Origin of the sequence: Sphingomonas sp. GC_Shp_6 (assembly GCF_026540835.1) — a bacterium.
Classification (GTDB): domain Bacteria; phylum Pseudomonadota; class Alphaproteobacteria; order Sphingomonadales; family Sphingomonadaceae; genus Sphingomonas.
Map to the genome: position 1 here is coordinate 1 of NZ_JALNUO010000008.1, position 56,443 is coordinate 56,443.

Annotated in this window: 53 protein-coding genes, 1 tRNA gene and 1 other RNA gene (1 of these 55 cut by a window edge); 22 read left to right on the forward strand and 33 right to left on the reverse strand. The window is 67.9% G+C overall.

From position 1 onward, the window contains the following. Together OXQ95_RS10760 and OXQ95_RS10765 are read right to left on the reverse strand one after the other, a co-directional pair. The gene (locus tag OXQ95_RS10760; RefSeq protein ID WP_267381558.1) at positions 1 to 300 is read right to left on the reverse strand and encodes a BrnA antitoxin family protein; all 300 of its coding nucleotides are present in this window, start codon (positions 298 to 300) and stop codon (positions 1 to 3) included. After that, positions 260 to 532, reverse strand: a complete 273-nt coding sequence (locus tag OXQ95_RS10765; protein ID WP_267381559.1) for a BrnT family toxin — start codon at positions 530 to 532, stop codon at positions 260 to 262. Before OXQ95_RS10765 ends, OXQ95_RS10760 begins: the two co-directional genes overlap by 41 nt. 273 nt (positions 533 to 805) lie before the next feature. Here OXQ95_RS10765 and OXQ95_RS10770 point away from each other — a divergent pair, with 273 nt between their 5' ends. From OXQ95_RS10770 to OXQ95_RS10790, 5 genes are all read left to right on the forward strand, one after another. Next, positions 806 to 2,074 carry a hypothetical protein gene (locus OXQ95_RS10770; protein WP_267381560.1) on the forward strand — a complete coding sequence of 423 codons (1,269 nt, stop codon included), beginning with the start codon at positions 806 to 808 and terminating at the stop codon, positions 2,072 to 2,074. Positions 2,075 to 2,201: 127 nt separating this feature from the next. Further along, entirely contained in the window at positions 2,202 to 2,414 is a 213-nt protein-coding gene (locus OXQ95_RS10775) for a cold-shock protein (RefSeq protein WP_242097819.1), read from the forward strand. Positions 2,415 to 2,481: 67 nt separating this feature from the next. Then, complete coding sequence (locus OXQ95_RS10780; RefSeq protein WP_267381561.1) at positions 2,482 to 2,775, forward strand: hypothetical protein; 294 nt, start codon at positions 2,482 to 2,484, stop codon at positions 2,773 to 2,775. Between the two features lie 62 nt (positions 2,776 to 2,837). Then, on the forward strand, positions 2,838 to 3,314 hold the full coding sequence (locus OXQ95_RS10785; RefSeq protein WP_267381562.1) for a hypothetical protein: 477 nt from the start codon (positions 2,838 to 2,840) through the stop codon (positions 3,312 to 3,314). 71 nt (positions 3,315 to 3,385) lie between these two features. Then, entirely contained in the window at positions 3,386 to 5,290 is a 1,905-nt protein-coding gene (locus tag OXQ95_RS10790; protein ID WP_267381563.1) for a S9 family peptidase, read from the forward strand. Here the strand turns inward: OXQ95_RS10790 and OXQ95_RS10795 are convergent. The 6 genes from OXQ95_RS10795 to OXQ95_RS10820 all read right to left on the reverse strand — a co-directional run bounded on the left by OXQ95_RS10795 (position 5,266) and on the right by OXQ95_RS10820 (position 14,526). Then, positions 5,266 to 6,324 carry a cell wall hydrolase gene (locus tag OXQ95_RS10795; protein ID WP_267381564.1) on the reverse strand — a complete coding sequence of 353 codons (1,059 nt, stop codon included), beginning with the start codon at positions 6,322 to 6,324 and terminating at the stop codon, positions 5,266 to 5,268. The genes OXQ95_RS10790 and OXQ95_RS10795 overlap by 25 nt on opposite strands. A gap of 96 nt (positions 6,325 to 6,420) precedes the next feature. Then, the gene (locus tag OXQ95_RS10800) at positions 6,421 to 9,240 is read right to left on the reverse strand and encodes a pitrilysin family protein (RefSeq protein ID WP_267381565.1); all 2,820 of its coding nucleotides are present in this window, start codon (positions 9,238 to 9,240) and stop codon (positions 6,421 to 6,423) included. Beyond that, a complete protein-coding gene (locus OXQ95_RS10805; RefSeq protein WP_242097813.1) occupies positions 9,237 to 9,437 on the reverse strand; it encodes a hypothetical protein in 201 nt (66 codons plus the stop codon). The genes OXQ95_RS10800 and OXQ95_RS10805 overlap by 4 nt, the downstream gene beginning before the upstream one ends. Further along, on the reverse strand, positions 9,434 to 10,582 hold the full coding sequence (tgt, locus tag OXQ95_RS10810; protein WP_267381566.1) for a tRNA guanosine(34) transglycosylase Tgt: 1,149 nt from the start codon (positions 10,580 to 10,582) through the stop codon (positions 9,434 to 9,436). Before tgt ends, OXQ95_RS10805 begins: the two co-directional genes overlap by 4 nt. Then, on the reverse strand, positions 10,579 to 11,040 hold the full coding sequence (locus OXQ95_RS10815) for an EF-hand domain-containing protein (protein WP_267381567.1): 462 nt from the start codon (positions 11,038 to 11,040) through the stop codon (positions 10,579 to 10,581). The genes tgt and OXQ95_RS10815 overlap by 4 nt, the downstream gene beginning before the upstream one ends. Positions 11,041 to 11,319: 279 nt before the next feature. After that, entirely contained in the window at positions 11,320 to 14,526 is a 3,207-nt protein-coding gene (locus OXQ95_RS10820; protein WP_267381568.1) for a TonB-dependent receptor, read from the reverse strand. A gap of 299 nt (positions 14,527 to 14,825) precedes the next feature. On the opposite strand from OXQ95_RS10820, the gene OXQ95_RS10825 reads away from it, so the two are divergent. After that, positions 14,826 to 15,797, forward strand: coding sequence for a recombinase family protein (locus OXQ95_RS10825; RefSeq protein WP_267381569.1), 972 nt, complete (start codon positions 14,826 to 14,828; stop codon positions 15,795 to 15,797). Here the strand turns inward: OXQ95_RS10825 and OXQ95_RS10830 are convergent. Continuing rightward, positions 15,763 to 15,836 (reverse strand) — tRNA-Gly (locus OXQ95_RS10830). The two genes, OXQ95_RS10825 and OXQ95_RS10830, sit on opposite strands and share 35 nt — an antisense overlap. A 103-nt stretch (positions 15,837 to 15,939) precedes the next feature. On the opposite strand from OXQ95_RS10830, the gene OXQ95_RS10835 reads away from it, so the two are divergent. Continuing rightward, positions 15,940 to 17,223, forward strand: coding sequence for an isoprenylcysteine carboxylmethyltransferase family protein (locus OXQ95_RS10835; RefSeq protein ID WP_267381570.1), 1,284 nt, complete (start codon positions 15,940 to 15,942; stop codon positions 17,221 to 17,223). On the opposite strand, the gene OXQ95_RS10840 is transcribed toward OXQ95_RS10835, so the two are convergent. The 3 genes from OXQ95_RS10840 to OXQ95_RS10850 form a co-directional block, all read right to left on the reverse strand. Beyond that, entirely contained in the window at positions 17,220 to 18,581 is a 1,362-nt protein-coding gene (locus tag OXQ95_RS10840) for a glutamate--cysteine ligase (protein ID WP_267381571.1), read from the reverse strand. The two genes, OXQ95_RS10835 and OXQ95_RS10840, sit on opposite strands and share 4 nt — an antisense overlap. A 67-nt stretch (positions 18,582 to 18,648) precedes the next feature. After that, a complete protein-coding gene (locus OXQ95_RS10845; RefSeq protein WP_242097808.1) occupies positions 18,649 to 19,389 on the reverse strand; it encodes a 16S rRNA (uracil(1498)-N(3))-methyltransferase in 741 nt (246 codons plus the stop codon). A 49-nt stretch (positions 19,390 to 19,438) separates the two neighbouring features. After that, the gene (locus OXQ95_RS10850) at positions 19,439 to 19,615 is read right to left on the reverse strand and encodes a hypothetical protein (RefSeq protein WP_267381572.1); all 177 of its coding nucleotides are present in this window, start codon (positions 19,613 to 19,615) and stop codon (positions 19,439 to 19,441) included. Between the two features lie 84 nt (positions 19,616 to 19,699). On the opposite strand from OXQ95_RS10850, the gene ubiA reads away from it, so the two are divergent. Genes ubiA through OXQ95_RS10865 form a run of 3 tightly spaced genes read left to right on the forward strand, consistent with a single transcriptional unit; the run spans position 19,700 to position 22,756 of the window. Then, positions 19,700 to 20,608, forward strand: coding sequence for a 4-hydroxybenzoate octaprenyltransferase (ubiA, locus tag OXQ95_RS10855; RefSeq protein WP_242097806.1), 909 nt, complete (start codon positions 19,700 to 19,702; stop codon positions 20,606 to 20,608). A gap of 32 nt (positions 20,609 to 20,640) precedes the next feature. Further along, positions 20,641 to 21,987: a TldD/PmbA family protein gene (locus tag OXQ95_RS10860; protein ID WP_267381573.1), complete on the forward strand. Its 1,347-nt coding sequence runs from the start codon at positions 20,641 to 20,643 to the stop codon at positions 21,985 to 21,987. Next, positions 21,980 to 22,756 (forward strand): 3'(2'),5'-bisphosphate nucleotidase CysQ, encoded by a 777-nt coding sequence (locus tag OXQ95_RS10865; protein WP_242097804.1) that lies wholly within the window; start codon positions 21,980 to 21,982, stop codon positions 22,754 to 22,756. The genes OXQ95_RS10860 and OXQ95_RS10865 overlap by 8 nt, the downstream gene beginning before the upstream one ends. A gap of 9 nt (positions 22,757 to 22,765) precedes the next feature. Here the strand turns inward: OXQ95_RS10865 and OXQ95_RS10870 are convergent, their stop codons facing one another. The 3 genes from OXQ95_RS10870 to OXQ95_RS10880 all read right to left on the reverse strand — a co-directional run bounded on the left by OXQ95_RS10870 (position 22,766) and on the right by OXQ95_RS10880 (position 24,975). Continuing rightward, entirely contained in the window at positions 22,766 to 22,930 is a 165-nt protein-coding gene (locus tag OXQ95_RS10870) for a hypothetical protein (protein ID WP_267381574.1), read from the reverse strand. A gap of 116 nt (positions 22,931 to 23,046) precedes the next feature. Next, a complete protein-coding gene (locus OXQ95_RS10875; protein ID WP_267381658.1) occupies positions 23,047 to 23,751 on the reverse strand; it encodes a hypothetical protein in 705 nt (234 codons plus the stop codon). 12 nt (positions 23,752 to 23,763) lie between these two features. Further along, a complete protein-coding gene (locus OXQ95_RS10880; RefSeq protein ID WP_267381575.1) occupies positions 23,764 to 24,975 on the reverse strand; it encodes a toxic anion resistance protein in 1,212 nt (403 codons plus the stop codon). Between the two features lie 131 nt (positions 24,976 to 25,106). On the opposite strand from OXQ95_RS10880, the gene OXQ95_RS10885 reads away from it, so the two are divergent. From OXQ95_RS10885 to OXQ95_RS10915, 7 genes are all read left to right on the forward strand, one after another. Beyond that, complete coding sequence (locus OXQ95_RS10885) at positions 25,107 to 25,385, forward strand: hypothetical protein (RefSeq protein ID WP_267381576.1); 279 nt, start codon at positions 25,107 to 25,109, stop codon at positions 25,383 to 25,385. A gap of 3 nt (positions 25,386 to 25,388) precedes the next feature. Next, on the forward strand, positions 25,389 to 25,679 hold the full coding sequence (locus OXQ95_RS10890; RefSeq protein WP_242097800.1) for a type II toxin-antitoxin system RelE/ParE family toxin: 291 nt from the start codon (positions 25,389 to 25,391) through the stop codon (positions 25,677 to 25,679). 73 nt (positions 25,680 to 25,752) lie between these two features. Further along, a complete protein-coding gene (gene typA, locus OXQ95_RS10895) occupies positions 25,753 to 27,597 on the forward strand; it encodes a translational GTPase TypA (RefSeq protein ID WP_242097799.1) in 1,845 nt (614 codons plus the stop codon). 37 nt (positions 27,598 to 27,634) lie between these two features. Then, positions 27,635 to 27,910: a type II toxin-antitoxin system Phd/YefM family antitoxin gene (locus OXQ95_RS10900; RefSeq protein WP_267381577.1), complete on the forward strand. Its 276-nt coding sequence runs from the start codon at positions 27,635 to 27,637 to the stop codon at positions 27,908 to 27,910. Further along, the gene (locus OXQ95_RS10905; protein ID WP_267381578.1) at positions 27,907 to 28,164 is read left to right on the forward strand and encodes a Txe/YoeB family addiction module toxin; all 258 of its coding nucleotides are present in this window, start codon (positions 27,907 to 27,909) and stop codon (positions 28,162 to 28,164) included. The genes OXQ95_RS10900 and OXQ95_RS10905 overlap by 4 nt, the downstream gene beginning before the upstream one ends. 149 nt (positions 28,165 to 28,313) lie before the next feature. Then, a complete protein-coding gene (locus OXQ95_RS10910; RefSeq protein ID WP_242097796.1) occupies positions 28,314 to 28,706 on the forward strand; it encodes a hypothetical protein in 393 nt (130 codons plus the stop codon). An 88-nt stretch (positions 28,707 to 28,794) separates the two neighbouring features. Further along, entirely contained in the window at positions 28,795 to 29,091 is a 297-nt protein-coding gene (locus tag OXQ95_RS10915; protein WP_267381579.1) for a DUF3297 family protein, read from the forward strand. A gap of 174 nt (positions 29,092 to 29,265) precedes the next feature. On the opposite strand, the gene OXQ95_RS10920 is transcribed toward OXQ95_RS10915, so the two are convergent. The 6 genes from OXQ95_RS10920 to ligA all read right to left on the reverse strand — a co-directional run bounded on the left by OXQ95_RS10920 (position 29,266) and on the right by ligA (position 39,567). Beyond that, positions 29,266 to 31,134, reverse strand: coding sequence for an ABC-F family ATP-binding cassette domain-containing protein (locus OXQ95_RS10920; protein ID WP_242097794.1), 1,869 nt, complete (start codon positions 31,132 to 31,134; stop codon positions 29,266 to 29,268). Between the two features lie 67 nt (positions 31,135 to 31,201). Further along, entirely contained in the window at positions 31,202 to 31,765 is a 564-nt protein-coding gene (locus OXQ95_RS10925) for a dihydrofolate reductase family protein (RefSeq protein WP_267381580.1), read from the reverse strand. Between the two features lie 22 nt (positions 31,766 to 31,787). Then, positions 31,788 to 32,597, reverse strand: coding sequence for a LytTR family DNA-binding domain-containing protein (locus tag OXQ95_RS10930; protein WP_242097792.1), 810 nt, complete (start codon positions 32,595 to 32,597; stop codon positions 31,788 to 31,790). Next, positions 32,594 to 33,745 carry a sensor histidine kinase gene (locus tag OXQ95_RS10935; RefSeq protein WP_242097791.1) on the reverse strand — a complete coding sequence of 384 codons (1,152 nt, stop codon included), beginning with the start codon at positions 33,743 to 33,745 and terminating at the stop codon, positions 32,594 to 32,596. Before OXQ95_RS10935 ends, OXQ95_RS10930 begins: the two co-directional genes overlap by 4 nt. A 149-nt stretch (positions 33,746 to 33,894) precedes the next feature. Next, entirely contained in the window at positions 33,895 to 37,269 is a 3,375-nt protein-coding gene (locus OXQ95_RS10940) for a carboxypeptidase regulatory-like domain-containing protein (RefSeq protein ID WP_267381581.1), read from the reverse strand. 171 nt (positions 37,270 to 37,440) lie between these two features. Beyond that, complete coding sequence (gene ligA, locus OXQ95_RS10945) at positions 37,441 to 39,567, reverse strand: NAD-dependent DNA ligase LigA (protein WP_267381582.1); 2,127 nt, start codon at positions 39,565 to 39,567, stop codon at positions 37,441 to 37,443. Between the two features lie 98 nt (positions 39,568 to 39,665). Between ligA and OXQ95_RS10950 the strand changes: the two genes are divergently transcribed. From OXQ95_RS10950 to OXQ95_RS10960, 3 genes are all read left to right on the forward strand, one after another. Further along, positions 39,666 to 40,664, forward strand: a complete 999-nt coding sequence (locus tag OXQ95_RS10950; protein WP_276589043.1) for an SDR family oxidoreductase — start codon at positions 39,666 to 39,668, stop codon at positions 40,662 to 40,664. 631 nt (positions 40,665 to 41,295) lie between these two features. Continuing rightward, a complete protein-coding gene (hrpB, locus tag OXQ95_RS10955; protein WP_267381583.1) occupies positions 41,296 to 43,752 on the forward strand; it encodes an ATP-dependent helicase HrpB in 2,457 nt (818 codons plus the stop codon). Positions 43,753 to 43,762: 10 nt separating this feature from the next. Next, entirely contained in the window at positions 43,763 to 44,044 is a 282-nt protein-coding gene (locus OXQ95_RS10960; RefSeq protein WP_242097787.1) for an ETC complex I subunit, read from the forward strand. On the opposite strand, the gene OXQ95_RS10965 is transcribed toward OXQ95_RS10960, so the two are convergent. From OXQ95_RS10965 to OXQ95_RS10980, 4 genes are read right to left on the reverse strand one after another with little or no spacing between them, the layout of a single operon-like run. Then, a complete protein-coding gene (locus tag OXQ95_RS10965) occupies positions 44,037 to 44,549 on the reverse strand; it encodes an NUDIX hydrolase (RefSeq protein ID WP_267381659.1) in 513 nt (170 codons plus the stop codon). The genes OXQ95_RS10960 and OXQ95_RS10965 overlap by 8 nt on opposite strands. Further along, positions 44,543 to 45,217 carry a hypothetical protein gene (locus OXQ95_RS10970; RefSeq protein ID WP_267381584.1) on the reverse strand — a complete coding sequence of 225 codons (675 nt, stop codon included), beginning with the start codon at positions 45,215 to 45,217 and terminating at the stop codon, positions 44,543 to 44,545. The genes OXQ95_RS10965 and OXQ95_RS10970 overlap by 7 nt, the downstream gene beginning before the upstream one ends. Beyond that, on the reverse strand, positions 45,211 to 46,044 hold the full coding sequence (locus OXQ95_RS10975) for a TPM domain-containing protein (RefSeq protein WP_267381585.1): 834 nt from the start codon (positions 46,042 to 46,044) through the stop codon (positions 45,211 to 45,213). The genes OXQ95_RS10970 and OXQ95_RS10975 overlap by 7 nt, the downstream gene beginning before the upstream one ends. Positions 46,045 to 46,049: 5 nt before the next feature. Further along, positions 46,050 to 46,634: a LemA family protein gene (locus OXQ95_RS10980; protein WP_267381586.1), complete on the reverse strand. Its 585-nt coding sequence runs from the start codon at positions 46,632 to 46,634 to the stop codon at positions 46,050 to 46,052. A gap of 82 nt (positions 46,635 to 46,716) precedes the next feature. Here OXQ95_RS10980 and mscL point away from each other — a divergent pair, with 82 nt between their 5' ends. Beyond that, positions 46,717 to 47,148 (forward strand): large conductance mechanosensitive channel protein MscL, encoded by a 432-nt coding sequence (mscL, locus tag OXQ95_RS10985; protein ID WP_267381587.1) that lies wholly within the window; start codon positions 46,717 to 46,719, stop codon positions 47,146 to 47,148. Between the two features lie 84 nt (positions 47,149 to 47,232). On the opposite strand, the gene OXQ95_RS10990 is transcribed toward mscL, so the two are convergent. Next, complete coding sequence (locus OXQ95_RS10990) at positions 47,233 to 47,664, reverse strand: Rrf2 family transcriptional regulator (protein WP_242097783.1); 432 nt, start codon at positions 47,662 to 47,664, stop codon at positions 47,233 to 47,235. A gap of 42 nt (positions 47,665 to 47,706) precedes the next feature. On the opposite strand from OXQ95_RS10990, the gene ssrA reads away from it, so the two are divergent. Beyond that, positions 47,707 to 48,063, forward strand: a transfer-messenger RNA (tmRNA) gene (gene ssrA / locus OXQ95_RS10995). A 61-nt stretch (positions 48,064 to 48,124) separates the two neighbouring features. Here the strand turns inward: ssrA and OXQ95_RS11000 are convergent. The 7 genes from OXQ95_RS11000 to infB all read right to left on the reverse strand — a co-directional run. After that, positions 48,125 to 49,681: an HAD family hydrolase gene (locus tag OXQ95_RS11000; protein WP_267381588.1), complete on the reverse strand. Its 1,557-nt coding sequence runs from the start codon at positions 49,679 to 49,681 to the stop codon at positions 48,125 to 48,127. A gap of 152 nt (positions 49,682 to 49,833) precedes the next feature. Further along, a complete protein-coding gene (pnp, locus tag OXQ95_RS11005; protein ID WP_267381589.1) occupies positions 49,834 to 52,227 on the reverse strand; it encodes a polyribonucleotide nucleotidyltransferase in 2,394 nt (797 codons plus the stop codon). 156 nt (positions 52,228 to 52,383) lie between these two features. Then, complete coding sequence (rpsO, locus tag OXQ95_RS11010; RefSeq protein WP_242097780.1) at positions 52,384 to 52,653, reverse strand: 30S ribosomal protein S15; 270 nt, start codon at positions 52,651 to 52,653, stop codon at positions 52,384 to 52,386. Next, entirely contained in the window at positions 52,650 to 53,564 is a 915-nt protein-coding gene (gene truB, locus OXQ95_RS11015) for a tRNA pseudouridine(55) synthase TruB (protein WP_267381590.1), read from the reverse strand. The genes rpsO and truB overlap by 4 nt, the downstream gene beginning before the upstream one ends. Before the next feature lie 13 nt (positions 53,565 to 53,577). Continuing rightward, positions 53,578 to 54,153: a thymidine kinase gene (locus OXQ95_RS11020; protein WP_267381591.1), complete on the reverse strand. Its 576-nt coding sequence runs from the start codon at positions 54,151 to 54,153 to the stop codon at positions 53,578 to 53,580. A 103-nt stretch (positions 54,154 to 54,256) separates the two neighbouring features. Then, positions 54,257 to 54,646 carry a 30S ribosome-binding factor RbfA gene (rbfA, locus tag OXQ95_RS11025; RefSeq protein ID WP_242097777.1) on the reverse strand — a complete coding sequence of 130 codons (390 nt, stop codon included), beginning with the start codon at positions 54,644 to 54,646 and terminating at the stop codon, positions 54,257 to 54,259. A gap of 39 nt (positions 54,647 to 54,685) precedes the next feature. After that, positions 54,686 to 56,443, reverse strand: partial view of a translation initiation factor IF-2 gene (gene infB / locus OXQ95_RS11030; RefSeq protein ID WP_267381592.1) — the 3' portion only. It continues 1,071 nt past the right edge of the window; the window shows 1,758 of its 2,829 coding nt (coding positions 1,072-2,829); the start codon falls outside the window, past its right edge — the gene reads right to left on this strand; the stop codon is at positions 54,686 to 54,688.

The window sequence follows — 56,443 nt, forward strand, 5'->3', positions numbered from 1 at the left end:
CTACGATAATCTTGCGATTTTGCGCAACGCTTCGTTTAATCGCCCCTGCCAGCCCGGCCCGCTCTCGCGAAACCACGCGAGCACGTCCGCATCCAGTCGCAGCGTTACCTGCTGCTTGGCCTTGTCGCGCTGCGGCGGTCGGCCGCGGACAATGCCGTTCGGACCGAGATGGCCCGTCGCCGGGCGAACGACCTTGCCGCCCACGGCGATTTCGGCCGCATCGAACATCTCGTCCGTCCATTCCGGCGCGTCGTCGGGGTCAACCCATTCGGTGACGATAGCGGGCTTGCTCGCGGTCATTGGCTTTCCTCATCGATATGATCCGTCGACCTTCTGCGGTTTCGCTCCAGATCAGCACCACCATGCGACCGTTCAGCAGGCCGAAGGTCGAAAAGCGGCGCTCGGCATAGACGAACCGCGTGTCTTCGAAGGTGAAGGTCGGTCCTTCGAACACCGTCCCGGCATCGGTGAAATCGAGTCCGCGCTCTTGCAGCGTGACGTCCCGTTTGAGCGGATCGAAGCTGATCTCCACGCATACCTCTTTATGTAGCTACATAATGTCGGTCGTCAAGCGGGAGTGTGTGGATGGGCCGCGCATCTCGCAACCGGAGAAGCATCGGATGTGAGAAGGGGTGGCGGGTCACGCCGCGGCAAAGCCGCGTCGTCGGTCGGGGCTGCTGGCCCCGCCGGCCGGGCCCGCGCCCGGAGGCTCGCCTTTGGCTGCGCCAAATTCTCGCGGCGCGGGCTGTCCTACACACCCCGTTCCGGCATATCTGCTCGGCCCTCTCGTGACACGGAGGACCCCATGCCCCACCCGCACTGGCTGGCGCGGCGTGTGGTGGGCGGTTGGGTGGCGGTCGCCTGCGCGCGCGTCGGCATGGCGGTGTCGAGCGCCTATGCGCTGCGCCGGCGGGCGACGGGCGCGACCTTCGCGCTGGCGTGGGACGGGGCGCGGCTGCTCGGGCGCGAGCGGCTGGGCGACGAACTGCACGAACGCGCGATCGCCGGCGTCACCGAGACGATCGAGCGTCCCGACGGCAGCGTCGTCACCCGCCACCGCTACGACAACCGGCTCGCCACGATGATGCTCCACCGCGCGGATCGCCAGGCGGCCGCGCAGGACGGCGCTGCCGGGCAGGCCGCGCGGCTGGTCGCCGCCGAGTTCGACGCGTTCCTCGATCTGCTCGACCGCGAGGCGGGGCCGGCGCGCGCGGGCCTGTTCCTGGCCACGAGGCTGGGCGACGATGCCGCCGATCTCGCTCCCGTGATCGCGCTGGCGCGGGCGGACACGTGGCTGCGCACCGGCACGGGGCGGCTGATGGAGGTGGAGATGGCCGATCTCGATCCCGCCCGCCGCGCGGAATGGACCGCCGGGCAATGGCTGCGCGCGGAGGCGGCCGGGCTGGTGGCGCTGGGCGGTGCGGCGGCGGCGCCGGGCGAAGCGGAGGATGCGTCCACGCCTCCACTTCCTCCACTTCGGTACGAGTCCGAGGGGCCCGACCCGGTGTGGTGGTGCAGCGACGGCGGCCGCTGGATGACGCGCTTTCCGCCGCCGGCCGGGTTCGATGGCTATGAGGACGGCGATTATGGCGACGTCGACTATGAGCGCGGGCTCGACGACGCGGAAGAGGCGGCGATGGAGGCCGCCGCCGATGCCGAACTGGCGCCGCGCCGGATCCGCGATGCGCGCGAACGCGACGCCTGGTTCGCCGCGCTGACGCAGCGCGGGGAGGGGGAGGGCACGGCGGATGCCGTTTCCGTGTGGGAGCCTCCCGCGCGAGCGGCGCCTGACGCGCTGGAGCCTCCTGCCACCCTGGAGCCTCTTCTCACCCCAGGCGCTACCTTGTACCCCGGCGGAGGCCGGGGCCCAGTTGGAACGTCTTCCGCGATGGAGGGCGGCGCGTCGTCACAGGCGTCTCCCGACTGGGCCCCGGCCTTCGCCGGGGTACAAGTCGAGTGCAAGGTGGAGTGCCGAGCGGGGAACACAGCGGCGCGCGAACCGGCATCGCCCCGCACCGCGCCGCCCCCCGGCCCTGCACCCGATTTGCCAAACTGCGCGATTGCGCCCATATGAGGCGGGCTACAGTCGCACATCGACGGTCTACGGCGCTCTTGCGGCTCCTTTCTCCTTCTTTCCCTGCTGCCTCGCGACCGAGCGGGCCCGGCAGTCGGGCACGCCCACGAAGAAGAAAGTATCTCCCATGGCCATCACCGGCACCGTCAAGTTCTTCAACGCCGACAAGGGCTATGGCTTCATCGCCCCCGAGGATGGCGGCGCGGACGCGTTCGTGCACATCACCGCCGTCGAGCGTGCGGGCATGCAGACCCTCAACCAGAACCAGCGCGTCACGTACGAGCTGGAGCAGGACCGTCGCGGCAAGACCAGCGCGGTGAACCTCTCCGCCGCGGATTGACGCGAACGGCGCGGCCCGGGCGATCGTCCGGGCCGCTTCCCGACCCCGTACCCGTCTAGGAGATCCCATGGCCGACGAAGCGAACTTCTACCGCCTGCGCGCAGAGGCCGAACAGGCCAATGCCGACGCCGCCCTCCTCGACAATGTCCGCGAGCGTTGCACGCGGGCCGCCAACGCCTGGGGCGCGATGGCCGCCCGTGCCGAGCGCACGCAGGTGTTGCGCGATACGCGCAAGGCCACCACCGAAGCCGCGAACGACCTGGCGGCGGCCGCCGTCCCTGAGAACGGCGCGGCGAACGATCTCGCGCATGACGACGAAGACGACGACGTCGCGCACGACAAGCCTTTGATGATCGGCTGATCCGGAACACGGATCGGCTCCGGTCCGTTCCAGTCCTTCTACGCAGCGAGGGATGAACGGTCATGAATTACGGGAAGATGGGCCTGGGGCTCGCCGCCTTTGCGATCGGCGCGGCGGCCTGGGTGGTGGGCGTCGGCAAGTTCGGGCCGAAGCCTGGCAGCGGCGCCCGGCCCGGCGGAAACGCCGCCCGCTCACCGGCGGACACGATGCCCGGCGTGGGCGCGGTCCCCGGCGACAGCGTCACCGCGCCGATCGACCCGCGCCCCGCCGATATGGCGGCGGCCCCGGTCGGCATGGCGGAACAGCCCAAGCCCGCGCCGAGCGGCCATTCCGATCCCGGTGCCGAGCACGTCCCCACCGATCTGATGGGCGATCATCGCCCCGCTCCCGGCGACCGGGCACCCGAAGCCTTCCGGCCCGATCCCACCGCGGTGCCGACCGCGGACGAGCGCGAGGCGCTTCGCCCGGCGACCGGGCCCGCTCCCACGCTCGTCGCCGATCGCGGCAGCGGCTTCACCGAGGCGACCGGTGCGGCCTGACGCCGCTTCGACCCCTCGTAATGTTGGAAGCGCTGGGTTAACCGGAGCGGGTCCTTGCGAAAGCCCCGTCCATGCTCCGTCCCGCGCTTCCCCTCGTTGCCCTGATCCTCGCGGCTAGTCCCGCATCCGCACAGGTCCACCGGTTCGCCGCGCTCGCGCTTTCGCCGGCGGGCGACCGGATCGCGGACGTCGAGAGCGGCGACGCGGATCACGGCGCGATCATGGTGCGCGGCCTCGACGGCGCGATCCTGCGCAAGATCGATCCGTGCGCGGCGTGCAGCTATTCGGGGCTGACCTTCGGCCCCGACGGCACGCTGGCCTTCCTGGCGCGGGATCGCGCGGCGGGCGTGGTGCGGCTTTCGGTCGCCGATGCGCGCGGCGCCCGGACCATCGCCACCATCGGCGGCATCGCGCAGACGCCGCGCTTCTCGCCCGACGGCCGCCGCATCGCCTTGCTGGTGACGCTGGCCGCCAACAAGGAGGCGGGGGCTTCGCAGGCGGGCGTCCGGCAGGTCGGCGAGATCGGCGAGGCGAACGACGAACAACGGCTCGCGGTCTTCGACATCGGTGGCACGGTGGCCGCGAAGGACGTGGCGCCGGTCTCGCCCGCCGGCCGCTATGTCTATGAATATGACTGGACGCCCGACGGCGCGGGCTTCGTGGCGACCACTGCGCTCGGCAATGGCGATGCGAACTGGTGGGTGGCGACGCTGGACGCGATCGATGCGCGCACCGGCACCGTCCGTTCGATCGCCAGGCCGTCGACCCAGGCCAATTACCCGCGCGTCTCGCCGGACGGGAAGACCGTCGCTTATATCGGCGGTCTGATGAGCGACTTCGGCTCGGTGGGCGGCGATATCTGGACGGTGCCGATCGGCGGCGGCACGCCAACCGACCGGACGCCCGACTATAAGGCGAGCGTCACCTCGCTCGACTGGACCCGCGGCGGTATCCGCGCGACGACGCTCGCCGGCGCCGAGCAGCAGGTGATCGCGTTCGATCCGGCCAAGGGGCCGGCGGTGCTGTGGAGCCGCCCCGCCAGCCTGGCCGCGGGCGACGGCCGCGCCGCCTATAGCGCGGACGGCCGGATCGCGGCGAGCGTGGTGCAGGATTTCGAACATGCCCCGGCGATCCAGGCGGGGCCCGTCGGCGCGATGCGCGCCGTCACCCACGACAATGATGCGGTGGCGCCGATCGTCGCGTCGCGCAGCATAACCTGGCGCAACGAAGGCCATGACGTGCAGGGCTGGCTGCTGACGCCGCGCACGCCCGTGTCGGGCATGCGGGCGATGGTGGTCGACGTGCATGGCGGGCCGGCGGCGGCGCATGTGCCGGGCTTCGTGACGCCGGGTGGCCTCGGCGACCTGATCGGCGCGGGCTATGCCGTGTTCCTGCCCAATCCGCGCGGCAGCTACGGCCAGGGCGAGGCGTTCACCGCCGCCAACCGCCGCGATTTCGGCGGCGGCGATCTGCGCGATATCCTGTCGGGGATCGACGCGGTGGAGAAGGTCGCGCCGATCGACGATGCGCGGCTGGGGCTGATGGGCGGCAGCTATGGCGGCTTCATGGCGATGTGGGCCAACACGCAGACCAACCGGTTCAAGGCGATCCTGGCGGCCGCGGGCCTGTCGGACTGGACGAGCTATTACGGCACCAACGGGATCGACCAGTGGATGATCCCCTATTTCGGCCAGTCGCTCTATGCCGATCCCGACATCTACCGGAAGCTGTCGCCGATCACCTATGTGACGCGCGCGAAGACGCCGACCTTCATCTCGGTGGGGGAGCGCGACATCGAGGTGCCGCCCACCCAGTCGGTCGAATGGTGGAGCGGGTTGAAGGCGATGGGCGTGCCGACGTCGCTCGTCATCTATCCGGACGAGGGGCACGGCATCCGCGGTGCGGCGAATGCGGCCGATGTGCGGCGCCGCTCGCTCGCCTGGCTCGCCCGTTATTTGGGGCCGGCGAGGCCGTAGAGCGGCTTGCCCGAATCCTTCCACCGGTCGAGTACTTGCGACGCGGGGGGCAGGTTGTCGGTGGGCGCGGGTGTCGGGCGGATCGTGCCGCTGTCGCGATAGGCGGGCTGCACCGTGGCGGCGGGCGTGACGGGCGCAGGGGCGGCGGCGGGGGCGGGCACGATCGTCGCGAGCGCCACCGGCGGCGCGGCGACCGGGACGTGCGGCCCCGGCACCGGCTCGCCGCCGCGGTAGTGCTGGCTGAAGGCGGCGGCAGTGCCCCAATAGCCCTTCCACCGGTGAAAGAAATGCGCGCCCACCGCATCGGTCATCACCAGCGCGCGGTTCCAGGCGGGGGTCACCGCATAGGTGTGGTAATGCGTGGCAAGCCCCACCGGCGCGAAGACATACCCCGCCAGCGCCGCGCCCGCGACATGCGCCGCGCGCGCCCAGCCGGCGCGCGACGGCACGCGTGCGGTGGCGCCGTCGCAGGCGAAGCTGAACTGGCAGCCGGCATGTTCGGAGCCCTGATAGACGACGCCGCACACCGTCGCGGGAAAGGCGGGGTGGCGAACGCGGTTGAGCACCACCTGCGCCACCGCCTGCTGCCCGGCATCGGGTTCGGAGGCCGCCTCGTAATAGATCGCGGCGGTCAGGCATTCCGCCGCCCGCGCCCGGTCCGTGGCACCACCGGCAAAGGCGAAGGGGCGGGCGGGAACGACGCCGGTGTTCGCCGCCACGATCGCGGCGGCCATGGCGGCCGGAATGGGCAGGGCGGGCAACGGCGCGGTGCCCGTCGTGCCCCGGGCCGGCGCCGCCATCGCCGGGCGCGGGCCTTCGCCGGCATAGAGCAGCGCCGCGCCCGGGAAATGCGCGTCCGCTTCATAGCCGCTGGCCGTAGCACCGATGGTCGCCGCGGCCGGCGCGGCATGATCCGCCTCCACCGCCCGCCACGCCGCATGCGCGATCATGGCCAGCAGCGCCGCCAGACCCAGCCCGGCCAGCACCAGCCAGACCCGAGTCACCACCCGCCATGTCGTCGCCCGAACCCGCATCCGCGCGGCCCTAGCCGATCGCGCCGCCGCCGTCCGCCTGCGAATGCGGCCCGTCCCGCTCCGGGGCGAAGAGGGCGCCCGGCAATGTTCGGCGGATCATCGCAGCGCGGGCACGTCGAGCTTCAGCGCGGCGGACGGGATCACCTCGAGCTGCGGATAGACCTTACGCAGCGCGGGCAGGAACTGCCGTGCGTCGCCCGCCACGACGATGCTGGCGGGTGCGGGATCGAGCAGCGCGACCGACACTTTCTGCTCGGCATCCGCATCCACCGCCTGCACGCGATCGGTGAAGCGCTGCAGTTCGGCAAGCGGCACGTCCTCCTCGACATAATTGGCGAGCAGCCCGGCGGCACCACCCGTCGTCTCGATCGTCGCGCCGAAATTGCCGACGAGCACCGCCTTGCGCGTCTCGATCTCGCCGGGCGATGCCGGTGCTGCGCCCATCGCGCGCATCTGCGCGACGATCAGCTCGATCACTTCGGCCGCCGAGGGGTTCTTGGTCTGCGTGCGCGCGGCGATCAGGCCGGGTTCGCGGCGGGCCTGCATGCTGCTGCCCGCCCCATAGGCCAAGCCGCGCTTGATGCGGATTTCCTGGTTCAACCGCGACGAGAAGCCGCCGCCAAGGATCGTGTTGGCCAGGGCAAGCGGATAATAGCGCGGGTCGGCGCGCGCGATCCCGGTGCGCGCCACGACCACGCCGGCCTGGCCCGCATCGGGCATGTCGACCACGATCACGCGTGGGGCAGGTGCCGCGAGTGGCGGCGCCATGGGGGCCGCCGCGGCATCGGCGACATGCCAATCGGCGAACCGCGCATTGGCAAGCGCGGTGGCCTTGGCGGGGGTGATGTCGCCGACGAGGATCAGCGTGGTGCGCGCCGGCACCCAGCTCCGCCGATAGCTCGCCGTCAGGTCGCCCCGCGTGATCGCGGCGAGCGAGGCGGGCGTTCCTTCCAGGGGGGCGCCATAGGGATGCGCGCCGAATACCGCGCGCGAGGCGGCAAGGGCTGCCACCTGCGCCGGGTTCTTCAGCGCCACGCCTGCCGCATCGACCGCCTGCGCGCGGGCGCGTTCGATCTCGGGCGCGGCGAAGGCGGGGTTGCGCGCGACATCCGCCAGGATGTCCATGGCGGGGGCGAGCTGGTCCGACTTCACCGTCACATCGATCGTCGCGCCGTCGCGGTCCGCATCGCTGCCGATCGATCCGCCGAGCGACTCGATCGCACGCGCGATCTGCGTCGCGGACCGAGTCGCGGTGCCCTTGGTGAGCAGCGTGGCCGACAGGCTGGCCGCACCCGCGGGCGCCCGCGTGTCCGCCGCGCCGCCGCGCGCGACCAACGTCGCCGTGACGAGCGGCAGGCCGTGGCGTTCGAGCGTGACGAGCCGGATGCCGTTCGCCAGCACCGTCTCCACCGGCTGCGGCACGTTGGGTTTCACCGCCGCCGCGACGGGCGGCAGCGAGGCGCGCTCTGCAGCGCTCGCGGGGGTGACGATCGCGACGTCGCGGGGCGGGGCGAGGTCGGCCACGACGACGCTGGGCGAGACCGCGATCGTGTCCGCCACCGCGCTGGCCGGTTTGCTCTCGATCGGCAGATAGCGGATCGTCACCGCCTGATCGTCGGCGAGATAGGCGCGCGCCACGCGCTGCACGTCGGCGGCGCTGACGGTCGCGATCGCGGCGAGCTGGCGGTCGGCATCGTGCGGGTCGCCATCGATGATGGCGGACGAGGCGATGGTGCGTGCCTTGCCCTCGGCGGTCTCCCGGCTCCTGAGCGTCGCGGTGACGATCTGGTTCTTCGCCTGCGCCAGATCGGCCGCGCTCACGGGCGTGTCGCGCAGCGCCGCGATCTCGCGCTTCAACGCGGCCTCGCCCAACGCGACGTCCTTGCCGCCGGCCATGATCGCATAGACCGCGAGGTTGCCCGTGCCCTGCTTGGTGTCGAGGCTGGCCGCCGCATCCTGCGCGAGCTGGTCGCGATAGACGAGCGACTGATAGAGCCGTGAGCTTTCGCCGGTCGCCAGGATCGTCTGGAGGACGGTCAGCGCCGGCACGTCGGGCGCGCGATCGGGCGGCACGTGATAGCTGAGCAGCACGGCCGGCAGCGGCGTGTTGGCTTCATAGACGGTGTAGGACACCGCCTGCGTGCGCGGCGGCTCGACCACCGTGACGCGGGGGATCGGTGTGGAAGGGCGGGCGATCCCGGCGAAATACCGGTCCACCCATGCGTTCAGTTGCGCAGGATCGAAATTGCCCGACACGACCAGGATCGCATTGTCCGGCCGGTAATAGGTCGCATGAAACGCGCGCACATCGTCGATCGAGGCGGATTCGAGGTTGGGGATGCTGCCGATCGTCGAGCGCGCATAGGGATGGCGCGTGTACGAGGCGGCGGACAGATCGACCGAGAACAGCTTGCCATAGGGGCGGGCGAGCGTGCTCTGGCGCAACTCCTCCTCGACCACGGCACGTTCCGAACCGAAGCTCCTGGGCTCGACGACGAGGCTCGCCATCCGGTCCGCCTCGGCAAACAGCAGCCGCTGGAGATGGTTGGCGGGAACCGTCTCGTGATATTCGGTATAGTCGTCGTTGGTGGAGGCGTTGTTGTTGCCGCCGACATCCTCGGTCAGGCGGTCGAACTGTTCGGAGACGAGGTTGCGCGTCGCCTTGAACATCAGATGCTCGAACATGTGCGCGAAGCCCGAGCGACCCTTGGGATCGTCCTTCGAGCCGACATCGTACCACATCTGGATCGCCACGTTGGGCGTCGTCGTGTCGCGGATCGCATAGACGCGCAGCCCGTTGCCGAGCGTGCGTTCGGTGAACGCGATCGGCGGCACCGATGCCGGCGCCGGCGCGGCGATGACCGGCGCGGCGATGCTGCCGATCAGCAGCGCGGCGAACGCGCGACGCAGGCTCACTGGTCCTTGGACCGGTTGGCGAACAGCACCGCGCCCGCGATCGCCGCCGAACCGATCCCGACGCCCAGCCCGATCTTGGCGAGCGGCCAGCTCTTGGCCTTGCCCGTTACCGCCTTGGCGGCGGCTTCGCTGCGCGCCTTGGCCTCCTTGGCGGCGGCGAGGATCTCGTTGGGGGCGTCGTCGGTCGAATCGGTCACGCGGGCTCTCCGGAATGCGAAGCCGCGCCTGCATACAAGGCGCGGAATTGGTTGGCGAACAGGGTGAGTGTCTGCGCCGCGATCGCCGTGCGCAAGTCTGCCATCAGCGTTTCGTAGAACCAGATATTGTGCTCGGTCATCAGCATCGCGCCAAGCATCTCGCCGCTGCGCACCAGATGGTGGAGATAGGCGCGGCTCCAGGTCGCGCAGACCGGGCAGGGGCAGGCGGGATCGAGCGGCCCCCGATCCTCGGCGAACCGGGCGTTGCGGATGTTGATCGGGCCGGTCCGTGCAAAGGCCTGGCCGGTGCGGCCCGAGCGCGTGGGCATCACGCAGTCGAACATGTCGATCCCGCGCTCGACCGCGCCGACGATGTCGGTCGGCTTGCCGACGCCCATCAGATACCGCGGCTTATCGGCGGGCAATTGATCGGGCGCGAAATCGAGACAACCGAACATCGCCTCTTGCCCTTCGCCCACCGCCAGGCCGCCCACCGCATAGCCGTCGAAGCCGATCGCGGTCAGCGCATCCGCCGAGGCCTTGCGCAAGCCCTGGTCGAGCGCGCCCTGCTGGATGCCGAAGATCGCCGCGCCCTCGGCATGCGCGCCGCCGCCGTCGAACGCGTCGCGCGAACGCCGTGCCCAGCGCATCGAACGCTCCATGGCGGCGGCCTGCACTTCAGCCGTCGCGGTGGTCGGCACCAGCTCGTCGAACGCCATGACGATATCCGAGCCGAGCAGCCGCTGGATCTCGATCGAACGTTCCGGCGTCAGCAGGTGCCGCGTGCCGTCGAGATGCGACTTGAACGCGACGCCCTCCTCGCTGCGCTTGGTCAGGTCGGCCAGGCTCATCACTTGATAACCGCCGGAGTCGGTCAGGATCGGGCGGTTCCACCCCATTAACGCATGCAAGCCGCCCAACCGCGCGACCCGCTCGGCGCCGGGGCGCAGCATCAGGTGATAGGTGTTGCCGAGGATGATGTCGGCGCCCGACGCAGCGACGTCGGCGGGCTTCATGCCCTTGACCGTGGCTGCGGTGCCGACCGGCATGAAGGCGGGGGTGCGGATCGTGCCGCGGCGCATCGCGATCGCGCCGGTCCGTGCACGGCCATCGGTCGCCGCGATCGTGAAGGAAAAGCGGCTCACCGGCGCTTCTTCCGCCCGCCCGCGTCGTCCGGCAGGCGTGGCGCGCTCGCGCGGATCGTCACCAGCTCGGTGCGGGTGAGCGCGCCGTCCCGATCGACGTCCAGCCGCTGGAAGATCTGCGCGAAACGGCCCTGAAGTTCGACGAGCGTGATCCGGTCGTCGCCGTTCGCATCCACCTCGAACGGGCTCGGCAGCGCGTTGGCGTCGCCCAGCCAGCGCTTCGCCCACTCGGCATAGGCGATATAGCCGATCGAGCCACCGGCCGCGCCGTCCGCGGTCGCGAAGCTGCGCGCCACGCACGGATCGAGCTCGGCGCGGGTGACGCGCGCATCGCCATCGGCATCGCAGGCAGCGATGAACATCGCGGCGGGATCGACCAAGATGGTGCCGGCGGGTTGCGGCCGGACGGGCGACGCGGCGGGAACCGCCTGCGCGGCAAGCGCGAGGATCAGGAGCATGACCGCCTCATGACAGCCGCCGCGCCGCGCCGCCAGCGGCGTTTTCGGAAGGTCGGAGGCACGCCGAAGATGGAGCGGGTGAAGGGAATCCGCCATTACCGTAAGTGGCTGGTCACGATGGTTTGAGCGTAATCGAAGCCGGAAACGCTTATCGCGCTATCCCAATCTCGACCGAACTACCGGACCCCGAATGGGCAGGCTATTTCTGATCGCCGGTATCGTTTAATCTACAACCCGGATGGCGGACCGGGCAATCTCGCCCTGCCCGCCATCCGGCGATCAAAAGTGTACGCCTGCCCCGACAAGGAACGCCCGACCTACCAGTCCCTGGTAATAGGTGTTGAGCGCTCCCGAGCCTGCCGTCGCGGGATAGGGAATGCCTCTGTTGGTCACGTTGTCGACGTTGACCCGAAAGTTGAACCGGTCGTTCACATGCAGCGTCAGGCTGGTGTTCCAAATCGTGAAACTGCTCACGCCCGTCACGTCACGGGCATTGGCACCATCTTGCACGTCGAATCTGGCCGGGCCGATATACTCGACTTGGTTGAACCAGCTGAACGGCCCCTTGTCGTAGGTCAAGCTGACGTTCACCCGATCGATGCTCTGACCTATGTTGCCGCGCGTGGTCGTCCGCGGTGTGCTGCTGTCGATTATTATGAACTGGCGCAGCGTATGCACGGCGTTGATACTGCCGGTCAGCATTCCGAAGCTACCCAGCCCATGCCGATAGGACAATTCGGCGGTAATGCCGTCAAACCCGAGTCCGCCCTGGTTGATGTACGGCTCCTGCAGCGTCAATACCTGACCGAAATTCTCGCCCGGCGTCTGGTCGCGTTGGATCAGGCCGCAATAGAAGCTGTTCGGATAGTTGGACGAATCGTAACAGCCGCTCAAAACGTTGGCGGCGCTCGATGCGACCACCGTGTCGGCAACGCGAATGTGGATGTAATCGACCGACAGCGACAAGCCGCGCAATAGGCGCGGCGTCAGCACGCTGCCGACCGTCCACGATTTCGCGACCTCGTTGCGCAGGTTGCGATTGCCGACGATGGTGATCGGCTGCGTGAAGGAGGCAATGTTCGAAACGAAGTTGGTCGGCAGTCCGGCCGCCGAGCAATTCTTCTGTCGAACGGCGGGGTTCGGCCCGCTTGTCAGCGACGACGCATCGCATGGATCGAAGCCACCATCAAAGGCGGGCTGGTTGGCCGAGAACAGCTCGGTCACCGCGGGCGCGCGGATGGCCTTGGTGTAGTTGCCGCGGATCGCCAGACCGCCGATCGGCGACCAGCGGCCACCCGCCGTCCAGGTGAAGGCATTGCCAGCCAACGAATTCCAGACTTGTCGTCCTGCTGCATTCAGCTCCAGTTCGTGGACGAGCGGAATGTGTTGATCAGGGCCGATCAACGGCGCGCGCATCTCGCCGAACAATTCATTCGTAATGTACGATCCCTCTACGCCCAAGATCGGGATGCTGCGGCCGAGCGGAATCGTGTAATAGGCGTCCGGCGAGAACCGCGAATATTCCCGGCGGTTCTCGTATCCCACCGAGACGCCCAGATCGCCGCCGGGCAGCGTGAAGAGCGACCCGGTCAACGTTGCGAGGAAATCACGCTGCGAGGTGATCGCGTCAGTAATCGCGTTGGTGGTGACGTAATCCTTCGCCGCTTGGCTGGGGGCACCATTACCGAACAGGTTAAGCGGCGCACAGGTGGTAGAGATTGTACCGCCGTAGGGCTGGCTGTAATCGGGCGTATTGGGATCGGTGCGCACCAGCGGCGGCTGCGTCGGGTCGCTGGAGCTTGGATTGAATGGCAGGCAGACGATGTTGCCGTTCGCGTCCCGGCCGACGTTCAGAGCGCGGCGAAGGTTCGGCTCGACCAGCGAGGGAATGATCGACCGCGTCTTGGTACGCCCGTAATTGGCGGAAACCTCGTAGGTGAACTTGTGACCGAGGGCGCCGAAATCGCCGCGGAGGCCGCCGACAAACCGGTACAGGTCTTGATCCGCCTTTGCGACGCCGGAGACAAGGTCCGTATTGGCGCGACCGACATAGAAATTGGCGTCGTTGCCGGCCGGCAGACCATTGGTGATCAGGTTCTGTCGAATGATGTTGCGTGCCTGATCGGTTAAGAACGGGTTGCTGAGCTTGAAGATGTAGTTGCCGTTGACGTCGAACGTGCCGAGCGGATTCTGTGCGAAGAACGCCGTGTTATAGACGGGCTGGCCGGCCAGATTGGTCGCCTTGTTCTTAGAATACCAGCCTTCGCCGAACAGCTCGATACCGTCGCTGATCTTGAAGTTCGCCAGTGCCGTCACATTGACGCGATCGTCGGTCACGCGAAGATTGGAGATGTCACCTAGGTTGAGCTGGTCGCCGCCGAGGAAAGTGCTGGATGAATTGGTACGCGTGCCAAGGTCCCACGGAACGAGCGTACCGTCCGGTGCGAAATGCACGAATTGGCCGGCGGAGTTCACCACGCTCTGATTCGCGCGGATGGTTGCACCGTCCTTGAAATAGGGGTTGCCGCCCGGATAGCCAAGAAACGTGCGAACGTTCGAGACGAGCACGTTGCTGTAAGGCGACTGAAAGAACGGCGATGCAGGATTGGTCGTGCCGTAGGGCTGGATGAAGCCGAGGTTCTGGCTCGTGATGGCACGCTGACTGCCCACTAGGCCATCGTCGTGATTATATTCCGCATCCACCGTAATGTTGCCGCGGCCATCGGCGAAATTTCGGCCGACCAGCGCGCGAATACGTTGGTTGCCGAGGTCGCCCAGCTGACTGATGCCGGACTGCGCGTCGATGTCGACGCCCTGATAGTCCTTGCGCAGAATGATGTTCACCGTGCCGGCGATCGCGTCCGAACCGTAGATCGGTGCGCCGCCGATCGAGATCGTCTCGACGCGATCGATCAGCTTCGTCGGAATGGTGTTGAGGTCGACCTGCGTTCCCGCCCCGGCCGAGGAAAAGGGCGTTGCAGGGTTGGCGCCGACGAAGCGGCGGCCGTTGACCAGCGTCAGCGTCCGCTGCGAGCCGAGTGAGTACAGGTTGACGAAGCTCTGACCGACGCCGAAGCCGTTGCCCTGACCCCCGATCAATGAACTGTCGGGAACGCCGAAGCCGGGAAGCTCGTTGATCGCCCTGGCTACATCCGGATAGCCCCGATTATTCAGCGTGTCAGCGTTCAGCGTAGTGGTCGGCTGCGCATTATCGACCGAGGGACGCCGAATGCGCGATCCCGTAACGACGACATCGTTCTGTGCCGCGGGGACATTGCCGTTAGTCAGGCCAGCGTCGGGCTGGCTGGTCTGATCCTGTGGCGCAGCCGCAGTCGTCGCAGCGGCGCCCGACGATTGACCCCGCTGGTCGGCAGTCGAAGGACTCTGCGAGGCTTGCTGCGCCGACGCAGCGGCTGCAAAAGCCAATGCCGACCACCCCACCGTCAAGGTCCAAAGCGCTTTGCGCCCCGAAAGCCGAGTGACCATGCCGAACCCCCCTTTGATCTTGCAATGAGGTTAGCATGCTGCCCGTCGCCCATGGACACAATCGGTCCGTCGTCGTTCCAGACAACAATTTCAGTTTGTGACGTTTTGGCAACATATTTGTAATAGACGTAAGCTGACCGCGATCTTTCCCCGGCGATTGCCATCGATCCTCAACGCGTTATCATCCTCGATCCGCCGCTGCGGGCTCGTCTGACAACCAAGCTGACTCTGCCTGAGCCGGCGGAGCGTATATTGGCGGCAAACCTCACCGCCAATGTGGCCACGATAGGGCAAAACACATGACAACTCTCCGCAGTCGAGAGCGAAAGCGGGCCAACGGCCTACTCCAGAACGAACTCTACATCGGCCGCATCGTCCACAACCGTACCTCGAAGGTGGTCGAGCCGATGACGCGCCGTGTGCGGATCCGTCCGAACCCGCAAGACCAGTGGGTGATCGAGGAGGTGCCGCACCTGCGCATTGTCGCCCAGGAACTCTGGGACAAGGTGCAGAGCGGGCTGCGCCGCCGCGAAGGTGGTGTGCCCGCCACGCATCGGCGTGCCCGGCATATGCTGTCCGGCCTCGGCGTATGTGGAACGTGCGGCGGACCGTGGAACCTGCGGAGCGGCACCTATTGGAGCTGCGGTAGCCGGATCGAAGGCAGCGGCTGCACCAACAACCGGACGATCTCGACGGACAGGTATGAGAGCCGGGTGCTTGAGGGTCTTCGCGAACGGATGCTCGATCCCGATCTCGTCGAAATCTTCGTCGCGGAATATCGTGAGGAATATGCCAAGCGCGCCGTCCGGTTGCGGCGAGAACGTGGTGCCGTCGAGCGGCGACTGGCCGCCGCCACCGCGACGATCGACCGCCTGGTCGCCGCGATTGCCTCCGGCGCCGGGTCGTTCGAGCAGGTCCGCGATGCGCTCGGAAAGGCTCGAGCCGATTATGATGCGGCGACCGCCGAACTGCAGGACCAGGACGCGGTCCCGGTCGTCGCGCTGCATCCCGCGATCGTCGCCGACTATCGCCGGCAGGTCGCCGCTTTACAGGCGGCGCTTGCCGACCCCGAAGCCGGACCGCAGGCGACGACGGCATTGCGCGCGCTCATCGACCGGATCGTGATGACACCCAATTCCGACGGGCGCGGAGTGGCCATTCAGGTCGAAGGACGCCTTGCCGGCATCGTCGCGCTCGCCACCGGGAACGAGCCGCCGGAGGCACTTACTCTAAAGGTGGAGCGGGTGAAGGGAATCGAACCCTCGTCGTAAGCTTGGAAGGCTTCTGCTCTACCATTGAGCTACACCCGCGTGCCTCACCCGGTTAGCCGGGGCGGGGGCGGGGTGCAAGCGGGGGAATGTTTCATGGCTTGCTTACCATTCCCCGCTAAGCCGTGAAGCCATGGATCACGACATGATAGGCGGCTCTGCGACCATGGCCGATCCCCGTCCGCCGTCCGCGGTCAGCCGGGGCGCGGGGCTGGCGGGGCTCGCAGGGTTGCTCGCGTGGCTGGGGCTGGCGGTGCTCTGGCATCTCGACGGGCCTTATTCGGCGCTGGTCGATCTGGCCGCCTGCGCGGTGCCTATGATCGGCTGGTCGCTGCTGGTCGACAAGGTCCACCGCTATCCGAGCACCGGAATCGACTGGCATGCGCCGCGCCCCTGGCGCGAGACGCTGGACACCAGCCTGACGAAGCTTGCGGGCTATTGGGCCACCTGGGCCGGCATCGCGGCGATCTACGGCACGTTCCGCTTCTACTGGAGCGGCAATTGGGTGTTCGCGATGGCGTGTTTCTCGGTCGCCGCGCCCGTGATGTTCGTGGGCTCGATCGCCTATGTGCTGTGGCTGGACCGGCGGCTCGTCGCGCCGCGCGACGGCGCCTGGGCGTTCGGCGCATGGCTGACGGGGCAGGATGGGGTCGAGCGCGCCGCGCTCTACAACCATTTGCGGATCTGGGCGGTGAAGGCGTTCTTCCTGGCGTTCATGCTGGCGGGCGTGCCGGGCAATTTCGGGCCGTTCGTGCGGAACGCCGGCACGGGGCTGTTTGCCGATCCGGTGTCGCTGGCGAACGCGCTCGTCGGGTTCATGTTCGTGATCGACATGGTCTTCGCGACGGTCGGCTATATCCTCACCTTCCGCCCGCTCGATTCGCATATCCGCACCGCCAACCCCTATGCCGCGGCCTGGGTGGCGGCGCTGCTCTGCTATCCGCCGACCAGCCTGATGGGCGGGGGCTCGCTGTTCGATTACGGCGTCAACGGCCGCGACTGGGCGTTCTGGTTCCAGTTCCACCCGGTGCTGCTGTGGAGCGCCGGCGCGGCGCTCGTAGTGCTGGCGGGCATCTACGCATCCGCCACCGTCGCGTTCGGGCCGCGCTTTTCCAATCTCACCAACCGCGGAATCCTGACGCACGGCCCCTATGCCTGGTCGCGCCACCCGGCCTATCTTTCCAAGAACCTGTTGTGGTGGCTCACCAGCGTGCCGGTGCTGACGATGGGCAGCACCACCGACGCGATCCGCGCGACCGTGCTGATGGGGGTGGTCAGCGGCATCTATTACTGGCGCGCGAAGACCGAGGAGCGGCATCTGTCCGCCGATCCGGCCTATGTCGCCTATAGCGCATGGATGCAGCGCAACGGCGCGGTGCCGCTGGTCTTCGCGTGGTTGTGGGGACGGCGCCCCCGCGCCGCGGCCTAGAAGCTCTCTTCGTCGTAGACCTTGCTCACGTCGCCGCCCCAGGCGCCGTGATAGCGATCGAGCAGGCTCTGCGCGGGCACCTTGCCCGTACGCACGATTGCGCGCAGCGGATCGAGGAAGCCGGTCTCGTTGTCGCCCGCACGGTTCGTCCGCCCTCGCGCCGACAGCCCGGCGCTCGCGATGTCGAGCACGTCGCTGGCGATATCGCGCAGCCGTCCGCCGCCCGGCAACGGCGCGTCGAGCGCGAGCCGCGGCACCGCGTCGCGCAGCGCCTGGCGCTCGTCGATCGTCCAGCCCTTCACCAGATCCCATGCCGCATCCAGCGCACCCTGATCGTAGAGCAGCCCCACCCACAAGGCGGGCAGCGCGCAGATCCGGTTCCACGGGCCGCCATCGGCGCCGCGCATCTCGAGAAAGGTCTTCAGCCGCACCTCGGGGAAGGCCGTCGACAGATGGTCGTTCCAGTCGTCGAGCGTCGGCTTCTCGCCCGGCAGCACTGCCAGCTCGCCCTTCAGGAAATCGCGGAAGCTGTGGCCCGCCGCGTCGATGTAGCGGCCGTCGCGATAGACGAAGTACATCGGCACATCGAGCGCATATTCGGCATAGCGTTCGTAGCCGAAGCCATCCTCGAACACGAAGGGCAGCATGCCGGTGCGGTGCGGATCGGTGTCCGACCAGATATGGCTGCGATAGGACAGCATGCCGTTGGGCTTGCCCTCGGTGAACGGCGAATTGGCGAACAGTGCGGTCGCGAGCGGCTGGAGCGCCAACCCGACGCGGAACTTCTTCACCATATCGGCTTCGGACGAATAATCGAGATTCACCTGGATCGTGCAGGTGCGCAGCATCATGTCGAGCCCCATGCTGCCGACGCGCGGCATATGGTTCAGCATGATGACATAGCGGCCCTTGGGCATCCGCGGCAGCTCGGCGCGCGTCTTGTCGGGCCACATGCCGAGACCCAGAAAGCCGATCCCGAGCTTCTCGCCCGCGGCCTTCACCTGCTCCAGATGCCGCCCGGTCTCGGCGCAGGTGTCGTGCAGGCTTTCGAGCGGCGCGCCCGACAGTTCGAACTGGCCGGCGGGCTCCAGGCTGATGCTGCCGTCGGCGCCCGACATCGCAATGACGTGATCGCCCTCGTACACCGGCTTCCAGCCATATTGCTCGAGTTCGCCGAGCAGCGCGCGGATGCCGCCGGCCTCGTCATAGGAGGGCGCGTGATGATCGGCGCGCGCATAGACGAACTTCTCATGCTCGGTGCCGATCCGCCAGCGGTCCTTGGGCTTCTCGCCCCGGGCGAAACTCTGGATGAGCTGGTCGCGCGATTCGATGATCGGCTTGGGCGTGGCGGTCGTCATGATCCGCGCCTTACGCTGCGATGAACGGGGCTGCTAGGCCTATCGAGCGTGCGCACGATCGCGCACGCTACCAGTCGCCCGCCGCCGCCATCCACAGCGATACCGCCGCCGCAGCGGCGGTGTCGGCGCGCAGGATGCGGGGGCCGAGACCGATGCCGATCGCCGCGGGGCAGGCGCGGATCGCGGCGCGCTCGTCATCGTCGAAGCCGCCTTCGGGCCCGATCAGGATCGCCGCCGGGCCGGGGCGATCGCGCATTGCCGCCAGGGCGGGCAGGCCGCCGGTCTCGTCGGCGAAGAACAGCGCGCGTTCGGCGGGCCAGTCGCGGAGCAGCGCGCCCAGCTTCACCGGCTCGGCGCAGTCGGGCACCGCGGTGCGGCCGCATTGCTCGGCCGCCTCGATCATGTGCGCGCGCAGGCGTTCGGTGTTGGGCTTGTCGATCACGGTGCGGCGGGTGAGCGTGGGAACGAGCCGCGCGACGCCCAGTTCGCACGCCTTTTCCGCCAGCCAGTCGACGCGGCCCTTCTTCAGCGGCGCGGCGCACAGCCACAGATCGGGTACCGGCTCGCGCGGCCGCAACCGCTCGGTCACGTCGAGCACCAGATCGCGCCGGCCGACGCTCTGCGCGACGCCCAGCCATTCGCCGGTCTCGCCGTCGAACAGCTTGACCGGATCGCCCACCCGCATCCGCATCACGCCGGCGAGATAATGCGCGGCCGGCCCGTCGAGCGCGAGGGCCCCGAGCGACAGCGGCGAGGCGACGAAGAGCCGCGGCGTCGATCGCGGCGGCCAGGCGGGGGTGGCGGGCATGGCACCCCGTAACAAATCCGCCGGGCCACGGGGAGGGGGGCGGTGGCGGCTATTCCGGCTCGGCAGGAGGTTTGCGCCGTCGCCAGAGGCGGCGCACCAGCCAGACGACCAGCGCCAGCGCCACCAGCCCGGACAGCGCGACACCCGCGACGACGCCGGCGACGCGGAAGATCGCCCAGAACAACGCCTCCACGAAGCGGCCGACCGCGACCGACAGGCCGATCATCGAGGAGGCAAGGGCTGCGGCATCGTGCGCCGTACGTAACCATTCCGGGGTTGCGCGCCAAACGCCGTGTTCCTAACCGGCGGCATGGCCGAACAGATCGTTCCCGATAGCGAACATGGCGGATTGGTCGGGCGCCTGCCGCGACGGATGCGCGGCCTTGCGCTGCTGGCGCGGTTCGATCGGCCGATCGGATGGTGGCTGTTGTTCTGGCCGGGCGCCTGGGGCGTGGCGCTGGCGGGCGGCGCGGTGCGGCGCTGGGATCTGCTGCTCTGGCTGCTGATCGGCAGCATCGCGATGCGCGGGGCGGGGTGCGTCTATAACGACATCGTCGATCGCGATCTCGACGCGCAGGTGGCGCGCACCCGCGCCCGCCCGATCCCCAGCGGGCTGGTGTCGGTGCGGACGGCATGGGCGTGGCTCATTGCGCTGTGCCTCGTCGGGCTGATCGTGCTGGTGCAGCTTTCGCCCGTGGCGGCGGCGGTCGCGGTGGCGAGCCTCGCGCCGGTGGCGGCCTATCCCTTCATGAAGCGCATCACCTGGTGGCCGCAGGCATGGCTGGGCATCGTCTTTTCCTGGGCGCTGCCGGTGGGTTGGATCGCGATCCAGGGACGCGCCTCCTGGCCGATGGCGCTGCTCTACGCGGGGTCGATCGCCTGGGTGATCGGCTATGACACGATCTACGCGCTTCAGGACCGCGAGGACGATGCGTTGATCGGCGTGCGCTCGTCCGCGCTCGCGATGGGCGCGCATGTGCGGGAGGGCGTGGCCGGCTTCTATGCCGTGGCGATCCTGCTCTGGGCGGGAGCGTTCTGGCTGGTGCGGCCCGATATCCTGGCGCTCGCGGCGTTGCTCCCGGTCGCGCTCCATCTCGGCTGGCAGGCGGCGACGCTCGCGCCCGACGACGGCGCGGGCGCGCTCGCGCGGTTTCGCGCCAACCGCTTCGCCGGGCTGTTGATGTTCGCAGCCTGTCTGGTGGTGGGCACGGCGGGGTAGCGCGCCGCGCCCCGCGTCCCTAAGTCGTGCCCATGCTGACCCGAGAAGACGCGCGGACCCGCGCCCATGATATCGTCGCGCGCGCCACCGCCGCGGGCGCCGATGCCGCCGACGCCGTCTATGCCGCCGATGCCTCGCTCGACGTGTCGGTGCGGCTGGGCGCGCTGGAGGATGTCGGCCGGTCGGAAAGCGCGGAGATGGGGCTGCGCGTGTTCGTCGGCCACCGCACCGCGAGCGTCTCTACCTCCGATCTGTCGGACGATGCGCTCGACACGCTCGTCGCCCGCGCGATCGCCATGGCACGCGAGGCGCCCGAGGATCGCTGGGCGGGGCTGGCGCCGTCCGAGCGGCTGATGCACGGGGCCGCGCCGCTGCTCGATCTCGACGACGGCGGCACTGCCAGCCCGCAGGAGCTGCGCGACGTGGCGTTGGCGGCGGAGGATGCCGCGCGCGCCGTGCCGGGGGTTACGAACAGCGAGGGCGCGGGCGCGAGTGCGGCGCGCTCGGTCTGGGCGCTCGCCACCAGCCACGGCTTTGCGAACGCCTATGCCGCCACCGGCTATGGCATATCGGCGAGCGTGCTGGCGGGCGAGGGTGGCGCGATGCAGCGCGATTACGCGCATCACTCCGCGCGGCACCGCGCGCATCTCGACGCGCCCGAGGCGATCGGTGCGCGTGCGGGCGCGCAGGCCGTGGCCCGGCTGGATCCCGGCCGGCTACCGAGCGGCCCGATGACCGTCGTCTATGATCCGCGCGTCGGGGGTTCGCTGCTCGGGCATCTGATCGGTGCGATCGGCGGGCAGGCGATCACGCGCAAGACGAGCTTCCTGCTCGATGCGCTCGGCAGCCGCGTGTTCGCGGACGGCGTGTGCGTGCGCGACGATCCGCACCGCCCGCACGGGCTACGCTCGCGGCCGTTCGACGGCGAGGGGCTGCCGGTATCGCCGACGACGATCGTCGAGGACGGGATGCTGGAGACGTGGCTGCTCGATTCGGCATCGGCGCGGCAATTGGCGCTGGAGCCGACCGGCCATGCCGCGCGCGGCATCGGCGGCGGCCCGGGCATCTCCACCAGCAATCTGTATCTCGAAGCGGGCGCGATGCCGCCGGCGACGCTGATCGCGGACATCGCCGACGGCGTCTATGTCACCGAGCTGATCGGGATGGGCGTGAACGGCCTGACTGGCGATTACAGCCGGGGTGCGGCGGGCTTCCGGATCGTGGACGGTCAGATCGCCGCGCCCGTCGCCGAGTTCACCATCGCCGGCAACCTGAGAGACATGTTCCTGGCGCTCGTGCCGGCCAACGATCTGGTGTTTCGCTATGGCACCAACGTGCCGACCGTGCGGATCGAGGGGATGACCGTCGCGGGTGGCTGATCTCGCCGCCGCGGTCGCGCAGGTCGCGCGCGAGGCCGGCGCGCTGGCGCTCGCCCGCTGGCGCACCGATGTCGAGAGCTGGAGCAAGGCCGATGCGAGCCCCGCCTGCGAGATCGATCTGGCAGTGGACCGGATGCTGCGCGCGCGGCTCTCGGCGATCGCTCCCGATGCGGGCTGGCTGTCGGAGGAGACCGCCGACAGCGCCGATCGGCTGACCCGTTCGCGGGTGTGGGTGATCGATCCGATCGACGGAACGCGCGATTATCTTCGCGGGCGGCGGGGCTGGGCGGTGTCGATCGCGCTGGTCGAGGATGGCGAGCCGGTGCTGGGCGTGCTCGACGCGCCGGCGCGGGGCGAGCATTGGGTGGCGACGCGGGGCGGCGGCGCGACCCGCAACGGTACGGCGCTGCATGCGAGCGCGCGCCGCGGCCTGGCGGGCGCGCGCGTTCCGGCCGATGCGTTGCCGCGGATCGATCGCGATTTCGTGGCGGTCGACAAGCCCAACGGCATCGCGCTCCGGATCGCCATGGTCGCGGCGGATGAGGCCGATCTGGTCGCGACGCTGCGCTGGGGTCATGAGTGGGACGTCGCCGCCGCGGTGCTGATCGCGGGCGAAGCGGGCGCGGGGGTCAGCGATGCGCTGGGGGCGCCCTTGCGCTTCAACCGGCCCGATCCGCGCGCCTTCGGCGTGATCGCCGCCGCGCCGGGGATCCACGCCGCCGCCGTGACGCGGATCGCGGATCGTGCGCGTCAGGTGCTGGACGGCTGATCGGCGGCTTCAGCCGCGATCGGAGACCGCCGCGCCGAGCACCCGCTGCGCGTTATCGAGGCACTCGCACAGCAAAGCGGCCAGCAGCGTCTGGGACAGGCCGTCGGCAATCGCCAACGCCGCATTCAGATGATCGACAAGGTCGCGCATGGCGATGATCTGCTCCGGATCCAAGGGCCCTCTCGCATGGTTCGTCCGGTACGAACATGGCGGTGCTTCACGGACTTGGCAATCGCGCGTCGCGGACGCCCGGCTTTTTTGCGATCCGGCCATGACCGGCGAGCCGCGTCCTAGGGCGTAGGCGCCGCGCCGTCGTCGCCGTAGCGCGTCTCCAGATAGCGCCGCCGGGTGGCGAGGCCGTCGAGATCGTCCTGCGCCAGCCACGCGGTCATGTCCGCGATCTCGCGCTCGATCAGCCGCAGCCCGTCGACGAGCTCGGCATCGGGCGTCTTGCCGTTACGCGGGGTCTGGCGAAGCGCGCCCGGCACGCGGTTGTAATCGGCAACGAAGGCGGGGAGCTGCTCGCCGATCAGCCGGCGCACCTCGAGCCCCGCCTCGGTTTCGCCGTCGAGCCGGCCGAGCTGCGGCGACAGCGTGTCGAGCCGGGCGCCGATCTGATCCACCAGCGTGCGGGCGGGGGCGGGCAGCATCGGCCGCTGAGCGCCGAGCCAGCGCTCGGTCTGCGCCGGCAGCGCCTTCAGGTCTACCGTGCGCAGCTTCTCGGGCGGCGGCGCGCGGCCTTCGGCAGGCACGAGCGCGAACAGGAGCGTGGCTGCGACGAGCAGCGCCATCACCAGCACGGCGCCCATGATCCCCAGCGGCGCGACGATGCTGCCGAACAGCACGGCGGCGATCAGGATCGCGGCATCGGCCATGGCGATTCGCGTCAGCCGGCGTCCGATCGCCTGAGTCGTGCGCCGCCGCGCGGGCGCATCGCGATACCCGTCCGAAATGCGCGCCATCGTCGCGCGCGCTCGCTCGATCTGCTCGTCCACCTGGCTCAAGGCCTACATCGCCTCCAGCTTGAAGGGGCTGGCCGCCGGTCCCGAAAGGCTGCCCTGCGCGGCGCCCTCGGCCCGCGCGACATAGCCGCGCGACTTTTCCACTTCGTTGCCCAGCGTGTTGACCGTCGTCTTCATCGAATCGAGCGCCTTCAGCTTGAACGTGTCGATCGCGTCCATCGTGTCGTAGATGTTCTGGAACGCGCGCTGCAGCGTCTCGATCGGGATGGTGGAGGCGGCGGCCTGTTCGTGGATCGCGGCGGTGTTGGATTTCAGCAGCTTGCCCGTCGAATCGATGATGTTCGCGGTGGTTGTGTTCAGTTGCGTGATCTGTTCGAGCACCAGCTTCTGGTTGGTGAGCGCCTGCGCCACCGTGACCGCGGTGCGCAGCGCCGAGACGGTGGTGGTGCTCGCCCGGTCCACGCCCTTCACCAGCTCGACATTGTTCTTCTTGACGAGATCGAGCGCAAGATAGCCCTGCACGGTGACGGCCATCTGCGTCAGCAGGTCCTGGCTGCGCTGGCGGGTGTAGAACAGCGCCGTCTCGCGGATCGCCTTGGCCTTGGCGGGGTCGGTCGCGTCGAGTTCGTTCGCCTTGTCCTCCAGCTTGGCATCCATCGCCTTGGACAGATGGATCATTTGCTCCAGCCGGCCCATCGCGGCCCACAGGTTCGCGCGTTCGGTGTCGATCGCGGCATTGTCCATCAGCAACTCGTCCTTGCCCGAAGCCAGGCTCTTCAGGATCGCGGCGATGTGCGTCTGCGAGGATTTGTAGGTGTCGAAATAGGTGTTCAGCTTGCTGCCGAACGGGATGATGCCCAGGATCTTGCGCGGCCCCGACAGCGCGCCCTTGCGGCCGGGATCGAGTTCCTCGATCACCCGGCGCAGCTGCGCCAGATCGGCGCCGACGCCGCTTTCCTTGTCCATCGCGCGGATCGGGCGATCGAGGAAGCGGTTGGACTGGCCCGCCGCGTCGCGGATCTCCTTCTGTCCCATCGCGGCGATCGCATCGACGCGCTTGCCGAATTCGGGCGAGTTCACGTCCTGTGCGACCAGATCGGTGACGAACCCGTCGACGCGCTCGTCCAGCTTCGACTTCACGCCGGCATCGACCGGCACCAGCCCGGCGGCGCTCGTCGACTGCACGACGGGCACGGGATCGGGCGGGGTCAGCACCAGCGCGGGTGCTTCGGTCAGCGTTTCGGCCGTCGTCGCCATCGTCGTCGCTCCATGTTCGTCCACGAGTCTGGCGATGAAAGCCGCCGCCCACAAGTGTGTTGTTACGATAATACGCTTGTCCAGTGGCGGCAATGGTATATATCCGCGATAGCTATCAAGGAGCCCGTGCGGTGAACGACACGGCCAAGATCTTCTGGACCGGCCGCAGCCAGGCCGTCCGCCTACCCAAGGCGTATCGATTTCTGGCCGACGAGGTGCGGATCTATCGCCGCGCCGACGGCGCGGTCGTGCTCGAACCGATCGGTTCCGACGAGCCGGTTCACGCCCCCGCCGATGCCGCCGCCCACAGGATCGAACGCCTGCGCGAGGCGATCACCGAAGGGCTGGACAGCGGGCCGGCGGCGGACTGGGACGTGAACGAAATCAAGGCGGCCGCGCGCTCGGCCTGATCGGTGCGCGCCGTTCGGTCTCCGCTCGCGCGTTCGGACGCGATCGGCATCTGGCGCTATGTCGCGACCGACAGCGAAGCGTTCGCGGACGCATTGCTCGAGCGGATCGATGCCAAACTCCGGCTCTTGGCCGCCAATCCGCGGCTCGGCCGCGAACGGCCCGAGCTTGGCAACGGGCTGCGCAGCTTTACGGTCGGCAACTACGTGCTTTACTACCGGCCGATCGATGGAGGGATGGAGCTGGTGCGGCTCCTGCACGGTGCGCGCGACGTCGCGGATATCCCCATCGCATAAGCCACCCTTCCCGCAACGCACCATTTGCGCTATGGGCGCGCGCAACGCTCCTTCACGATAATCAGGAATTTTCATGAGCCTCCGCAATGTGGCCATCATCGCGCACGTCGATCACGGCAAGACCACGCTCGTCGATCAGCTCTTCCGCCAGTCCGGCACGTTCCGCGACAACCAGCGCGTCGAAGAGCGCGCGATGGATTCGAACGATCTCGAAAAGGAGCGCGGGATCACCATTCTCGCAAAGCCCACGTCGGTCGATTGGACGCCGCCGGGCGCCAGCGAAAGCATCCGCATCAACATCGTCGACACGCCCGGCCACGCCGATTTCGGCGGCGAGGTGGAACGTATCCTCAGCATGGTCGACGGCGTCGTCCTGCTGGTCGATTCGTCGGAAGGCGCGATGCCGCAGACCAAGTTCGTCACCGGCAAGGCGCTGGCGCTGGGCCTGAAGCCGATCGTCGTCGTCAACAAGGTCGACCGCCCTGATGCGCGCATCCAGGAGGTGCTCGACGAGGTGTTCGACCTGTTCGTGTCGCTCGACGCGAACGACGAGCAGCTCGATTTCCCCGTGCTCTACGCCTCGGGCCGCAACGGCTATGCCTCGACCGACATGGACGCGCGCGAGGGCACGCTGATCCCGATGTTCGAGACGATCGTCAGCCATGTGCCCGCACCCGCGGTGGAAGTGGAGGACGTGCCGTTCACCTTCCTCGTCACGCTGCTCGATCGCGATCCGTTCCTTGGCCGCATCCTGACGGGCCGCGTCAATTCAGGCTCGGTCAAGCTCAACCAGGCGATCCACGCGCTCGATAACGACGGCAAGATCGTCGAGACGGGCCGCGCGTCGAAGATCCTTTCGTTCCACGGCCTCGACCGCGTGCCGGTCGAGGAGGCCAAGGCGGGCGACATCATCAGCCTCGCCGGGCTGTCGATCGCCACCGTGGCCAACACGATCGCCGACATCACCGTCACCGAGCCGCTGCACGCGCAGCCGATCGATCCCCCCACGCTGTCGATGCGCTTTGCGGTCAACGATTCGCCGATGGCCGGCCGCGAAGGCAGCAAGGTGACGAGCCGCATGATCCGCGACCGGCTGTTCCGCGAAGCCGAATCGAACGTTGCCGTGAAGGTGACCGAAGCCGCCGATCGCGACAGCTACGAAGTCGCCGGCCGCGGCGAGCTGCAGCTGGGCGTGCTGATCGAGACGATGCGCCGCGAGGGCTTCGAACTCGGCATCAGCCGCCCGCGCGTGCTGTTCGCCCAGGACGAGAACGGCAACAAGACCGAGCCTTACGAAACCGTCATCATCGACGTGGACGACGAATATTCGGGCACGGTCGTCGAGAAGATGAACCTGCGCAAGGCCGAGATGACCGACATGCGCCCCTCCACGGGCGGCAAGACGCGCATCACCTTCAGCGCGCCCAGCCGCGGGATGATCGGCTATCACGGCGAATTCCTGTCCGATACGCGCGGCACCGGCATCATGAACCGGCTGTTCGAGAAATATGGCCCCCACAAGGGCAAGATCGAGGGCCGCAAGAACGGCGTGCTGATCTCGAACGGTGCGGGTGAGGCGAACAGCTATGCGCTCGGTCCGCTCGAGGAGCGCGGCATCCTGTTCGTCGGCCATGGCGAAGCGCTGTACGAGGGCATGATCGTCGGCGAGAACGCCAAGCCCGACGATCTCGAAGTCAACCCGATGAAGACCAAGGCGCTGACCAACTTCCGCGCGAGCGGCGGCAAGGACGACCAGGTCCGCCTGACCCCGCCCAAGCGCGCCACGCTGGAGCAGGCGATCGCCTATATCGACGACGACGAGATGGTCGAGGTGACGCCCAAGTCGATCCGGCTGCGCAAGAGCCACCTGGACGCCAACGAGCGCAAGAAGGCCAGCCGCGCCAAGGTCACCGCCTGACATTGTCTCCGGATCATGCGTACGTTATGACGTACGCATGATCCATGTCGGCTATACCGATCTGCGCAAGCGCCTGGCCCATTACATGGACCGCGCGAACGACGATCGTGACGCGATCCTCATCACACGACAGGGCAGCGAGCCCGTCGTGATGCTCGCACAGCGCGAATATGATGCGATGCTGGAGACGCTGTACCTCCGCTCCAGCCCGGCAAATGCCGAACGGCTCGATGGGGTCGTCGCCGAACTGGATCGCGGCGGAGGGTTGGCGGTCGTGTGGGACGAGCGGGCGCAATCCTACAAGCGCGCATGAAGCTGGTTTTCGCGTCGCGGGGATGGGCGGATTACCTGCATTGGCAGGCCAATGATCCGCCCATCCATGATCGGCTGAACGCGCTGATTGCCGACATGATGCGATCGCCGTTCTGCGGCATCGGCAAACCCGAGCCGCTTCGCGAAAAGCTGAACGGATGGTGGTCGCGCCGCATCACCGAGGAGCATCGCCTCGTCTACCGGGTGACAGGCGGGGGCGACGATCGGCAGATCGAGATCGCGCAATGCCGCTAACACCACACGCGCTGATCGGTACCTAAACCTCATCTTAACGGCGCATTCCGCTTCGGTTCAGAGCGACTCGGCTATCTCCTGAAACACGGTCGCACTTGGTGCGTTGAAACGAACATGCGGACCGGGCGTGTCGCTACAGGAGGTTTCAGATGAACGCGTTTCTGAAGAAGGCAGGATTGGGCATCGCGCTGGCCGCGACCGCCCTCACGGCAACCGCGCCGGCCGAGGCACAGCGCTGGGGCGGTTATCGCGGCGGATACCATGGTGGCTATCATCGCGGCGGGATCGGTGCCGGCGGTGCGGCGGTGCTCGGCGGCATTCTCGGCCTGGGTGTCGGTGCGGCGATCGCAAGCGACCATAATCGCGGATACTATGGTGGCGGCTATTATGGCGGTGGCTATTATGATGCGCCCCCGCCCCCGCCACGGGCCTATTACAACGGCTATGAGGGCTATAACGGCTATTACGCCCCGCATTGCTGGCGCCAGTGGCGTTGGGACCCCTATTACGGCCGCAACGTGCCGGTTCGGGTCTGCAACTGACCCAGGGTCTGACGAAGGCGGCGCGGGGAGCGATCCCCGCGCCGCTTTTTTGTGGCGTGCGGGCGATGTTGGCGGCTAAGCGCGCGGCATGACCGATACGCCCTCCACCGACACGCCCCCCGATCGCCTGTCGATCAATCCGCGCAGCCCGCATTTCGACCAGCCGCTGCTCGAACGCGGCATCGGCATCCGCTTTAAGGGGCAGGAGCGCCACAACGTCGAGGAATATTCCATCTCCGAGGGCTGGATCCGCGTCGCGCTCGGCAAGAAGGTCGATCGCCACGGCAATCCGCTGACACTGAAGCTGTCCGGCGAGGTCGAGGCCTGGTTCGAACGGGCCGCCGCCGGCGGCACGGGCCCGCAGGACGTGATCGACGAGGCCTGACCGCTCCCGCGCGGGCGGCGGGTAGCTGGAGTTGGCTGGCGGTGCCTTGATCCGTTCGCCCCGAATATGTCGACGTGCCTGTTCAGGATGCGACGGCACGACCCCGGAGCGCGTGCTTCGACAGGCTCAGCACGAACGGATCTGGTGATCCGGTCAATCTGATGCCGGCCCGCTCTACGCCGCCACGCCCTCCAGCTTCTCGCTCGCCTCCAGCCATTTGGCCTCGCTCGCTTCCAGCTTGGCATTCACCTCGGCGCGGCGTTGGCCGAGTTCGCCCATCGACAGCCGCGCGAACCGCGGCTCGGCGGTCGCCGGATCGAACATCGCCCGGTCGATCGCGTTGCGCTCCTTGGTGAATTTGGCGGTCTGCTCCTCCAGTTCGCGCACCGTCTTGCGCAGCGCCGCATCCTTCTCGCGGCTGGCGGCGGCGGCCTTCTTGTCGGCCTTGCGGCTTTCCTTCGACGCCGCGTCGCCCTTGGCCGAATCGCCCTTCAGCACCAGCGCGATATAATCGTCCAGGCTGCCCTCATATTCGCGCGCCGTGCCGTCATCGACCAGCACGAGCCGGTCGGCGGTCAGCTCCAGCATGTGGCGATCGTGGCTGACGAGCACGACGGCGCCCGAATAGGCGTTGAGCGCCTGCACCAGCGCCTCGCGCGCATCGACGTCGAGGTGGTTGGTCGGCTCGTCGAGGATCAGCAGGTGTGGCGCGTCGCGGGTGATGAGCGCGAGTGCCAGCCGCGCGCGCTCGCCGCCCGACAGCTTGCCCACCTTGGTCGTGGCCTTGTCGCCCGAAAAGCCGAACCGCCCCAATTGCCCGCGCACCGCGGCGGGCGTGGCGCCCTTCATCAGATGCGCCATATGCTCGATCGGCGTGTCCGTCGGGTCGAGCTCCTCGACCTGATACTGGGTGAAATAGCCGACCTTCATCTTGTTGGTCGATGCCATCTGGCCGTCCATCGGCGCGAGCTGCGCCGCCAGCAGCCGCGCGAGCGTCGTCTTGCCGTTGCCGTTGCGGCCCAGCAGCGCGATCCGGTCGTCCGGATCGAGCCGCAGGTTCAGCCGCTTGAGGATCGGCACGTCCGCATAGCCCACGCTCGCCATGTCGAGCGTGATGAGCGGCGGGCGCAGCTCGGTCGGGTTGGGAAAGCCGAACGAGAGGGTAGGATCGTTATAGCTTTCCGCGATCGGCTGCATCTTGGCGAGCATCTTCTGCCGGCTCTGCGCCTGTTTCGCGGTCGAGGCGCGAGCGCTGTTCTTGGCGATATACTCCTGCAGCTTCTCGCGCTGCACCGCCTGATTGGCACGCGCGGCCTCGATCTGCGCCAGACGCTCCGCCCGCTGCCGCTCGAACGCGTCATAGCCGCCGGGATAGAGCGTGATCTTGCCGCCCTGCAGGTGGAGAATGTGATCGACCACGTTGTTCAGGAAATCGCGCTCGTGGCTGACCACCACGATCGTCGCCTTGTAGCCTTTCAGGAAATCCTCGAGCCACATCACCGCCTCGAGATCGAGATGGTTCGACGGCTCGTCGAGCAGCAGCAGGTCGGGCTGTGAGAACAGCAGCGCGGCCAGCGCCACGCGCATCTTCCACCCGCCCGAAAAGCTGTCGAGCGGCCGCGCCTGCATCTCTTCGTCGAAGCCCAGGCCCAGCAGGATCTGCGCCGCCCGCGCGGGCGCGGTATAGGCGTCGATCGCGATCAGCCGCTCGTACACGTCGCCCAGCCGGTCGGGATCCTCGCTCGTCTCGCTTTCCAGCATCAGTGCGGCGCGCTCGATATCGGCGGCCAGCACGGTCTCGAACGGCGTCGCCTGGCCGTGCGGGGCCTCCTGCGCGATATAGCCGATCTTGGCGCCGCGCGGCATGTCCGCCGAGCCGTCGTCGGGTTCGAGCTGGCCGGCGATCACGCGCACCATCGTCGACTTGCCGGCGCCGTTGCGGCCGATCAGCCCGACGCGGCTGCCCGGCGGCAGCGATGCGGTGGCGCCGTCGAGGATGACGCGCCCGCCCAGGCGCACCGTGATGTTGTTCAGGTTCAGCATGGCCGCTCGTTAGCAGATGCAGCATCGTTCGGCGAGAGGAGGCGAGCGCCGGATTCCGGCGGCGCGATCACGCCCGATAGATATGCGCCACCGCACCGCCCGGAAAGGCCCGGGCCTGGATCAGGGTGAGCGGCAGCGGTGCGGCCAGATCGGCGAAGACCGACAGGCCCCGGCCCAGCGCCACCGGGATCACCATCAGCACCAGCCGATCGACCAGCCCCGCCGCCACCAGGCCGCGCGCGAAGCGCACGCCGCCATGCGCGATGATCGGCTTGCCGCCCTCCGCCTTCAGCGCGGCGATCTCCTCGCCCAGGTCGCCGCTCGCCACATAGGCGTCGCCCCAGCCGCCGGCGGTGCCGGGGGCGGGCAGCACCGCCGCCCCGTGCTGCGTGAACACCGCCTTGGGCACCGCGTTCATCGGCGCCGCGAACGGATCGGTGGAGCCGGGCCAGTGCGATGCCATCTCCGCAAAGGTGCGGCTGCCCATGATGTGCAGCCCGCCCTCCCACAGATGCGCGATCGACCAGGCCTTCGCCTCGGGATCGCCGCCGAACATCCAGCGGTTGTCGCCCTCCGGGTCGCTCACGAAGCCGTCGAGCGACATCGACATCTTCAGGATCAGGTCGCGCATGCCATTCTCCCGATGCCGCCGGTCAGTGGACGAAGCGCGCCACCACGTCGCGATAGCTGCGCGACACCTTCACGCTGGCGCCCGAATTGAGCACCAAGAAGCATTCGCCATTGGTGTGCGGCTTCACCTGCTTGACCAAATCGAGATTGACGATCGTCGAACGGTGGATGCGCTGGAAGCGGCGCGGGTCGAGCCGCTTTTCCAGATCCTTCATCGTCTCGCGCAGGATCAGCGTGTTGTCGCCGGTATAGATGCACATGTAATCGCCCGCCGCGTCGATCCGCTCGATCGTGTCGACGTCGACGCGGAAGATCTGGCCGCGATCCTTGATGTTGATGAGCCGTTCGAAGCGGTTCGCCGCGGGCTCGCCGCCACCGCCCGCGCCATCGGCGATGTCGGCTGCGGCATCGGGCGCCACATCGGCCAGCACCTCGCGCAATTTGTCCGCATCCTCGACGCCGCGCTTTTCGGACATCCGCTGCCGCACCCGTTCGATCGTGTCGGCCAGTCGCGATTCGTCCACCGGCTTCATCAGATAGTCGAGCGCATCCGCCTCGAAGGCCTTCAGCGCATGATCGCCATATGCCGTCACGAAGACGAAGAGCGGCGGCTCCACCTCCATCAGCCCCTGCACCACCGAGAAGCCGTCAAAGCCCGGCATCTGGATGTCGAGAAAGACGAGATCGGGCTTGTGCGTCTTGATGCTGCGGATCGCCTCGCGGCCGTTCTGGCATTTGTCGATGATCTCGACATCGTCGAAGGCCGCCAGGCGCAGTTCTAGGCCCTGGATGGCGAGCGGTTCGTCGTCGACGAGGATGGTGCGGATGGTCATGCATTCTCTCTATTCGGTTCACCCAGCTGGTAGGGGATCTCGATCTCCACCCCGAACCCGCCCGCGGGCATCGCACGGATCTCGAAACGGTGATCGGGTCCGTACGCCTGCGCCAGCCTCTCCCGTATATTGGCAATGCCGACGCCGGTTGAAAGGCTCGGACTTTGCCGCGCGCCGTTCAAGCCCGGCCCGGTATCGGATACGCCGATCTGCACGCGTTCCCCGTTCAACTGAACGGCGACGCGGATCTCGGCGCCGTCCTCCTGCGGCGTGACCGCATATTTGATCGCATTCTCGACCAGCGGCTGGAGCAGCAGCGAGGGCAGGCGCGCGCGCTCGGCGGCCGGATCGATCTCGAATTTGGGGCGCAGCCGCTCCTCGAAGCGCATCTTCTCGATCTCGAGATAGAGCTTCAGCGTCTCCATCTCCTGCGCAATCGTGACATGCGCGGTCGGCTCGTTGGCCAGCGTATAGCGCAGGAACGACGACAGCCGGCTGAGCATCGCATTGGCGCGCTCGGTCTGTTTCAGCAGCACCAGCGTCGAGATCGAGTTCAGCGTGTTGAACAGGAAATGCGGGTTGAGCTGGTAGCGCAGCATCGCGAGCTGCGCGGACGAGGCCTGCACCTCCAGATGCTGCATCTGGTCGATCTGCGATTCGACGATCAGATAGAAATTGATCGCGAAATAGAGCGCGGACCAGCCGGCGAGCACGGTGAAGGCGACATAGGTGGAGCCGAGCAGCCGGGTGAGCGTGATCCCGGGCACGTTCGTCTGGAACGAGAAGGCATAGGCGTCGAGCACCGCATACAGCCCCACTGCGGCGGCGAGCGTGACGACCGTCAGCGCGATTCCCGGCAGCCGCGCGAGCTGGCGATAATAGCCATAGAGCGTCGAGAGCAGCAGCGTGATGCAATAGCCGACGATCGCCTCGATGATGATCGGGACGATCGCCTCCAGCGTCAGCCCGTTCGACACCGACGCGACCCCGCGCAGCACGAGATAGCCCGACCACCCCGCCGCCTGCAGCGTCCAGAAGGCGCGGCTCTTGTTCTCGAAGAACGGCCGCGCGACGGGCAGGGGGGTAGCATAGGGTGTGCGTCCGGGCGTGGACGGGCTTGGCGTAGAGGCGAGGGAAGGAGCCGACATCGCATCGGTTCCTACACGCCGCGGCGTTCGTGCGCAAAGCGGCGGCGCGCGTAGTGGCGGGATGGAGCGTTCGCGCGGCCGAAGAACGCGAAAGGCCGCCGTTCCGGTGTGGAACGGCGGCCCCTCGGACCCGATCGGGCGGCGTCGGCTTAGAAGCTGAAGCGCGCGCCGAGACGGATCGCGTAGAGCGACTGGCGGGCATAGACCGACAGCGCCGGCGCCTGGAAGCTGCCGTCCGCATTGGTGACGGCCGGCGTGTAGCGATACTGCGCGCAGGTCTGCGCGGTCGTCGTCACCTGCTGTGCCGTGGTGGCGGCGACGCCGGTGGCGACCGGCGCCGTCAGGCACTGCACGCGGACCGGCGCCACGTTGTAGTTGAAGACATATTCCGAGATCTGGCCCCATTTGCGGTTGAGCAGATTGGTGAAGTTCTCGATGTCCGCGAACACGGTGATGCGCGACTTGCCGACGAACGTGGGCAGTTCCTGCGACAGATGCAGATCCAGCTTGGTGAACCATGGCGAGTGGAACACGTTACGCTGGCTCACCTGACCCTGATATTGGCCCAGGCCCACCGCCTGGAAATACTGCTCGATCTGCTGCTGATGCGCCACGGTATCGTAAGACACCTTGGAGTCTCCGCCGAAGGTCGGCACGTACATCAGATAGCGCGAACCACTGCCGATCGTCCCGAAGATCGGGCTGCGGCCCGTCGAGGGATCGAGGAAGGTGTAGCTGTACGGATGGCCGATGCGCGTCTCGCCGAACAGCGAGAGGGTCGTCTTGTAGTCGCGGAAGAAGGCGTGATCGTAAGTGACGCCGTACTTGTAGAAGTATTTCACCTGATCGTTCGAGATGCCGTAGGCGACATTGTTCGGATCGACGAACGCGCCGTTAGCATAGTTCGAGCTGGCCGTGGACGATGTCGCCGGCGCCTGGTCCTTCACGTCCTGATAGGTGAAGCTGCCGAACAGCGAGAGGCCGAAGTCCCAAGCCGCATCGAACCGCGCCACGCCGATATAGCTGCGGCCCTTGGACGTGTTGGTCAGGAAGATGTCCGAGTTGGTGTCGGCGAAGCTCGTCACGCCCGTATAACGCTGGCGGCCGTCCGGGGTAAGCGCACCGGCAACCGGCGTCGAACGGATGTCGGTGAAATAGACCTGGTTGCGCACCTTTGAGTAGAAGCCGTCGGCGCCGACCGTCCACTGGCCACCCAGCAGATCGAGCTTGTAGTCGGCCGACAGCGTGGCGCGGAACTGCGACGGGATCTTGAAGTTGCGCGCCAGCGCGTTGGTCACGGCCGTCGACGAAACGGTCGCGCTGTTGAGATAGGTGTTCACCGCACCCGGGATGCTGGTGCCGGTCACGTTCTGCAGCGCTGCGACGCCCGTTCCCTGCGTATCGACGCCGGTATAGACGCCGTTGTTCTGCTGACGGATCGTAACCGTGTTGGTCAGGATGCCCGTGTTCGAGAAGCTGTTCGAGACATAGACGTCCGGCGTGCCGCCGGCGATGATTCCGCCGCTGCCGCGGATGCTCAGGTTCTTGACCGGCTTGTAGTCGAAGCCACCGCGCGGCTGGAACAGGCCCAGGCCGTTGATGAACTGCGTGTTGGGCCCGATGATCGTGTTCTGGCCCATCACGACCGCGCCATTGGCATAGCGGTTGGTGAAGCTCGGGCTGAATGCCGGCGCCGCGTGGCCGCCATACAGGTCGTAGCGCGCGCCATAGGACACGTTGAGCGTGTCGCTGATCCGCCAGTTGTCCTGCACGCCGAACGTGTAGGACTGATAGCCGAAGCGCGCCGCGGCGTTGACCGGATTATCCGAAGGCACCGCGTTCGAATAGGTCAGCGATTGCGCGTTGCCCGCCTGGAAATCGGCGATCGAGTCAAAATAGTAATTGCCCGCGCTGTTCTGGACGAACGCGTTGTAGATCTGCGTATCCTGGATTTGCGTAAAGACGCGCAGATCATGGCCGTTCATCGTCAGGCGAGCCTGAGCGAGGCCGCCCCAGGTGTGCGAGTTGAGCTGGTTGGTCTGACGCGAGTTGTCGGGGCCGATCGAGATCACGCCATTGCCGCTGGCGCAGCTCGTTGCTGCCGTCGTGCTCGTGCCACCGGTCGCGGCGCGATCGGACGTGGCCGCATCGCAGATGCGGAACTGGGCGAAATTGTTGCCGAGCAGTGGCTGCGCGAGGCGGACATAATTCTTGTAGAAACCGCGCAGCTCGGTCGAGAAACTGTCCGTCCAGTCGGAGTTCAACTGGCCGACGACGGTGTAGAGGCGGTTGCCCGAGATATAGGCGTTCGACGACAGGCCCAGCCCCGGCGTGCCGGTGACGAACGTGTTCGAGCTGTTGATGTTGATCTGGTCCTTCGCATACGTCCCGGTCAGCGCGAAACGCTGGCGATCGGTGATGTTCCAGTCGAGCTTGCCGACGATGCGGTCGTCCTTGTCGCCCGAATCGGTCAGCACGCCGCCGGCATTGTAGCCATATTTGGACTGTGCGATTGCCACGACCTGATCGACCTGGGCCTGGCTGATGTTCGGAATGATCGTGCCGGCATTGTTGGTCGCCGTGCCCTCCACGAGCGGGAAGGCGCCGCGGATGCGCTCGCCCGAAACCATGAAGAACAATTTGTCCTTGATGATCGGGCCCGACAGTTCCGCGCCGTAATTGTCCTGGCCGTATTTGGGCAGGTTGATCCGCAGGTCGCCGGTGCGATCGCCGCTCAGGCCGTCGGTCTGGCGCGAATAGAAGCCGGTGCCCTGGAAGTTGTTGGTGCCCGAACGCAGGACGAGATTGACGAGGCCGCCCTGAAAGTTGCCGTCGCGCACGTCGGTGGTGGCGACCTTCGCCTGGAACTGGCCGATCGCATCGAGCGGGATCGGCGAACGCCGGCTCGGCAGGCCATCGGTGTTGAGGCCGAAATTGTCGGTGATCGGCACGCCGTCCACCGTGAAGCTGTTGTAGCGCGCGTTCTGGCCGGCGAACGACACGGCGCGGCCGCCGGTGGGGGTATCGTCGAGCCGGGCGAACGGATCGCGGCGCTCGAGATCGCGGACGTCGCGGTTGATCGTGGCGACCTGGGCGATCTGCGCCGAGGTCAGCACGGTCACCGGGCCCTGCGAGTTCGAACCGGCCTTGCCGATCGAAGCGGCCGTGACGACGATGTCCGGGCCGCCCGCGCCTGCACCGCCGAGGTCGATCGGCAGGTCATAGGTTTGCGTCGTCACGGTCTGGATGTCGGTGACGGTGGTGTTGCCCTGCGGGCTGGTCACTTCGACCGTGTAGGGGCCGCCGGGACGCAGGCCGTTCAGGTTGAACGCGCCGTCCGCATCGGTGGTCGCGGTCGAGCGCGTGCCCGAGGGCACGTTGGTCGCGACGACCGACGCACCGGCAACGGGCGCGCCCGCATTGGTGACGGAACCGCGGATGGAGGAGGTCGTCTCCTGCGCCATCACGCCGGCCGGTGCGACGAGCGCGACGAGAGCCACACCCATGAAAAGGTTGTTACGCATCGAAAATTCCCCCTGGAGCGTCCACGCTCGAGCCCTGCGGCATCTCCGCCGATGCCGTCCCCTGCACGGCGGATATTTCGGTTCCGTGACACATGCCACCCGAGTTTTGCGCAGGTGAAATTCCGGTCATGCTGCGTTGCAAAAAGGCAACGGAAATGAACCGATCCGGGGCTAGCCGCCAGCGACGATCGCGGCCCAGTCCGCCTCGCTGATGACGGCGATGCCCAACCCCGCGGCCTTGGTCAGCTTGGATCCGGCGCCCGGCCCGGCGATCACCAGATCGGTCTTGGCCGATACCGACCCCGCCACGCGCGCGCCGAGCGATTCGGCCTGCGCCTTGGCCTCGTCGCGCGACAGCGTCTCGAGCGATCCGGTGAACACCAGCGTCTTGCCCGACACCTGGGACGCGCGCGTTTCGTGCACCACGTCGAGCGGCGCCACCTCGCGCAGCAGATCGAACACCACGCGGCGGTTGTGCGGCTCGGCGGCGAAGGCGATCAGCGCGCCCGCCACCTCGGGCCCGATCCCTGCCGTCTCGATCGCCGCCACCAGCAGCCGGTCGCGCCGCAGGACGAACTTGCGCTCGCTCTCGCCGATCGCCGGCTTCGTCGCGCCATAGAGCCGCACCGCATGGCGCAGCACCGCGCCCAGCGCGCGCACCGAGACGTAGCGGCGCGCCAGATCGCGCGCGGTGATCTCGCCGACATGGCGGATGCCGAGCGCGAAGAGGAAGCGGTCGAGCGGGACGCGCCTTTTGTCCTCGATCGCGGCGAGCAGCTTATCGACCGACACATCGGCCAGCCGCTCGCGCGCGATCAGCGTGTCGCGGTGGTCCTTCAGGCGGAAGATGTCGGCGGGCGACGCGATCAGCCCGTCGTTGAAGAACTCCTCGATCCGCTTCAGCCCCAGCCCACCGATGTCGAACGCGTGGCGCGAGACGAAATGGATCAGCCGCTCGACGCGCTGCGCCGGGCAGATCAGCCCGCCCGTGCAGCGATAGACCACCTCGCCTTCGCCGCGTTCGGCGGCGGACCCGCATTCGGGGCAGGTCTGCGGGAATATCCACGGCGCACGCTCCGCCTCGGGCGTGAGATTTTCGACGATCTGCGGGATCACGTCGCCCGCGCGCTGCACCAGGACGCGGTCGCCCGGGCGCACCCCCAGCCGCGCGATCTCGTCGGCATTGTGGAGCGTGGCGTTGGTCACGACCACGCCGCCCACCGTAACGGGCTCGAGCCGCGCGACCGGTGTCAGCGCGCCGGTGCGGCCCACCTGGATGTCGATCCCGCGCAGCGTCGTCTGCGCACGCTCGGCGGGGAATTTGTGTGCGATCGCCCAGCGCGGCGCGCGCGCCACCTGGCCGAGCCGCGCCTGCCAGTCGAGCCGGTCGACCTTGTACACGACGCCGTCGATATCATAGGCCATGTCCGCCCGCGCCGCTTCGATCGCGCGATACACCGCGAGCGCACCCGCGGCATCGTCCACCCGCGCGAACCCCGCCGCGATCGGAAAGCCCCAGTGGCGCAGCAGCGCCACCAGCCCGGCCTGCGTCTCCGCCGGCACCGCGCTCGCCTCGCCCCAGCCATGCGCGAGGAAGCGCAAGGGCCGACTGGCCGTCACCCCCGCATCCTTCTGCCGCAGCGACCCGGCGGCGGCGTTGCGCGGGTTGGCGAACTGGCGCGCCTTGTCGGGATCCTCCGCCTCGGCGAGCAGCCGCGCGTTGAGCGCGGCGAAATCCGCCTTCGCCATATACACCTCGCCGCGCACCTCGAAGATCGCCGGCGCGCCGTCGGGCAGCGCCGCGGGGATGTCGGGGATCGTCCGCACGTTGGCGGTCACGTCCTCGCCCACCTGGCCGTCGCCGCGGGTCAGCGCCTGCACCAGCACGCCCGCCTCGTAGCGCAGCGAGCAGGACAGGCCGTCGATCTTGGGCTCGGCGGTCAGCGCGACGGGCTCGCCCTCGTCGAGCTTCAGGAAACGGCGCACGCGGCCTACGAATTCGGCCACCTCCTCGTCCGAAAAGGCGTTGTCGAGGCTGGTCATCGGCCGGGCATGCGCCACCTTGGCCAGATGGCCGCCCGGCGCTGCGCCCACCTTGGCGGAGGGCGAATCGGCGCGGACGAGATGCGGGAACGCCGTCTCGATCGCCGCATTCTCGCGCACCAGCGCGTCATAGGCGGCGTCGGTGATCTCGGGCGCATCCTCGCCGTGATAGCGCGCATCGTGATGCGCGATCTCGCCCGCGAGCGCTTCGAGGCGGGTGGCGGCTTCAGCCTCGGTGGCGGGGATCGGCGTCATCGGCGCAGGGTTAGGGGAGGGGGCGTGGCCTCTGCAAGCGCGACGGACCCTTTTGCGTGCCCATGCGATTCTCGCCCCGTCTTTCCAAGGAATTAGCCATGACCGATTCGACCAGCCGACGCGATGTGATGAAGGGTGCAGCGGTCGCCGGCCTCGCCACCGCCGCGATCGGGATCGCCGCACCCGCCGACGCCGCTGGGGCAGGGGCGGGGGCGATGCCGCTGACCGATCCGCACGAACTCTACGCCAAGCCCCCGTTCCAGATGCAGTCGCAGCCCTGGCCCGGCCTGCAGAGCAAGATGACTCCCGTCCCCGATTGCGGCGAAAAGAGCTACAAGGGCTCGGGTCGTCTCGCCGGGCGCAAGGCGCTCATCACCGGCGGCGATTCGGGCATGGGCCGCGCCGCCGCCATCGCCTATGCCCGCGAGGGCGCCGACGTCGCGATCAACTATTACCCGACCGAAGAGCCCGATGCGCAGGACGTCGCCAAACTGATCCGCGCAGCGGGGCGCAAATGCGTGCTGCTGCCGGGCGACATCCGCGACGAGGCGTTCTGCACGGCGCTGCCGGGGCGTGCGGCGCAGCAGCTCGGCGGGCTCGACATCCTGGTCAGCAACGCCGCGTATCAGCAGGCCAAGGAGTCGATCCTCGATATCAGCTCGGCGCAGTTCGAACAGACGATGAAGACCAACGTCTATGCGATGTTCTGGATCGTGAAGGCGGCGGTGCCGCTGTTGAAGCCGGGTTCGGCGATCGTGTGCACCACCTCGGTCAACGCGTTCAGCCCAGGCAAGGACATCCTCGATTACGCGATGACGAAGGGTGCGATCCTGATCTTCATCAAGGGCACCGCCAAGCAGCTCGCCACCAAGGGTATCCGCGTCAACGGCGTGGCGCCCGGCCCGGTGTGGACGCCGCTCCAGGTGGCCGGCGGACAGACGGCGGAAGGGCTGGAGAAGTTCGGCTCGGACACCCCCTATGGCCGCCCCGGCGAACCCGCCGAACTGGCCGGCCTGTACGTGACGCTGGCGGAGGCGGGCAACAGCTATACCAGCGGCAGCATCATCGGCGCGAACGGCGGCAGCGGCGTTTCGTGAATGCGGGGGGCAGGGAGCGGGACGACGTCAGTCCGATCCAGTCTCCAGATCCATTCGTGCTGGGCTTGTCGAAGCACGCTCTCCACGGCCGAGCCTAAGCCTGCAGAACGGGCCCTTCGACAAGCTCAGGGCGAACGGAATAAGATAAGGTCTTAAGCGGCAAAGCTTGATGGTCGAACAGGCGTGCGTGTTCATGGCATCGCCCTCACCTATTCCCTCCGCGCCTCCGCACCTCCGCGTGAACCCATTCTGCGGTCCGGACCGGTCCGCGCGGAGGCGCCGAGAGGCGCCGAGAGGCGGGCTTGGAGCCGGCGGCGTCGTGTCTCCTGCCTCGGGTCGATGGTGCGCGTGGAGGGGCGTCGCCCCGAGCAGGCCATCTTTGCGTCTTGGCGTCTTCGCGCGGACCGGATGCCGCAGGCGGAGCGATGCTGGTAACGAAGAGGGGGCCTCCGAAATCCGCCGCTCTCCGGCAAGACCGAACCCACGCCCTGTCCTACGTCGCCATTTCGTGGCACCCGATCCCCATGCCCCCCGCGCCTGCCCCCTCCGGACTTTACCCGCAAACGCCCGAACACCGTCTCTCCACTTCACCCGTGAAGCACCTCCACTTCCTCCACTTCACCCCCCGATCATGACCACGCTGCCGATCGAATCGGTCCTGCCGGACCTGCTCGCGACGCTCAGCCGCACGCCCAACGCCGTGCTCGTCGCCCCGCCCGGCGCGGGCAAGACGACGGCGGTGGCGCCCGCGTTGCTGGGGCAGGCCTGGTGCACCGGCGAGATCCTCCTGCTTTCCCCGCGCCGCCTCGCCGCGCGGGCGGCGGCCGAGCGGATGGCGGCCAATGCGGGCGAAGCGGTGGGGCGGACGTTCGGCTACGCCACCCGGCTCGACAGCAAGCGTTCCGCCGCGACGCGAGTCACCGTCGTCACCGAGGGTATCTTCGTCGCGCGCATCCAGGCCGATCCCGAGCTCGCGGGCGTGTCCGCGGTGCTGTTCGACGAGGTGCACGAGCGCAGCCTCGACGGCGATTTCGGCCTCGCGCTCGCGCTCGACGCGCAGGCAGGGTTGCGGCCCGAACTGCGGCTGCTCGCCATGTCCGCCACGCTCGACGGCGCGCGCTTCGCCGCGCTGATGGGCGGCGGCGAAGAGGCGCCGGTGATCGAGAGCGAGGGCCGCAGCCACGCGCTGGCGCTGCGCCATATCGGCCGCACCGCCGATCAGATCGAGGATGCGGTGGCGTCGGCGATCCGGCTGGCGCTGGGCGAGGCGGAGGGCGGGGTGCTCGCCTTTCTGCCCGGCGTGGCGGAGATCGAGCGCGTCGCCGAGCGGCTGGAGGCGCTGCCCGATAGGATCGCGCTCCACCGGCTGCACGGCACGCTGGACCCGGCCGAGCAGCGCGCCGCGATCCTTCCCGCGTCGGACGGCCGGCGCAAGGTGGTGCTGGCGACGAGCATCGCCGAGACCAGCCTGACGCTCGACGGCATTCGCATCGTGGTCGATTCGGGCCTTGCCCGGCGTCCGCGCTACGATCGCGCGGCGGGGATGACGCGGCTCGTGACCGAACGTGCGAGCCAGGCGGCGGTGGTGCAGCGCGCGGGCCGTGCGGCGCGGCAGGGGCCGGGCGTCGCGTATCGCCTGTGGGAAGAGGCGGCGACGGCTGGGCTGCCGCGGTTCGATCCGCCCGAGATCCTGGAGGCGGACCTGTCGGCGCTGACGCTCGACTGCGCGATCTGGGGGGTAGGGAGCCCGCGCGACCTGCGCTGGATCGATCCGCCGCCCGATGCAGCGCTGGCCGAGGCGCGAACGCGGCTGGAGGCGCTTGAGGCACTGGACGGCGATGGCCGGCCGACGCCGCATGGCCGCCGGATCGCGACGCTGCCGATGCCGCCGCGGCTGGCGCATATGCTGGTGCGCGCGGCCGAAATCGGGCTGGCGGGCATCGCGGCGGAGATCGCGGTGCTGCTCGGCGAACGCGGGCTTGGCGGCAACGACCCCGATCTGGAGACGCGGCTGCGCCGCTGGCGCAGCGAGCGCGGCCTCAAGGCGCAGGCAGCGCGCAAGCTTGCAGAACGCTGGGCGGCGCTCGTTCGCAGTGGCGGCGCGGACGAGGGTCATGCGGCGGGGTTGCCCATCTGCATTGCGCTCGCCTTTCCCGATCGGGTCGCGCGCCGCCGCGACGCGCGTGGGGAGGCGTGGGCGTCGGCCGGCGGGCGGGGCTTCCGGCTCGATCCGACATCGCCGCTCGCGCGCGCCGAATGGCTCGCGGTGGCGGAGACGCAGGGGTCGGCGGCCGGCGCGCGAATCCTCGCCGCGGCCGCCACCGATCTCGCCACGATCGAATCGCTGTTCGCCGACCGGATCGCGACTCGACGGACGGTCGTCTTCGATCCCGATACCGGCGGCGTGCGGGTGCTGCGCGAACGGACGCTCGGCACGCTGCGCCTGTCGAGCGGCACCGATGCGAACGCCGATCCGGCGGCGATCGCGGCGGCGCTGCTCGGCGGGGTGCGCACGCATGGCCTGGCGCTGCTGCCGTGGAGCGCGGCGGCGCTGGCGCTGCGCCAGCGTGCGGCGTTCGCCGGCGTCGGGCTGGACGATGCGGCGCTGATCGACCGCGCCGACGAATGGCTGGCGCCGTTGCTGGCGGGCCGGCGGCGGCTCGATGCGGTGCCCGGCGCGGCGCTGGCGGATGCGCTGCGCGATCTGATCGGGTGGGACGGCATGCGCACGATCGATTCGCTCGCCCCGGCCAGCTTCACCAGCCCCGCGGGCAGCACGCACGCGATCGACTATGCCGCGGAGGGCGGGCCGCGCGTCGAACTGCGCGTGCAGGCGCTGTTCGGGCTGGCGGTGCACCCGACGATCGGCACCGCGCGCCTGCCGCTGGTGCTGAGCCTTACTTCACCCGCGGGACGGCCGATCCAGACGACGCGCGACCTGCCGGGCTTCTGGGCGGGAAGCTGGGCGGCGGTGGCCAAGGACATGCGCGGCCGCTATCCGCGCCATCCCTGGCCCGACGATCCCGCCGCCGCCGACCCGACGCTGCGCACGAAAAATGCGGATGCGCGCCGCCGTGGTTCTGGGTAAGGAGAAGCCCATGCCTACAGCCCGTATCTTCCAGCGCCCCAAGAACGCGATGCAGTCCGGCCGGTATCGGACCGGCCAGTGGCAGCTCGAATTCGAGCCGTCCGAGCCCAAGCGCCCCGATCCGCTGACCGGCTGGGCCGGCAGCGGCGACACGCGCGACCAAATCCGCCTGGGCTTCCCGACCATGGAGGCCGCGGTCGCGCATTGCGAGCGCGAGGGGTTCGATTACGTCGTGGTGCCCGCGCCCGAAAAGACGCTGAAGCTGCAGGCCTACGCCGACAATTTCAAATAGGGAGGAGGCGCGCGCCCAGCAGCAGGAGTAGCTTGGCGTCGATCCCGATCCCTTCGGCGCGTTTGGCATCGATGAAGCCCGGCACGTGCGGCAGCGCGACGCGGTGGACCATGATCTCCTCGTCATCCTCGCCGCCGCCGTCGCCGACCCGGGTCAACCCCTCGGCGCGAACGAGCGTGAAGCTTTCCGACGTCAGGCCCGGCGAGGAATAGAAGCTTCCCTCCGACACGATCCGGTCGGCGCGATAGCCGGTTTCCTCCTCAAGCTCACGCGCGGCGGCGAGGGCGATCGACTCGCCCGCCTCGGTATCGCCGACCAGCCCGGCGGGTAGTTCGAGGCAGCGGCGGCCGACGGGGACGCGATATTGCTCGACGAGGATCAGATGGCCGTCGTCCACCGCCACGATCACCGCGGCGCCAAGGCTCCCCTGGCGCTCGGCATATTCCCAGCTGCCCGATTTACGGACGGTCAGGAACCGGCCCTCCCAGACCAGATCGCTCACAATTCGATCAGCCGGTCGGGCAGCTCGTTCGGATCGGTGCCGGTGTGCGGGAACGACTCGGCCAGCACCGCGCCCACCTGCGCGATCGCGGCCACCATCCCGTCGCCCGCGCGCCCGTCACGCAGCGCTTCGACCAGTGCGTGCATCGCATGGCCCCAGGCCTCGGGCCGGACACGCCCGAGGACCGCGGCATCGGTGACGATCTCCGCACGCCGTTCCGCCAGCGAAAGATAAAGCAGCACGCCCGTCCGGCTCGCGGTGCGCATCTCGATCGCAGCGCGAAACAGCAGCACCGCGCGCGCCCGAACGCGCCGCGTCTTGGTACGCCCCGGCGTCAGCGCCATCCTGACCGTGAGCGGCGCGGTGAGAAGTCGAAATGCGAGAAAAACGATCGCGACGAGCACGATCAGCGCGCTGACGAGCATTCCCGTCGGCAGCGCCATATCCCATCCGCCGTGCAGCCGATCGAGCAGCGCCACCAGCAGCGCGGGCATTGCCGCGACGAGCGCCAGCGCCAGGAACATGCCGATCAGCGTCCAATGGAGCGCGACGTCGTGATAGGCATCTGAACGCGCCGCGACGATCGGCACGATCTCCGCATCCGTCGTTGCCTCCGCGGCGGTCACCGCCGCCGCGATCCGCGTCCGTGCGCCTTCGTCGAAGCTCACCATCCGCCCGATGCCCCGCCGCCGCCGCCCGAGCCGCCACCGCCGCCCGAAAAGCCACCATCACCCCACCCGCCGCTGCTCTCGCCGCCACCGGAACCGCCACCGCCGCCCCAGCTTCCGCCGCCCAGGCTCGATCCCCAGAGGAAGATCGGCAGCGCGCTGCCGCCGAAGCGGCTGCCGCCCTGAGATCCGCGCCGCAGGAACGACAGGCCGATAAAGCCGATCACCATGGCCCAGAAGATCAATCCGATGGGCACGCCGCCGCTCGACGAACGCCGGTGGGCGCGGTCGAACTGCGTCACCGCGGCGTCAGTCTTGGCCTTGGCTTCATCGGGCGAGGCGCGCAACTGGCCGATGATCGCATCGGTGCCCGCCTCCATCGCGCCGGGCACGTCGCCGGCTTGCAGCTTGGGCATCATCTGCTGGTTGATGATCGTGCTGGACAGCGCATCGGTCAGCACGGGCTCGAGCCCATAGCCGACCTCGATCCGCGGGCCCCGATGGCCCGCGGGCTCGTTCGGCGCGATGAAGAGAATCGCGCCATTGTCCACGCCCTTCAGCCCCACGCCCCAGGCGCGGATCAGGCGATTGCCATAATCCTCGAGCGGATAGCCTTGCAGGTCGGGGATCGTCGCCACCACCAGCTGGCGGTGCGTATCGCGCTGCAGCGCCTGCAACTTGGCGGTCAGATCCGCCTTCGTCGCGTCGGGCAGGACGTTGGCGGCATCCACCACCAGCCCGGTGAACTTCGGGAAGGTCTGCGCCGCCGCCGGCGACAGCGCGAACAGCGCGACCAGCAGCGCGAGCAGGAGGCGGGCCGGTGCGCGCACCGCGATCAGTTCGCGTTGCCGAAATTGACCGATGGCGCGATGTCCGCACCTGGCGTCGTCGCGGCGAACGGCACCATCGGCTTGGCACCGTAGAACACCTTGGCACCCACCGCGTCGGGGAAGGTGCGGATGCGCGTGTTATACTCCTGCACCGCCTGGTTGTAGTCGCGGCGCGCGATCGCGATGCGGTTCTCGGTGCCTTCCAACTGGCTCATCAACGTGGTGTAATTGCCCTGGCTCTTCAGCTCGGGATAGGCCTCCTGCAGTCGCTGGAGCGACATGGTGACGGCACCCTGCGCCCGCTGGAACGCGGCCACCTTGGCCGGATCCTTCAGATCGTCGCCCGAAAGCTGGGTCGATTGCGCACCGGCGCGGGCCTGCGTCACTTCGACGAGGATGCTCTTCTCCTGCGCGCCCGCAGCCTTCACCGTGGCGACGAGATTGGGGATCAGGTCGGCGCGGCGCTGGTAGTCGTTCTGCACATCGGCCCAGCGTGCCTTGGCATTTTCCTCCGCGGTCGGAATGCTGTTCAACCCGCAGCCGGCCAGCGACACGGCGGCGGTCATTGCGAGTGCGGCACGAAGCTTCATGGACATCCCTCCCGGTTTCTGGCCTATCCCTACCACGTGCATCGTGGAGGATGCAGGCCAAATCGAAGAGGGAAATGGCGCGATGCTGAAAGAGTTCAAGACGTTCGTGATGCGGGGGAACGTGCTCGACCTCGCCGTCGCCGTCATCATCGGTGCCGCTTTCGGCAAGATCGTGACGTCGCTGACCGACGACGTGCTGATGCCGATCATCGGCAAGATCTTCGGCGGTCTGGACTTTTCGAGCTATTTCATCGTGATGGGCCCGGTTCCCGCGGCGCTTCAGGGGTCGAGCGACTATGCCGCGCTGAAAAAGGCCGGCGTCGCGCTGTTCGGCTATGGCGCGTTCGTCACCGCGGCGGTGAATTTCCTGATCGTCGCCTTCATCATCTTTCTCGTCGTCCGCGCGGTGAACCGGCTGATGCCCAAGCCCGAGGTGAAGACCGCCGCCGAACCCGCCGACGTCACGTTGCTCCGCGAGATCCGCGACGAACTGAAGGCGCGCCGCGTCGGCTAGGGCGGGTCGGTGTTCGGCTTGGGTTTCAGGTAGAGCATTCTGGAAGGCTTTTTTCCGTCCTAGCGAGCCGCACCCCGCCCGGGCTCAAGCGGCGGCGAGGTCCTCGGCGTTCGCATCCGCCAGGCTGGTGCCGTCCAGGATCCGCGCGGTCTCGTCGCGCACGCGCATCATGGCGTGGCGGATCGCGCAGTCCGCCTCGCTCTTGCAGTCCGTGCAGCGGCGATAGGCGGTTCGGCTGACGCAGGGGACCAGCGCGAGCGGGCCTTCGATCACGCGGATCACGTCGCCGAGCGAGATCAGGTGCGTCGGGCGCGAGAGGCAATAGCCGCCCATCTTGCCGCGGTGGCTGTGGAGCAGCCCTGCCTCGCGCAGATCGGCCAGGATGAGCTCGAGAAACTTGCGCGGCACGTTTGCCTCCGCCGCGATCCGCCCCATGGGGATGGGCGGCGCGCCCATCGGCGCCTCGGCAAGGTAGAGCATCGCGCGAAGCGCGTAGCGGGAACGCTGGGTCAACATGATCCAGGTTTCTATGGCGCGGGTTTGTGGCGAGCGAAAGGCGGGGTTTCCATGCGCCCGCCCAGCGCCTATATCGGGCGTGCCGGCGGGATTCTCCTGTCCGGCTATGGCGATAAAGCGTGGCGTACAATAGGCGCAGCGGACCCGGGGGCAGTACCCGGCGACTCCACCACCGGCTTCCATCCTTCGGGGCGGGCGCCGATGACGGGGTCGAACCAGGATCGACGTGTGTTGAAAAGCGCTATGTTTCGCTCGGAATGGGACCACCGCGACGGCCCATACACAAGTGCCAACGATAACGAAGCACTCGCGATTGCCGCGTAACTGACGGCCTCACGGCCTTAGGTTACACGAACAAAAGCGCGGTTCGGGCCGCACCGGGCAACAGAAGCGGACACCGGCGGTACGGGGAGCACCGAGCAACAGAAGCTCCCCACTTGATGACCGCAGGACGTCAGGATCAGGCGGCTTGCCTATCCATCGTCGGCGCCTCGCCCGAAACCTGCGCATGCCAGAGGTCGATCAGGCCGGCGACCTTTTGCAGCGACTCCGGCCGGTGATGGTTGATGTCGTACATCTCGTCGGGGCCGTGCAGCAGGCCCAGCTCCCCGATCGACAGGCCGGGGGTGACGATATCGCGCCAGATCGCGTTGAACGCGCGGGTGCGTTCCGCGCTCATGCCGATATCCGGACGATAGAAGCCGTCCGGCTGATCGTCGGGGGGCAGCAGCACCAGCATTTCGATCCCGCGTTCGGCAACGAATGCCGCGAGCCGACGCGCGCACAGCGCGTAAAGGCCGGTATCGAGCATTTGCGCCAGTGGCCCCCACGGGCCGTTCGCATATTCAGTGCCCACGGCATAAACGAGATAGGGTGGGAATGGCTGGCTGGGAAATTCATCGTCCAGAACGCTGCGCAGCAGGAACACGTTCGGAAAATTATCGAACAGGATCTGCGCGCGAAGCGTGCTGAAATGGGCGAGGCCACCCGACTGGCAATTCGCCATGATCCGCAGCACCGGCTTGGCGACCATGCGATCGGCCAGTAATCGGCTGCGGCTTTCGTCATCGTCGATCAGGCGGCATTCGATCCAGTCCGATGGTGTGGCATCGAACCGGTCGGCAAAACCGGGCTCTGCCATCTCCGCGATGGCCGGATAGAGCGTGGCACCGCGAACGGGGAGGTGATCGAGCGCATAGCGCTCCAGCCCCATATGCATCGCGCGGCACGAGAACACGAAATGGCGGACGCCGAACGGCGCGCGATCATGGTCGCGCTCCAGCATGACGAAGCCGACCAGACCATAATCGCCGTATCGGTCCCATGCGAAGACCGCGAGGCTGGCGTGGCGAACGACGTCGATGATGGTTTCGCGCAGTTCCTCCACTGTCACGCGCGAGCCGGTGTAGTTCAACTGGTTCGACCGGTTGATGAGTTCGGCGATGCGGCCGACATGATCCAGCGTCTCCATGCAGAACGGCAGGCAGACGCGGATCTCGCAGGATCGCAGGAATTCCACGTCGGATAGCGGAAGGCCCATGGCGCGATCGGCACGCCGGGTCTCCAGCATCCGATAATCCGCCACGCGGCTGCGTGTGCCGGTCTGCGCGGCGAGCAGCGCCGCCAGCACCGTGTCGGCATCGGCGGCGGTGGCGTCGAGGCACTGGATCTCGGGCAGCAGGAAGCGGACTTCGCCCAGGTTCAGCGGATTGTCGTCGATGAACAGCACGTCGACGGCGCGCAACTGCATGTCCGCGATGATCCGCGCGATCGCCTGCGGCTTGGGCTCGAACGCGATGTGCGGAAAGACGAATTCGTCCCACAGCCCAAGTTCGGTCAGCCGTGCCTGCGCAGTCGTGAAATCATTCTTCGAACAGATCGCCGAGACGACACCGCGGGCATTGAACGCGCGGATCAGCGCGACGCGCGCGGGGAAGGGGGTGACGGGCTCGCCATCGGCCAGCGTTCCCCGCCACAGCGTATCGTCGAGATCCCAGATGATGAGCTTTACCGCCATGACCGACCCCGCTTGTCCCGGCGGACGCATCCCCGAGCCGGGATCCGCTCTGGCCAAACAGGGATAAGGGCCGGTTAACGATGACGGCGCCCTCAACGAAAAAGGGGCCCGGTCGCCCGAGCCCCTTTTCCCGTTTCGCGGTGGCGAAACGATCAGTCGCGATCGCCCGTCAGGAAGGCCGGCGCGAACTCGGGCGCCGCGCCCTCGTCCTTGCCGCCCGAACGGTCACCGCCCGAACGCTCGCCGCGCGGAGCGCCGCCGCCATCGCGACGGGGGCCGCGGCCGCCATCGCCGTCCCGGCGCGGACCACGATCGCCGCCACGGCCGCCGCCGCCATTGCCGCCGTTGCCGTCGCCACGCGGGCCACGGCCGCCATCGCCGTCGCGCCGCGGACCGCGCGCACCACGATCGCCGCCTTCGCGCGGTTCGCGCGCCGGGCGGGTGTCTTCCAGCTCGGCCCCGGTCTCCTGATCGACGACGCGCATCGACAGGCGCACCTTGCCGCGCGGATCGATCTCGAGGACCTTCACCTTCACGGCCTGGCCTTCGGACAGTGCATCCGACACCTTTTCGACGCGCTCGTTCTTGATCTCGGAAACGTGGACGAGCCCGTCCTTGCCGCCCATGAAGTTCACGAACGCACCGAAATCGACCAGGTTGACGACCTTGCCGTCATAGACCTTGCCCACCTCGGCCTCTTCGACCAGGCCCTTGATCCACGCGATCGCGGCATCGATCTGCGCGCTGTCGGACGAGCTGACCTTGATGACGCCCTCGTCGTCGATATCGACCTTGGCGCCGGTCTGCGCCACGATCTCGCGGATCACCTTGCCGCCGGTGCCGATCACTTCGCGGATCTTCGACTTGTCGATCGTGAAGGTCTCGATGCGCGGCGCGTGCGCCGACAGTTCCTCGCGGGTGTGGTCGAGCGCCTTGGCCATCTCGCCCAGGATGTGGGCGCGGCCTTCCTTGGCCTGCGCCAGCGCCTTGCCCATGATCTCTTCGGTGATGCCGGCGATCTTGATGTCCATCTGCATCGTGGTGATGCCCTCGGACGTGCCCGCCACCTTGAAGTCCATGTCGCCCAGATGATCCTCGTCGCCGAGGATGTCGGACAGCACCGCGAAGTTCTTGCCTTCGAGGATCAGGCCCATCGCGATGCCCGAAACCGGGCGCTTCAGCGGCACGCCGGCGTCCATCATGCTGAGCGAACCGCCGCAGACCGTCGCCATGGACGACGAGCCGTTGCTCTCGGTGATGTCGCTGAGGACGCGGATCGTGTAGGGGAACTCGTCCTTCGACGGCAGCACCGGATGCAGCGCGCGCCAGGCGAGCTTGCCGTGACCGACTTCGCGACGACCGGGCGCACCGAAGCGGCCCACTTCACCGACCGAATAGGGCGGGAAGTTGTAGTGCAGCATGAAGTTCTCGTACGACAGGCCGTTCAGCCCGTCGATCATCTGCTCCGCGTCGCGCGTGCCGAGCGTCGTGGTGCAGATCGACTGCGTCTCGCCGCGCGTGAACAGCGCCGAGCCGTGCGTGCGGGGCAGGAAATGCACCATCGCCTCGATCGGACGGATCTGCGTGGTGGTGCGGCCGTCGATGCGCGTGCCGTCCTTCAGGATGGCGCCGCGGACGATCTCCGCCTCCAGCTTCTTCATCAGCTTGCCGGCAGCCATCTGGTCCTGCGGGCTCGCATCGGCGAACGCCGTCTTGCCCTTGGCGCGCGCGGCGTTCAGCAGGTCCGAGCGCTTGGACTTGTTGGTCACCTTGTAGGCGGCGGCGATGTCCTTGCCGATCAGCTTCTTCAGCTTGTCCTTGGCGGCCGACAGGTCGGCCTGCTCAGCCATTTCCCAAGGCTCCTTGGCGGCCTTTTCGGCCAGATCGATGATGAGGTTCGCGGCCTCGCGGCACGCCGTGTGCGCGAACTGCACCGCGCCCAGCATCACCTCTTCCGACAGCTCCTTGGCTTCGGATTCGACCATCATCACGGCCTGGCCGGTGGCGGCGACGACGAGGTCGAGATCGCCCGACTTGGTCTCTTCCAGCGTCGGGTTCAGGATGTATTCGCCATCGACATAGCCGACGCGCGCCGCGCCGATCGGGCCCATGAACGGCACGCCCGAGATCGTCAGCGCCGCCGACGCCGCGACCATCGCGAGCACGTCGGGCTCGTTCTCGCCGTCATAGCTGAGAACCTGGCAGATCACGTTGATCTCGTTGTAGAAGCCTTCCGGGAACAGCGGGCGGATCGGGCGATCGATCAGGCGGCTGGTCAGCGTCTCCTTCTCGGTGGCGCCACGCTCCCGCTTGAAGAAGCCGCCGGGGATGCGGCCGCTGGCGGAGAACTTTTCCTGGTAATGGACGGTAAGCGGGAAGAAATCCTGCCCTTCCTTGACGGTGCGTGCGGCGGTGACCGCGCACAACACCACGGTTTCGCCCAGGGTGGCGAGCACGGCGCCGTTCGCTTGGCGGGCGACGCGGCCCGTCTCGAGCGTCAGCGTCTTGCCGCCCCACTGGGCGCTTACGGTCTGGGTATCGAACATCTGTTTTCCTTCACTCCGGCGGCCGGATGCCGGCCGGGGCCTATGTGCGGACTAAGCCGGTCCGCGGCGGTTCCGGGTCTGTCATGACCCGCGGCCAGTTCGCCGGATTGCGGAACTGGCGCATACGAGAAGGGCGCCACGGGGGCGCCCTTCGGGTTACTTGCGAAGGCCGAGCTTCGCGATGAGATCGAGATAGCGCTGGCCGTCCTTGTGACGGAGATAGTCGAGCAGCGAACGCCGCTTGTTGACCATCATCAGCAGGCCGCGACGCGAATGATTGTCCTTCTTGTGGCCCTTGAAATGCTCGGTCAGGTTCTTGATCCGCTCGGTGAGGATCGCGACCTGGACTTCGGGCGAACCGGTGTCGCCGTCCTGGCGGGCATGTTCGCGGACGAGTTCGGTCTTGCGTTCGGCGGTGATCGTCATGATGCTTCCTTCGACATCGGGAGGTTGAAGCCGCGGACGACGACGGCGTTTCCCGCCTGAACCTCGACCAGCGCAACCGGGACATCGTCCAGGACGGCGAAGCGGAGGCCATCGTCATCGGCGATCCCGTCCAGCACGCGCCCCTGTCGGAGCGCTCCTGCCTGGGCGGGGGTGAGGGATAGAGCCGGGATGTCGTCCAGCCCCGCCCTCAACGGCAGGAGTAGGTGTTCAAGGGCGCGCGCCTGCCCGAGTTCGTCGAGTTTGTCCAGCGATATCGCCTGGGTGAGGCCGAACGGCCCCGCCTTTGTCCGCCGCAGCATCGTCACATGGCCGACCGTGCCGAGCGCCACCGCGATGTCGCGCGCGAGGCTGCGGATATAGGTCCCCTTGGAGACATGGGCGCCGAGCGTGATCGCCTCCAACGCGCCCGGCGCCGGGTCGCCGACGATGCCCAGCGCATGGACGGTCACGTCGCGGCTGGCGAGCACCACCGCCTCGCCCGCGCGCGCCCGATCATAGGCGCGTTCGCCATCCACCTTCAGCGCGGAATAGGCGGGCGGCACCTGCGCGATCGGCCCGGTGAAGCGCTGCAGCACCGCCGCCACCGCCTCGCGCGTCGGGCGCAGCGGCGCGGTGGCGACCGGCACGCCCTCACCGTCCAGCGTGTCGGTCTGCGTGCCGAACGCGATGGTGAAATCATACCGCTTGTCGCTGTCGAGCATCCGCCCGGCCAGCTTCGTCGCCTCGCCGATCGCGATCGGCAGCACGCCCGTTGCCAGCGGGTCGAGCGTGCCGCCATGGCCCACCTTCCACTTGCCATAGCCGCCCTGGCGCAGCGCACGCTTCACCGCGGACACGCCCTGCGTCGATCCGAGCCCCAGCGGCTTGTCGAGAATGATCCAGCCATGCATGCGGTGCGACGCCCTAACCCAATGCCGCGGTAAAATGCCGGCGGCACAGCGCGACATAGCGTTCGTTGCCGCCGATGTCGGTCTGTTCGCCATCGGCGATCGCTCGGCCTTGGGAATCCACCCGCAGGTTCATCGTCGCCTTGCGCCCGCAGGTGCATACCGATTTGATTTCGACCAGACTGTCCGCGATCGCCAGCAGCCGCGCCGATCCCTCGAAGAGCGCGCCCCGAAAATCGGTACGCAGCCCATAGGCGAGCACCGGGATGCCGGTCGTGTCGCACAGCCGGGCGAGTTGATCGACCTGTGCGCCGCTCAGGAACTGCGCCTCGTCCACCAGCACGCACGCAACCGGCTCGCGCGCATGACGCTCGCGCACGCAGGCGCCCAGATCGGTGCCGGAATCGAACGCGATCGCCGGTTCGGACAGCCCGATCCGCGACGTGATCGTGCCGCGTTCGAACCGGGTGTCGACGCCCGCGGTGAATAGCATCGTCGCCATACCCCGCTCGCGATAGTTGAAATCGGCCTGGAGCAGGTTGGTCGATTTGCCTGCGTTCATCGAGGCATAATAGAAATAGAGTTTGGCCATCAGGCGAGCGTCTCGATGGGAATGGGGCTTCCGGACACTGGCGGCCTGACGAGGATGCGGCCGAGCGCGCCTGCCGGCAAGATGTGGCTTGCCGGTGCCCCCGTCAATCGTCGGTCAGATCGCGCGCGACCTTGGGATCACGCAGCAACCGGTCGATATGCGTGCCCTCGTCGAAGCTTTCGTCGGCCAGGAACTTCAGCTTGGCGGCATAGCGCGTCTGTACGCGCGCGGCGACTTCGCGTTGGAGGAAGGCGGTGTTGGTGCGCAGCGCCTTCAACACTTTCTCCTCGTCGGCGCCGAGCAGCGGCTTCACGAAGGCGGTGGCGTGGCGCAGGTCGGGCGACATGCGCACCTCGGTGATCGTCACCGGATGCTTCGCCAGCACGTCGTCATGCACGTCGCCGCGCTGGAGGATCGCGGAGAGCGCATGGCGCACCTGCTCGCCGACGCGCAGCGTGCGGACGGATTTGGTTTCGGGCGTGTCGTTCTTCATCGCGATATCCCCTCCCGCGCGGGCGGGAGGGGAAGCCCTTTACAGCGTGCGCTCGCGCATCTCGACCTCGAAGGTTTCGAGATAGTCGCCCGCCTTAATGTCCACGAAGTTCTGCGTGAACGTCACGCCGCATTCGAGACCGGCGCGAACCTCGGCCACGTCGTCCTTGAAGCGACGCAGCGAGGCGATCTCGCCCTGGTAGATGATGACGTCATTGCGTGTGATGCGCGCGCGGAGCGCCTTGCGGATGATACCGTCGGTGACGAGCAGACCCGCCGCCTTGCCGTGCTTGCCCGCCGAGAACACCTCGCGGATTTCGGCGCGGCCGACCACCGTCTCGAACGCCTCCGGCCCGAGCTCGCCCGCCATGCCGGCGCGGATGTCGTCCGTCAGGTCGTAGATCACGTCGTAATATTTGAACGCGACCTTCTGGCGCTCGGCGATCTCGCGCGCCTTGGCATTGGGGCGCACGTTGAAGCCGATGATCGGCGCCCCCGACGCGCCGGCCAGCGTCACGTCGGATTCGGTGATGCCGCCGACGCCCGAATGGAGCACGCGCGCCTTGATGAGGTCGGTCGAGATCTTGTTGATCGCGCCGACGATCGCCTCGACCGTGCCCTGCGTGTCCGCCTTCACGACCAGCGGATATTCGATCGCCTGCTTTTCCTTCAGCGCGGAGAACATCGACTCCAGGCTGGCAGGGGTTGAGGTCGTCCGCTTGTCGGTTTTCACGCCGGCACGGTATTCCGCCACTTCGCGCGCCCGCGCCTCGTTGTCGACCACCTGGAGCGGATCGCCCGCGGACGGCACGCCCGAGAGACCGAGCACCTCGACCGGCATTGCCGGCCCCGCTTCCTTCACCTGCTTGCCCTTGTCGTCGACCAGCGCGCGCACCTTGCCGCTTTCGGCGCCAACGACGAACACGTCGCCCACCTTCAGCGTGCCGCGGCTGACGAGGATCGTCGCCACGGGGCCGCGGCCCTTGTCGAGCTTGGCCTCGATCACCGTGCCTTCGGCCTGGCGATCGGGGTTGGCGCGCAGTTCGAGCAGCTCGGCCTGGAGCAGGATCTTCTCGATCAGCGTGTCGAGTCCGGTCTTCTTGAGCGCCGACACCTCGACGTCTTGGACGTCGCCGCCCATGTCCTCGACGACGATCTCTTCCGACAGCAGGCGCTCGCGCACCTTCTGCGGATTGGCGCCTTCCTTGTCGACCTTGTTGATCGCCACGATCATCGGCACGCCGGCCGCCTTGGTGTGGTTGATCGCCTCGATCGTCTGCGGCATCAGCCCGTCGTCCGCCGCGACCACCAGCACCACGATGTCCGTCACGTCCGCGCCGCGCGCACGCATCTGCGTGAACGCCTCGTGGCCGGGCGTATCGAGGAAGGTGATCTTCTGCTTGTCCTTCAGCGTCACCTGGTAGGCGCCGATATGCTGGGTGATGCCGCCGGCCTCGCCGCGCACCACGTCAGTGCCGCGCAGCGCGTCGAGCAGGCTCGTCTTGCCGTGATCGACATGGCCCATGATCGTGACGACCGGGGGCCGCGGACGCAGCGTCTCGACCGCATCCTCGTCGGTGTCGTGCGCGATATCGATGTCGGAGTCGCTCACGCGGACGATGTTGTGGCCGAATTCGGTGACGAGCAGCTCGGCCGTATCCTGGTCGATCGTTTGCGTCATCGTGACGGGCATGCCCATCTTGAACAGCGTCTTGACCAGGTCTGCACCCTTTTCGGCCATGCGGTTGGCGAGTTCCTGCACGGTGATCGCCTCGGGCACCACCACGTCGCGAACCTG

Bases quoted from the DNA above. Each gene is read 5' to 3' on its own strand.
- OXQ95_RS10790 (WP_267381563.1), top strand. From the start codon at position 3,386: ATGCTCCGTCCCGCGCTTCCCCTCGTTGCCCTGATCCTCGCGGCTAGT.
- pnp (WP_267381589.1), bottom strand. From the start codon at position 52,227: ATGTTCGATACCCAGACCGTAAGCGCCCAGTGGGGCGGCAAGACGCTG.
- OXQ95_RS11020 (WP_267381591.1), bottom strand. From the start codon at position 54,153: ATGGCCAAACTCTATTTCTATTATGCCTCGATGAACGCAGGCAAATCG.
- hrpB (WP_267381583.1), top strand. From the start codon at position 41,296: ATGACCACGCTGCCGATCGAATCGGTCCTGCCGGACCTGCTCGCGACG.
- OXQ95_RS11000 (WP_267381588.1), bottom strand. From the start codon at position 49,681: ATGGCGGTAAAGCTCATCATCTGGGATCTCGACGATACGCTGTGGCGG.
- OXQ95_RS10900 (WP_267381577.1), top strand. From the start codon at position 27,635: ATGATCCATGTCGGCTATACCGATCTGCGCAAGCGCCTGGCCCATTAC.
- truB (WP_267381590.1), bottom strand. From the start codon at position 53,564: ATGCATGGCTGGATCATTCTCGACAAGCCGCTGGGGCTCGGATCGACG.
- OXQ95_RS10845 (WP_242097808.1), bottom strand. From the start codon at position 19,389: ATGCCCGCCACCCCCGCCTGGCCGCCGCGATCGACGCCGCGGCTCTTC.
- OXQ95_RS10785 (WP_267381562.1), top strand. From the start codon at position 2,838: ATGAATTACGGGAAGATGGGCCTGGGGCTCGCCGCCTTTGCGATCGGC.
- ligA (WP_267381582.1), bottom strand. From the start codon at position 39,567: ATGACGCCGATCCCCGCCACCGAGGCTGAAGCCGCCACCCGCCTCGAA.
- OXQ95_RS10930 (WP_242097792.1), bottom strand. From the start codon at position 32,597: ATGACCATCCGCACCATCCTCGTCGACGACGAACCGCTCGCCATCCAG.
- OXQ95_RS10915 (WP_267381579.1), top strand. From the start codon at position 28,795: ATGACCGATACGCCCTCCACCGACACGCCCCCCGATCGCCTGTCGATC.
- OXQ95_RS10770 (WP_267381560.1), top strand. From the start codon at position 806: ATGCCCCACCCGCACTGGCTGGCGCGGCGTGTGGTGGGCGGTTGGGTG.
- OXQ95_RS10970 (WP_267381584.1), bottom strand. From the start codon at position 45,217: ATGGTGAGCTTCGACGAAGGCGCACGGACGCGGATCGCGGCGGCGGTG.
- OXQ95_RS10820 (WP_267381568.1), bottom strand. From the start codon at position 14,526: ATGGTCACTCGGCTTTCGGGGCGCAAAGCGCTTTGGACCTTGACGGTG.
- rbfA (WP_242097777.1), bottom strand. From the start codon at position 54,646: ATGAAGAACGACACGCCCGAAACCAAATCCGTCCGCACGCTGCGCGTC.
- OXQ95_RS10935 (WP_242097791.1), bottom strand. From the start codon at position 33,745: ATGTCGGCTCCTTCCCTCGCCTCTACGCCAAGCCCGTCCACGCCCGGA.
- ubiA (WP_242097806.1), top strand. From the start codon at position 19,700: ATGGCCGAACAGATCGTTCCCGATAGCGAACATGGCGGATTGGTCGGG.
- OXQ95_RS10980 (WP_267381586.1), bottom strand. From the start codon at position 46,634: ATGAAGCTTCGTGCCGCACTCGCAATGACCGCCGCCGTGTCGCTGGCC.
- typA (WP_242097799.1), top strand. From the start codon at position 25,753: ATGAGCCTCCGCAATGTGGCCATCATCGCGCACGTCGATCACGGCAAG.
- OXQ95_RS10775 (WP_242097819.1), top strand. From the start codon at position 2,202: ATGGCCATCACCGGCACCGTCAAGTTCTTCAACGCCGACAAGGGCTAT.
- OXQ95_RS10950 (WP_276589043.1), top strand. From the start codon at position 39,666: ATGACCGATTCGACCAGCCGACGCGATGTGATGAAGGGTGCAGCGGTC.
- OXQ95_RS10990 (WP_242097783.1), bottom strand. From the start codon at position 47,664: ATGTTGACCCAGCGTTCCCGCTACGCGCTTCGCGCGATGCTCTACCTT.
- OXQ95_RS10910 (WP_242097796.1), top strand. From the start codon at position 28,314: ATGAACGCGTTTCTGAAGAAGGCAGGATTGGGCATCGCGCTGGCCGCG.
- OXQ95_RS10850 (WP_267381572.1), bottom strand. From the start codon at position 19,615: ATGATCGGCCTGTCGGTCGCGGTCGGCCGCTTCGTGGAGGCGTTGTTC.
- OXQ95_RS10920 (WP_242097794.1), bottom strand. From the start codon at position 31,134: ATGCTGAACCTGAACAACATCACGGTGCGCCTGGGCGGGCGCGTCATC.
- rpsO (WP_242097780.1), bottom strand. From the start codon at position 52,653: ATGACGATCACCGCCGAACGCAAGACCGAACTCGTCCGCGAACATGCC.
- OXQ95_RS10905 (WP_267381578.1), top strand. From the start codon at position 27,907: ATGAAGCTGGTTTTCGCGTCGCGGGGATGGGCGGATTACCTGCATTGG.
- OXQ95_RS10825 (WP_267381569.1), top strand. From the start codon at position 14,826: ATGACAACTCTCCGCAGTCGAGAGCGAAAGCGGGCCAACGGCCTACTC.
- OXQ95_RS10835 (WP_267381570.1), top strand. From the start codon at position 15,940: ATGATAGGCGGCTCTGCGACCATGGCCGATCCCCGTCCGCCGTCCGCG.
- OXQ95_RS10815 (WP_267381567.1), bottom strand. From the start codon at position 11,040: ATGCTCCTGATCCTCGCGCTTGCCGCGCAGGCGGTTCCCGCCGCGTCG.
- OXQ95_RS10960 (WP_242097787.1), top strand. From the start codon at position 43,763: ATGCCTACAGCCCGTATCTTCCAGCGCCCCAAGAACGCGATGCAGTCC.
- OXQ95_RS10925 (WP_267381580.1), bottom strand. From the start codon at position 31,765: ATGCGCGACCTGATCCTGAAGATGTCGATGTCGCTCGACGGCTTCGTG.
- OXQ95_RS10760 (WP_267381558.1), bottom strand. From the start codon at position 300: ATGACCGCGAGCAAGCCCGCTATCGTCACCGAATGGGTTGACCCCGAC.
- OXQ95_RS10940 (WP_267381581.1), bottom strand. From the start codon at position 37,269: ATGCGTAACAACCTTTTCATGGGTGTGGCTCTCGTCGCGCTCGTCGCA.
- mscL (WP_267381587.1), top strand. From the start codon at position 46,717: ATGCTGAAAGAGTTCAAGACGTTCGTGATGCGGGGGAACGTGCTCGAC.
- OXQ95_RS10880 (WP_267381575.1), bottom strand. From the start codon at position 24,975: ATGGCGACGACGGCCGAAACGCTGACCGAAGCACCCGCGCTGGTGCTG.
- OXQ95_RS10795 (WP_267381564.1), bottom strand. From the start codon at position 6,324: ATGCGGGTTCGGGCGACGACATGGCGGGTGGTGACTCGGGTCTGGCTG.
- OXQ95_RS10860 (WP_267381573.1), top strand. From the start codon at position 20,641: ATGCTGACCCGAGAAGACGCGCGGACCCGCGCCCATGATATCGTCGCG.
- OXQ95_RS10840 (WP_267381571.1), bottom strand. From the start codon at position 18,581: ATGACGACCGCCACGCCCAAGCCGATCATCGAATCGCGCGACCAGCTC.
- OXQ95_RS10780 (WP_267381561.1), top strand. From the start codon at position 2,482: ATGGCCGACGAAGCGAACTTCTACCGCCTGCGCGCAGAGGCCGAACAG.